Raw genomic sequence first — 46,480 nt, 5'->3', positions numbered from 1 at the left:
GAGGGGGGATTGGTTTCATGTTGCACAAACTCCGCTAATCTGGAGTATAAAAGGTGAGCAGCCTTCGGATTGGGTTGAAAAAACGATTCGGGATAAATCCGGAAACTTATGCCCCCCATCGATTCTGTAATATATGATTCGCCGAAAAACCTGGAAGACCTTTCATAGTGAATGACATCCCCGGGCTGGTTGTTTATGATCCTGTAAAGGGTTTTTATGTTCGGGATTTCCTGTACAAGGGTTTGCCAGAGTTCTGTCGTATCAGGCAGCTTGCCCTTCGCTGTTTCGATGATAGCCATCATATTGCCGGTAGATTTTGCCTCTCTCAGGATGAGATGTCTCAGGAAACCTTTACCGGTGAGCGGGTTGTAGGCGGAAAGGTTGTTCTTGCCGGCAAAGCCTCTAAAGAGCGGTATAATTTTTTGAATTATGTCACTAAAGATATCGCATTTCACGAGGGGCGTCACATCCCATGCATATTTCCCGGATAATGGAACCCTTTTCCGCATACCGAGTATGATGCCATGCTCATCTTCGCCGAAGGCAAGTTCGATTTTACTTCTATAGAAATGTATGTCCGGCGATGGAGCAATAGATGAGATTCTGACGTTTGCAATATCGATTCTCCCAATCCTTTTCAGGGATTCTTTTAAATAATTTTCTTTAACCTGAAGCTGTTTTTCATATGAGAGGTTTTGCATGGTACAGCCGCCGCATATATCAGAATGAGGGCATGCAGGGGTGACCCTGAAAGGGGAGGGGGTTTCAATTTCGAGGACCTTTCCATAGGCGAACTTTTTACTGGTTTTTACAATCTTTATTTTTACGATGTCACCGGGAACACAATCAGGAACAAAAATAACGAGTCCTTCATGCTTTGCGACTCCGTAACCGTCCGGAAAGGCCATATCGGTTATTTCAACTGTGATCGTATCTTCTTTGTTTAATACCAATTCGCCTTCATTCATATAACTTTGTTGACTTCGTCGTCATCTCCTTGACGTACCAAAATGTACGCCTCCGTCGCCTCCTCCTCCTCGCCCGGGTACCTTCTGGGTGCTATCTTTGAATCCGAATTGGTATAAAATGTTATGTTAAGTAAGTTTATTCATTTTTCGGGTTTATTAAATTCTAAATTTTCAATCGGTTCCAATCGGGAATGATACAGAAAAGGTGGTTCCTCCGGAATTTTTACAGTCATCAGGAGATTTGCAATGCTGACACAGAGAAATGTTTCCCGGACAAATGTCCTGGTCAGAAGGGATATAGATACACCGCTGGGTTTTGCAGGATATGTCAAAACCAAACCGCCGTCCGTTGATTTTCATTCTGAGCAGTTCGAGCCCTTTACCACCGGCTCCAAAATCATAAGGTTTTTTGGAACTGTACGATTCAGTTTCCTCTGTATGAAAAAGACCGTCAAATATGTACTGCTGGTTTTCTTCTGTAATGCCAACCCCATAATCTGTAATATGAAGCCAAATTTTATCTTTTTTTTGTTCCATTGTAATTACAATGATTCCGCCATCAGGGGTATTTTCGATGGCGTTCTTTACAAGACTTTCAACGATGTCCCTTAAAATAACGGGGTCCATGGAAATGAAGAGGAAATTTTCCCCGTCTATCTGAAAACGGATATGCCTGTGGGCAAAGAGGTGTTTCATCTTTTCGAGGACAGACTGAATAAAGGGAGACAGGTCGATGGATTGAAAATTTTGTGTGCTGCCGGAAAGATGATGACTTGTCCAGTCTTTGAGCGCTTCCCAGTGAGAACGAATGTTAGACGGTATTTCGGATAAAACTTCCATATGCTGCCAGAGGCGGTCAATGTCATCGAGAATAACAAGCGCCTCAAGTTCCTGGGATACATTGAATATTTCATCGGTTTCCCGCGAGATATTAAAAAGGCGCTCCAGATTCCGTTCAAGAGGCTCAATGAGTCCCTGAAAATGTGTTATAAGCGACATGGTTTCAAGCTTGCGTCTCAGAATGCGAATGTTTCCCTGAATGACAGCAATGGGCGTTTTCAGCTCGTGTGAGATATGATTAACGGCCTTGGTTTTTGCCCTGTTGAGGTTTTCGAGTTCTTTGTGAGACTTGATAAGGGCATTATGTGCTTCTATACGTCCGGTAATATCTTCAAAGGATATAATGAGTTCGCCTGTGCTGAGCATGACAGGAATGAAATTGATTGTTTTCACCGTATTGTCCTTGCAGGTTACATCGAAAGTCCTCGGCATTTTTTCGCCTGGCTTTGTGTTTTCAACGTCGTCTATCCAATCAAGAATAGCCTTCTTTTGATAATTCCTGTCCGGATAAGCTTTTTTGAACCACATTTTCCCTGTAGGTATATCTTTCAGCGTATAGCCGAAGATTTCAATGAATTTCGGGTTGATGTAGGTAAAGTATCCTTCCTTATCGATCATGGCTATACCGAAAGGGGCATTCTCGGATAGGGTCTGAAACCTGTTTCTTTCGTTTCTGATGGCATCCTCAGCTTGCTTCCTTTCGGTGATATCTCTCATGTAAATAAGATAAACGGGTTCCCCGCGGAAAGTAGTGCTTGTGGCTGAAACCTCAATGTAGATGGTTTTTTTGTTCCTGGTAATACCCTTGAATTCATATCGTGACGGAACGGGTTCACCTTTCTGCCTTTTTCTATTAATGCTGGTTACCCTTTCAAGGTCGTCAGGATGAACCACCATCATGACCGGTTTACCGATTATCTCTTCAGGTCTTTCATATTCAAACATTTCAATGAATCTTCTATTTACATACTGGTTGATGTTTCCATGTATAATGGCAACACCGTCGTTGGAATGCTCAATGGCGGTCCTGTAACGCTCCTCACTCTCCTTGAGGGACTGCTCGGCAATCTTCCGCTGAGTGATGTCCTGCATGGTGCCTTCATAGAAAAGGACTTTTCCGTCCTTGTCCTTTACGACCCTTACGTTTATTGAAATCCATTGCAGTGTTCTATCCTTGTGGTACATCTGAACTTCAAAGTTCTGGGCAGCGCCGTATTTCTGGAGGAGCCTGATGAGGTCTGCACGCCTTTCAGGGCTTACATAGAGCTGATGAGCCATGTCATCTACTGAATTGATGAGATCTTCGGGGGAATCATAGCCATGAATGCGGGCAAGGGAGGGGTTGGCGCTGATAAAACGCCCGTCAGGACTTGTCTGGAATACACCTTCGGTGGCATTTTCGTATATATTCCGATACTTTTCTTCGGCTTGACGGAGGGCGGTTTCAGCCTCCTTCAGTTCTGACTCCGAGTGTTTAAAATCAACAACGCACTGATGGAGTTTTGATAATTCGTTTACAAGCTCATCTTTTGTCAGATTCTCGTAATTCATATTGGATGTCCCTGTGAAGCTTCCCCCATCATTATAAGATATTTTTAGAGTTTTGAATTACTTTTATTACGCTTTTTCAAAATTTTCATTGCTTCTTCGATGAGCTTTTTATTTTTCGGATTTTTGTATTGAATGAGTGCACGGTGCATTTTACGCTCCCGGAATGTCTTTGCCACATATACCTTTTCTCCTGTGAAAGGGTGTTTTTCTGTGTAGTACATACAGCCTGACAGGGTGAGGGGTAGGGGGATGAAATCCTGAATCTGTTCAGGATGGATTTTTCTTTTCATAAGATATTGTGAAAGGGCAAATGTATCTTCCAATGTTGAGCCCGGATGGGCACTGATGAAATAATGAACAAGATACTGGTCTTTTTTCAGCCGCCTGTTTGTTTCTATATATTGTTTGGCAAATGTCTCATAAACGTGGAAGGGTGGTTTGTTCATTAATTTCAGGACACGATCGACGGTATGTTCCGGGGCAACCTTCATCTGTCCGCTGATATGATATGTGCAGAGATGTGAAAAATATCCGGTGGAATCATTATCTGTGAGCAGGTCGTATCTGATCCCGCTCTCCAAAAAAACATGTTTTACTTTTGGCAGTGAAAGGACTTCATTGTATAATTCTATGCTATCTCTGTATCCTGTTTTCAGGTTTTTGCATTTTTCCGGCATGAGACACTGTTTGTTCCGGCAGGCACCTTTACTGTCCCATAAAGGGCATTTTGCCTTATAAAGATTGGCCGTAGGACCACCTATGTCGGTAATGGTGCCCCTGAAATCCTCTCTTTTTGTAAGTAATGTTGCTTCTCTTAGAATAGATTTTTTGCTTCTTGATTGGACAATCCTTCCTTGATGCATGGAGAGGGCGCAGAAACTGCATTCGCCGCAGCATCCTCTGTGAGAGATGAGGGAAAATCTGACCGTTTCGAAACCAGGGATGCTACCCTTTTCTTTATAGGACGGATGCGGATTCTTCATGTAAGGCAACTCGTAAATGGCGTCCAGTTGGTATTCCGTAAGGGGAAGGGGCGGCGGATACTGTATGACACACCTTGTAGCATACCTTTGTATGATAGTTTTCCCGGTGAATGGATCCTGATTTTGATAGATCAGCCTGAAGGCTTCATTGAATTTCTCTTTGTCCTCTTTCACTTCTTCATAGGAAGGAATCTCAACTGCCGTATCTCGTAAATCGTATCTCGTAAATCGTAAATCGTCATGTGTTACCAGTTCGTTATCGCCGGTTCGCCGCTTCGCCGGTTCTTCTTTCTCGCTGTCCCACGTCCCACGTCCCACGTCCTTCGGATGACGCAGGCTGAAGCCTTCGGCTACGGAATTAAACGCTCTACGCTTGTCCTCGCGTAGCGGGGGCTCTCCGCTATACGTTACAATGGCCGTTCCCCTGATCCCTGAAAGGTTTTCACTTTTGCTCAGTCTTTCCGCTATTTCCACGACCTGTCTTTCACCCATTCCATAAACAAGGATGTCTGCCCGCGAGTCGAGGAGAATAGACCGCCTCACCGCATTATCCCACCAGTCGTAATGAGCAAATCTCCGCAGACTTGCCTCGATTCCCCCTATAACTATCGGAATATCTCCAAAAGCTTCCCTGATCCGGTTGGCATAAACGATTGTTGCCCTGTCAGGGCGCAAACCAGCCTTTCCTCCTGGAGAATAGTCGTCCTTTTGTCTCGGTCTCTTGTTTGCCGTATAGTTTGCCACCATGGAATCCATATTACCGGCGGTGATACCGAAGAAGAGGCGGGGCTTCCCCAGTTTCCCGAAATCGTCGGGCTTTCTCCAATCGGGCTGTGGAATAATACCCACCCTGTAACCGGCATTTTCCAATACCCTCCCGATTACGGCAGCACCGTATGATGGATGGTCCACATATGCATCGCCGGTGATAAGGATTATATCAAGTGCATCCCATCCCCTCTTTTTAAAGTCGTCAGATGAAAGGGGAAGGAAGTTATTTTGGCCGCCTGCAAAGGTTTTAGCCGTATCTGCAAATCTACCCATTAGACTGCCGGATATTGTTGAATGTGATAGGTATAACCTTCGTTCATCTGTTTCTGTGACGTCATATGCTTTGTTATGTACTGTCCGCAGTTGCTGCCGATGAAGTTTTCCTCCACCTCTCCTATGCTGACAATCACCTCATAACCGCAGTCTGACAACTCTTTTACTATTGCATAGTCAAAACCGTTGCGATAGGGGTCGATATAAGAAGACAGTCCGTTCTCAGATACCCGGTATGTCGGATTTAAAGGCGTTATCTTTATCAGGAACTTTTCAGGATTGAAATGGCGCAGAAGGACTTCAGGCTCTACAGGCACGTCATTTGCGAGAGCGAAGTTCAGAGTTACTTTACGGTCGGTGTTTGTGCAGAATCGTTCCCCGTAACTTGATATCTCTGAAAAACTCCATTTTTTAACGGGGACAAGCCGGTTTCTTGACGCATCGTCGGTGCTGTGGATAGAGAATTGAAGTTGAAAGCGGCCTCTGTCATAAAGCTTCTCCTTGATAACAATGAGGCTTTCAAAGAATTCCTCTGTTCCGGAAGGTGCAACGGTTGAGATAGAGGGCATGAGCCCCGGGGCATTATATTTCAGGGGAAGCTCTTCGAGGACGCGGAGCACCTCAGGGTTGAATGAAGGTTCACCTAAGCGCGCGAACTGTATCTTGAGCTTATCCACCGGTATTGACCCGTTATCGTAGCGTTTTTTTATAAGAAAATCTATTTGGGCAAACATCTCTTCTTTGGAAAGCCTTCCCCGGTAATGTGAACCGGCATCACACATAAGACACCCCACCGGACAGCCGAACATGGTGGAAACGATGAGAACCCACTTTTTCTCTCTCGGGTATGGCGGCTGGATCGATTCCACACACTCCACCATCATGTCTTTTTTGAATTCCATGACATATACAAGGGCGACGTCTTCCCTTCCTGCCGATGCAACAACCCTCATCCTTTTTGTGCCTCCTTCATTATTCGCTGAATCTTCATGGCTGTCATGATACCCTCCCCTGTAGCGATAGAGGTCTGTCTGAAATCACCGTTGTGCACATCGCCGGCGAAATAAAGAATCCCTTTTTCCTTCAAAGGGGGGATACTATTCTTCACTTTTTCAGCAAGAAAATCAAGTTGTGGCTCTCTACCGACGGCAAATATCAGATAATCGGCAGAAAAGGCGGCCACACCGCCGGGCATTAAACATGTGATATGCAATCCATGGTCAGGCGATTGTGTAACCCCTGAGATTAAGGTATTTTCATGATAAGTAATGTTTTTCAGAAGGGAGGCCCTCTCCCGCAGAAGAGGGAGGCATCTTGTTCTGTCGGTCCGGTTGAGGATAATTACCTCGTTATATCTTCCGAGGTTCAGGGCATAATCAAAGGCGGCATCTCCGCCACCTGCAATAATGATCGTCTTTCTTCTTGTTGCAATAATAGGGAGGATTTCATAGTAGATATTGCCTTTAACGTTGTCCGGTATCGTAATGGATGCAGCCTTCTTTGGCTTTGTTCCCGTAGTAATGACTGTCATGCTTGACCTGTAAAGCCCGGCGGCAGTCTCTATAATGAAACCTTTTTTCGTTTTGTCTTCGAGGTCAAGCCTCAAAACCTCTTCGAGGAGAACATTTATCGAGAGGGCTTCCAATTGTTTTTTGAAAGAGTTGACAAGGCGGCTGCCTGAAATCCCCTTAGGAAACCCCGGATAATTCTCAACAAAGTTAGCGTTCCGCAGCAGCCCCCCGACACCGTTTTTTTCAAAGAGTATAGTGTCGATTCCATAGCGTTTGAGTTGTATTGATGCTGCAATACCGGCAGGGCCGGCGCCGATGATGGCTACATTAATGGTTTTCAGGGGTATACCTCAAAAGATGCTATTAATTCAGTCATAAGGACAGGGACGGCAAAACCGTGAGAGAGATTGAGAAGAGCAGACATGTGGAACAGTTTGTTGTATGTGGCTGTTCCGTCAATCGTGAAAAAGACCTCAAAACCTCTTGTGAAAGCGGAGCGGGCCGTCGTTTCACAACACAGATGTGTCATGACCCCGCAAACGATGATGCGGGTGATGTTTTTTCCCTTCAGGATGGATTCAAGGGGGGTTTCAAAAAAGGCGTCATACTGGCCTTTATCAATCACAACAGCGTTTTCAGTATTCATGCTGTCTGCGATGCCGCTCAAGGGGTTTTCTTTTGTGATCGTATCCGTCCACCATCGTGACATCATCCCGGAGTTGACGGGTGTATTGATATGACGGGTGAATATGAGGGGCAGACCCCTGTCCGAATACAAATGGATAAGTGTCTTTATGGCGGGAATAATCGCGCTGGCACTGGGAATATATGCATGTGATGATGCTTCCAGAAAATATTTTTGCATATCCAGAATTAATAATGCCGACCCTTCAGGATTAAACACAAAATCATGTCTTTTCCTGAACTCCATGAGCGAAGAGAGCATTATTTCAGCCTTTTGATGGATAGAACCGGCTGTGAAGTATCTTTCTTTTATCATAGGCCGGTCGGGCTATTCAGAAAATATCTGTGCCATGAAGGTATAAATGTTTGTTCCTTTATCCTTCCACGCCGTTGACGGGAGACCGGCTTTCATGCAGGTCTGTCTGAGAAATTCTTCCCTGTTCCATTTATGCTCTGTGGCCACCTGCGGCAACAGGAGACCGGAATAGTTACCTTTTGTTATATACAAACCATGTTTTCCAACTTCGATACTGTTTGGATCATTGATAAGTTTTAAAGGGGTGAGTGCTGATATTTCAATATTAATGTCTTTCAATTCCCCTTTTGAAACAGGAGGAAAGCGGGGGTCCCTGGTTGACGCTGATACCGTCATTTCTATAACTGCTTTGTATAATGGTGCAACCGGCACAATATATCCAATGCACCCGCGGAGGTCATGATTTTTTGTAAGCGTAACAAAGACCCCTCTTTTTTCAAGGAGCTTGCCTGCTTTAATATCAAACTGCGGGATATTGCCCTTTGAGATATATTCATCGAGGGTTTTGCGGGCAATCATAAGTAATGTATTCTGTTCTTGCTTGCTCAGAGCGGAGTCGCTTTTGTCGGGATACATAAAGGCAACGGCCCCGTATCCCACAACCCTGTCTTTATCACGTGTCACATCGCCGGAATTTGCATAATAAAGGGTTTTCGCCCGGGCGTTCAGCTTCGAGGCTACCATCATGAGGGTAATCACACCGGGGGCGCCGCACAATTCGCAATTCCCATTGTAAAGATTTTCAAAGAGTTTTTCGATACCAAGTTCTTCCATGTCTTTTAAGGCGAGTTTGTCCATTTGGGACGCTTTGTTATAAGAGTGATAGTGGGACATGTCGGAGGATGCAACAATGAGGATGTCTTTCGGGTTTTGTTTGAGGAGTTTCAGGAGGGCATCGGAAAGGTTTTTATAGTCATCTCCATCAAGAGACCCGGTAACCAGAGGTACAATGTTAAATGATTTAAGAGAGCGCTGGAGGAAAGGCACCTGTACCTCCAGGGAATGCTCACGGACAAAGGCCGCGGGATAGACCTTTACGGATTTGCAGTTATCCATGAGATATTGTGCAATCTTCCGGTCTATCTGGACATTTCCGAGTGGGGTTTCCCAGGAGCCTGAAGGGTAAATCGAGATTCCCTTGAAAGGCACCTGGTGACTCGACCCGATAATAATCACGGTTTTGTAATCTTTTCCTTTTATCTGGTTATATCCGTACGCTGCAACCTGTCCTGAATACTCGTATCCTGCATGGGGAGAAATAACACCAAAAATCTGTGAAGGAATCTTTTCACTCTTTGCCTCAGCCTCTTTGAGATACCCATCTATCTTTTTCTCCAGTTGATGCTTGTCCGCCGGATAAAAAGACCCTGCAAAAGCCGGTTTTTTTACTTTCTGCTGCCCCTCCTCAGCATTGCAGAGGGTTGAGACAAAAAATATGAAAAATATGCCAAGGGCAATGATAAGGTGTTTATAACTCAAAACTCGAAACTCAAAACTCAAAACTGTTTTCATCCCCATATTCCTCCTATCTTTGTCCCGCAATATTTGCATTTTCCATTCTTTACCGCGTTCTCAAGAATGCTGTATCCGGCCCTTTTTACCAGCATCTTTTTGCAGTTGGGACAGTATGTATTGTCTCCCGGATGACCGGGGACATTTCCCACATATGGGTAATGGAGCCCTGTTTTTATGGCAATTTCCCGTGCTTTCTCGAGCGTGCTCACCGGGGTGGGGGCAACACCGGTCATTTTATACATGGGGTAAAAACGGGAAAAATGGACAGGCGTGTCCGCACCTACATCGTTTTTTACCCACTCACATAATTTTGTAATCATCTTCATATCATCGTTGTAACCAGGGATGACAAGATTTGTTATCTCCACCCATACCCCTGATTTCTTGAGTGTTTTTATCGTTTCAAGCACCGGATTTAGTTCGGCTTCGCAGATTCTGTTATAAAAATCGTTGCTGAACCCCTTTAGGTCGATATTCGCCGCATCGAGGTATTTGCAGAGTTCTTTCAGCGGTTCCGGGTTGATGTAACCGTTTGAATGGTTCACGTTGAGAATGCCGTTACTTCTTGCAAGCTTTGCTGTATCAAGCATGTATTCAAAGAAATTTGTCGGCTCTGTGTAGGTATAGGCTATGCTTCTGCATCCGCTTGATTTTGCAGTTGATACAATTTTATCCGGCAGACTGTACTGGTTTACGGTATCGAGCGGGGAAACTTGAGATATCTGCCAGTTCTGACAGAACTTGCACCTCAGATTGCAGCCGGCACTCGCTATAGAAAAGCTCATGCTCTTTGGATAAAAATTATAAAATGGTTTTTTCTCGATGGGGTCGATGTGGATCGCACAGGGTTGCGCATATCCAAGGGAGAGCAGTATGCCCCTTACATTTTTTCTCGCACGGCAGAAACCGGTTTCACCTTCCGGAATAATACATCCACGTGGACACAGTTGGCATGATACAGTCATCTTTTTGTCGTCGAGCCTTTGATAATATAGGGCTTCTTTGAGCTGGGGTTTCGTGTCGGCGTAAAGCTTACCCGGCATACTCTTCAATACAACGGGGGCGAGCAGGGCAATTCTCAAAAAGTCTCTTCTGGTTATCATGGCACTATCCGTATAATATTATACTACATTCTGAACACAGAGAAAATACCTCAGATAACTTCCCGTTATCGGATTTTTAACCATAATTCGGTACTTTCGTATTGAGAAATTGTTTTTCTTCTATTATTCTTATGTCATGCCAAAAAGCAAATTCCTGTCAGTAACATGCCACCTTTTATTCACTATTCAAGACGGTTTTTTTTAGGTCTTATTGAGCATGCAACCAGATCATGCCCAGATATTCGTGGCTGGCCGCTTCCAACATTCCCAGGGAACTGGCGCTAGGAAAGAACATCCCGGGATGGAATTGCGATTGTTTGACGACCATGTAGTTGGTTGGCGCGGGGATCGGGTCCATACCGTATTTGCGAAAAAGGGCTATGGACCGGGGCATGTGGATGGCCGAGGTCACGAGAATGAATTGACTATGGCCAACGATGCTTGAGATCCATTTTGCCTGATCGGCCGTATCCCGGGATTTATTTTCACAGACCATATCGTTTTCTTTTACCCCCATCAACAGGGCTGTCTTCGCAAGCGTTTCGGCCTCCGGTGTGTCCTGAAATACGGCTCCGCCGGAAAGAAGGAGCCTTGAACCGGGGAGTTGACGGTGGAGGCTTACCCCTTCTAAGAGGCGAGTCAGCGACGCCGAACCAAGCTGACTGGAAAGGGGCAAACGTGGATCGGGCAGGTTGCCGCCTCCCAGCACCACAATCCATTTAATGTCTTTGGCCTTTTGAATATCTTTAACATTGAGTAAAGGGAGATAACGGTTTTCGAGAGATGTCGTAAGCTGGTCTGCCAGAAATCCGAAGCTTGTCAGTAGGAGCAGGCTCGTTCCCAGGGTAACGAAGATTTTACCTAAAAATTGCTTCTTAGTTGCCCACAGGAGGATCAAGCCGCTCACTATCAAGATTGACACGATGGGCAAGGGCAGAAAAAGGGGGGAAACAATTTTTTTCAAAAAAAATATTGTGTCGACCATCAGCGCACCAGATTTATTCCCGTCTCCGGGTTTTCATTCTACTCAAGAAATTGTCCGTTTGTTTCAACAGGATTACGGCAAATGCCTTGACGTAATGAGGCAAATTTTACTACACAATACAAAAATTATCATTATTTATTCTTACAGGAGTGTGCATCATAATCCCCCGTTATTCCAGAGAAAAGATGGAACGCATAATGAATGCCTCTCTTTTAAATGTTGTTTGATATTATCAAGATTCATAGGATTTGTATAGGAAAACGACCACTATTTCTTTGGAAAAGTGTACAGGAGGATCAGGCTTGTTGCCTTTAGAACGGCAAGGAGAAGACAGCCCTGGAGAAGGCCGAGCACGGGAAGAACGATGAGTCCTCCAACAATGCCTCCGAGGCACCCGCCAACAAGGTCTGCACCGTAGAGCATCCCCGCAGTTCTGCCGACCGGTTGAGTGTTACCTAAACCTTCGTGACCGGTACGATTCAGATAGATTGCATTGGAAAGCGGGAATTGCATACCGGCAAAAAAACCTGAGATCATGAGCAGGATATAAAATATGAGCCGGATGGCAACGGGTGATATGGAGGATAATTTTTCAGGAAAGGAAAATATAAGCATGAGGAGGAGTGAAAACATTACCATTGCAGCATCGAGAGTCTTCATGAGAGATAATTCTTGTGCGCCGATCCGCCTGTCGCGATAGGTTACAATAAGACTCCCGGCAGCCATGCCTCCCATGAAAACAGTGATGAGAATCCCTATTTCGTAGAAGACATACCCGTAAAATATCTGAAAACCAAACATCAAAACAAGCTCGAAAACCATTACGGCAAAGCCTGTTGTGGTGATTGCATAGGGGATGCCGATGTATGTGAACTTTTTCCTGAGAAGAAGGAACAACAGAAAAACAGCAGAAATGAAAATAAGCAAGGAGGTGAAATTGATGTGTTTTGCTGAATCGAAAACAGACTTGAGCGATGGAGAAAAGAGCAGGTTCTGATAGGCAATAGTATAATAGAGACCTTTTGGAGAAAAATCCCTGTTCACTGATGCTTTTGAATCCTCTATGGCAGAGGCAAACCACTCCTGCCACCTTTTTTCAAACCGGTAATTGAGGTGTGGAAGGGTTATTAATTTTGTCTCTATACGCTGCCGGCTCAATGCTTTGTAAAGAAGGGAAGGGGATATTTCTGTCACTATATCCGAATGCGAAGCGAGAAGAAGGTTGTAATCACCGGGGAGGACAAAGACGTATGCGAATACGGACTTGAGTGTTTCAATGATACTTGTGTTGAGCTCCTTCAACTCGCTGCTGTAGTAAGTCTGAGAGCCCGGCATGGTAAGGGCGAGTATCCCGTCGGTTTTCAAAATGGACTTTACCATAGTGAAGAATTCCTGTGTATAGAATCTGTTCGTCTGAAGTGTCGATGGCGGGGGCAATCCTATCAGCACAACATCATATTTATCTTTCGTTTCTTTGAGGAATATTTTCCCGTCTATGTAATGAAGCCTGACAAGGGGATTATTCAACTCTGTTTCTGTAAGCGGTGTTGAAAATCTTCTGATTGTCTTGAGGAGGGCAGGGTCTATCTCGACATAATCCACCTTTTTTACAGTGGGGTGTTTGAGTATTTCGTTAATGAGACCGCCTGCGCCTCCGCCAAGGATGAGAACGTTTTCAGGATGGGGATGGGTAAGGAGAGGAAAGTGGGCGAATTCCTCCACAAAGGCAATGTCAGGTACGGGCGTGGTTATGAATGGGATGCCGTCAGTGAAAAAGGTGTATTGGTTCTCATTTTGGATTACAACTATATTCTGATAGACGGAATTTTCATAAAAGACCACGTTTTGTTGTGGCCATTGTTTCTTGATGGAGGTAGAGTGGAGTGTATCGTCAATATCATATAGCAAGGCAATGAAAGTGGAAACCGAGAGCATAAGGGTGAATATAAACAATCCCGCCTTCCTACCGCCTGATTGCCCTGTTTTATTTTCTTTAAAAACATGCAGCATGAAAATCATGCAGGATACTGTACTCAACAAGGCTACAACGAGGGCAACATGAAATGAGTTGAAATATGGAATAAAGATATAGCTTACCAGTATTCCCCCCGCAATCGTTCCGAGCATCTCATAGAAATAGACTTTTCCCACTGATGATGCCCCTTTGCCGGTCAGTTGATTATGGATTGAACACGCCAGGGTAAAAAAGAAACCATGGAGGATTCCTGTTGGAAGAAGAATGAGAAAAGAAGAGTAAAAAACAGGGAGAAGCCCCACTCCTACTCCGGGGGGGATAGAGAGAATTACTTTAAAGACACGGGTCAGATAGATGCTTGCGGGGAATAGCACTGAGAAGAGGATTATTGAAAATACAAGTATTTCAGGGTTGTCCTTGCGGTTACATGTGCCGCCGATAAATGCACCGATGGCTTCCCATATGACCCAGGAGCCGATTATGACCCCTATTGATAATTCATTCCCGGAAAAGAGGACGAGCAACTCCCTTAGAAGTATCGTCTGCGCAACAATCCCGCCTAAACCGGCAACGAATACAAAAAGAATAAAGCGGATGGTTTTTGTTTTATGCATCAATTATACATATATAATGTTCGGGTATAATGTGCAAGGTGAAAGGTGGAAGGTGAAAAGTGAAAGGTAAAAGGTAGTGAATAGTGAATAGTAAAACCTTTTTCCCGTCACTCCTGCTTTTTTTCCGTCACTCCTGCGGAAGCAGGAGTCCAGACTATTCACTGTTCACTAACGACTATCGACTGTTTTTAAACGACTATTCACTGAAGTAACCCTGAACCCTTGGCCCCTTGAACCCCGCCTCTCGACCCCTTGACCCCTGTTTTCTAAATTACCTTGTCTCTTTCCGGTGGAGTATGATATAAAATGTAACCCGGAGAGATGTCCGAGAGGCTGAAGGAGCACGACTGGAAATCGTGTGTGCGTGCTAAAACGCGCACCCAGGGTTCAAATCCCTGTCTCTCCGCCATAAAAAATTGTGAAAAATTCGCCAGGCCCTGCGCAACGTGGAGGTTATGAACCCCGTCAGGTCCGGAAGGAAGCAGCGGTAGTAACTGATTCGTGTGCCGCAGGTAGCCTGGTCTTTAAAATGTAGAATGTAGAATTATGAATGTAGAATTAAAATACAGAATTTACTCATACTTGCAATTCGCAAGGGGTTTTGAGGAATGAACTACACTGTCATTGCACGAAGGTGGAGACCAAAGCGTTTCGAAGATGTTGTAGGTCAACCTCATATTGTCACAACAATAAAGAACTCGATTAAACACAACAGGGTAGCGCATGCCTACCTCTTTACCGGCCCGAGGGGTGTTGGTAAAACATCCCTTGCAAGGATCATTGCTAAGGCGATGAACTGTATTGGCGGGCCAAAAGAAGAGCCTTGCGGCATATGTGAAAATTGCACTGCGATCGATAACGGCAGCTTTGTTGATGTTATTGAGATAGATGCGGCATCCACAAGAGGAATTGACGACATCAGAGAGCTCACCGAAACCGTCAGGTATATGCCCATGAAGGGCACTTACAAGCTATATATTCTCGATGAGGCACATATGTTGACACCGCAGGCAAGAGATGCCTTTTTGAAAACCCTCGAAGAGCCTCCCGGAAACAATATCTTTATTCTTGCAACTACGGAGCCGCAGAAGATTCCTTACACGATAATGTCCAGGTGTCAGCGTTTTGACTTCAAGAGGATTTCGGAGAGGGAGATAGTGAACCAGTTGAAGTTGATCTGCGAGGACGAAAAGATAAAATATGATGAGAGCGCCTTCAGCCATATTGCAGTCGAGGCAGACGGGAGTATGAGAGATGCCGAATCTCTGTTAGATCAGATTATTGCCTATAGCGGTGACTTTATATCCGAAAAGGATGTTATAAGTGTAATTGGTATTGTAGAAAAAGAAATCCTGTACGACCTCATCAAATCTATTCTGGACGAAAACCTGAAGGCCGGTCTTGAGATTATTGAGAAGACATTGAATGATGGTTATGATACCTATCAGGTATACGAAGGTCTTATATCTTTTTTGCGAAACATGATGATACTCAAGGTATACGGCAGCATCCCCCCCTTTTTTTATATGGGAGAGGAAGAATATCGTAAAATAGCGGAACTGTTAAAAGGTATTGAATATTATGAGATTCAAAATATGCTGAACTATATGCTGAGATCAGAGGACATGTTTAAAGGGATTTTCCAGAGGATTTCCCTGGAGATACTCTATATCAACCTCTACAACATCTCAAAACTGAGAGATGTGGAGAAAATGATTGACAGTTTAAGTAAGCACGAGCATACAGAGGGGTCTGTGCATGATAAATATGATAAACTTGTAGAGGAGCATAATCCACCCGAACCTCAATTTAAGAAGGATTTGAAAGGGTTTATTGAGTATCTGAAACAGAAGAAGCCCTTTATGAGTAGCATCCTGCAGTCCCTTGAAATTAAGATAGATGGTGCCAATATAGTTGTATTTATTGACAAAAACTATAATTTCATCAAAGAAGATGCCAGCTTGAAGGATGATATAAGACAGTATTCGAAGATATTTTTTGGCAACGAAATGGGATTAATTTTTAAAGGTGCAACAGAGAAGAAAAAGGATATGCTCGAGGATTATGTGAAAGAGGCAGATTCCTTATTTAAAGTATGAAGAAGGAGGGGATATGTCAAAGAATTTTGGTCAACTATTAAGCCAGGCAAAAAAGATGCAGGAGAAGCTTCAAAAGATGCAGGAAGAAATGGGCGACAAAACCGTTGAAGCCCAATCCGGCGGAGGTATGGTCTCTTGTGTGGTAAATGGAAAACAGGATCTGATTTCATTAAAGATTTCCGACGAAATATGGGAAGAAAAGGACAAAGAACTCCTGGAAGACCTTATCGTTGCAGCTATCAACGAAGGTCTCAATAAATCAAAAGATATGATGCAGGAAGAGATGGCGAAGATTACCGGGCTTGGTGGTATGCAAATGCCGTTCGGGGTATAGATTGTATTATCCCGGACCAATCGAGCGGTTGATTGAAAACCTTACAAAGTTGCCTGGCATTGGCAGGAAAACCGCTACAAGACTCACCTTTTTTCTTCTCAATTCCAAGGGGTTTTATATATCTGAACTTTCAGAAAGCCTTCTCGATGTTAAAGAAAAAATAAAACTTTGCAGTGTCTGCTTCAATATTACGGATGTTGATCCTTGCGTAATCTGTACTGACCCCCGGAGGGACAGGTCTATTATTTGTGTTGTCGAAGAATCATCACATATGATGGTGGTAGAATCGGCCAATCCAGGTCATTATAAATACCATATTCTTCACGGTGTTATAAACCCTATAGAGGGCATTGGTCCCGATGACGTGAGGATAAAAGAATTGCATGAGAGGATTATCAGGGAAGAAATCAAGGAAGTGATTATTGCCACTAATCCCAACATAGAAGGTAATACAACTGCCCACTATATAAGCGAGATTCTAAAATCACTTGATGTAAGGATTACAAGAATTGCTTCAGGCATTCCTGTCGGTGGAGATATTGTTTACATAGACCCACTCACCATAAAAAGCTCGATAGATAATCGGAAAAATATTTAATAGAGCAGTGAATAGCGAATAGTGAACAGTGAATAGTACTAAACCCAGATTTATCGTTAGAATCACTATCGGTGTCGGATAATCCCTCGCAAACACGTTCATTCCGCTCCGGCGACTCCATTCACTCGCGTTCGGCTTCGGAACTTTTGCATACGCAAAAGACCGAGCTTCCTCGCCTCATGACGGTTTGCTCCGGGATACCCCGACACCTTCCCAATGACAGATTTGGGTTTATTCTATCTACTATCTACTGTTTTATCGATTGCCAATCCTTCAAAAACTTCTCAAGTCCTATGTCAGTTAATGGATGTTTGATGAGCTGTGAGAGAACGTTAAAGGGTATGGTGGCTATGTCAGCGCCAATAAGCGCTGCATCAAGGACATGAACGGGATTGCGGATGCTTGCAACGATGATCTCTGCTTCAAACCCGTAATTTGAATAGATTGTCGCTATATCTTCAATAATGCCCATGCCTCTCTGGGAAATGTCATCGAGTCTCCCGATGAAGGGACTTACGTAACTTGCCCCCGCTTTTGCAGCAATAAGCGCCTGAACAGGTTGGAATATCAATGTTACGTTTGTTTTTATGCCTTCCTGTGAGAGTGTTTTTACTGCTTTGGCCCCTTCCTCAGTCATGGGGATTTTGATAACAGCATTAGGGCCTAATGATGCAAGCTTTCTTGCCTCCCCGACCATACCTTTGGAGTCTGTGGCCACAACCTCCAGGCTTACAGGCCCTTCTACAACGGATAAGATTTCTTTAATTACTGTCTGTGGATCCTTTTTTTCCTTTGAGAGCAATGAAGGGTTGGTTGTAACGCCATCGACAAGCCCCATTTCAATCCCTTTTTTGATCTCTTCAATGTTTGCCGTGTCTATAAAAAATTTCATATCTATACCTCCGTATTTACATTTTCAATAAAGTTGAATTTTATTTTTGAATCTGAGATTCTATATAGATATGACATATATTGAGTATGATTACAAAACTATTTTAAAAGAATAGCAGTCTTTGATTGACTCAATTTCTATACAACCTTATAATAAATAATTCTATGAAGAACAGCATAAAATATTATCTGACAGAAGATATTGGTACCGGGGATATTACCACAGATGCCATAGTGTCTGAAATGCATGTTTCAAGGGCCAGAATTGTTGCAAAAGAGGATGGTGTCATTGCGGGCCAGTCTATCGCAAAAGAAGTTTTCAGGGAGCTTGACGATACATTGGTATACGAAGAATGGAAAAAAGACGGGGAGCATGTGAAGAAGGGCGACATAATCACCATTATTAAAGGAAAGACACGTGCAATATTGACGGGTGAAAGGGTTGCCTTGAACTTTCTGCAGAGACTTTCAGGCATAGCCACTTTAACGGGGAAGTTTGTTGAGGCCGTTGAAGGCACCGGAGTTAAGATACTTGATACAAGAAAGACTTCCCCTGGCCACAGGGAAAAGGAAAAATATGCGGTGAGAATGGGTGGAGGCTATAATCACAGGAGCAATCTCAGTGAAATGGCCCTTATTAAAGAGAACCATATAGCTGCTGCGGGCTCCATAAAAGATGCAGTAAGGAAGATCCGCGACATATCAAAGGTGCCTATAGAGGTAGAAGTAAAAAACATGGTGGAGTTAGAGGAGGCATTAAAGGAAGAAGTAGATCGTATAATGCTCGACAACTGGGATACAAAAGGGATAAAGACGGCAGTTTTATTCGTGAACAAAAGGATTCCCGTTGAAGTGTCCGGGAACGTAAACATAGAAAGCATAAAGAAAATTGCGAAAGCTGGTGTCGATTTTATCTCAATAGGGGCGTTGACACATTCTTTTAAATCGCTCGACATAAGTTTGCTCCACGAAGGAGTTTCGTAGATGATGAGTAAACCGCAACCAACAAAAACAGAAATACTGGAAAGGATAAAGGCTGCCAGAAAGAAACTTGGCAGTGACCTGGTTGTACTGGCGCATTTCTATCAAAATGACGACATTATACAATCAGCAGATTTTATTGGAGATTCTTTACTGCTTGCCCAGGCCGCTTCAAAACAGAAAGATGCACATTATATCATCTTCTGTTCCGTATCCTTTATGGCTGAAATGGCGCGAATCATATGCAGTCCTGAACAGATGGTGTTTCATCCGGAAACAAAAGCGAGATGCCCTCTGGCAGAGATGGCGAATATAGATGATGTTGAAAAGGCATGGGTTACCCTGGGAAAGACAGGGAAAAGGATTATCCCCGTTGTGTACGTTAATTCAAATGCCGATTTAAAGGCCTTTTGCGGTAAAAACGAAGGGCTTGTGTGTACATCAGCCAATGCTAAAAAGGTCATGGAACATGTCTTTTCCAGAAATGCAGTCCCTTTCTTTTTTCCGGATGAAAACCTTGGAAGAAACATGGCGCACACCATGGGTATATCCGACGAAGAGATGTTTCTCTGGGATCCCTACGAGACCGACAACACCAGGAATGGAGCATCCATGAACAATGCCAGGATTTTTTTGTGGAGAGGATTTTGCATAGTTCATACGGTTATTTTACCGTCCCATGTGGAGGCAATAAGAAGGCAATATGAAGGCATAAAGGTAATTGTGCATCCCGAATGTACTCCGGATACCGTTAACGTTTCCGATTTGGCGGGTTCAACGAGCTTTATTAAGAATACTGTAGAAAAATCGGCCCCAGGCTCAAGCTGGGCAATTGGAACGGAGATTAACTTTGTAAACAGGATTAAAAAAGAAAATCCGGATAAGCTTATTATTCCCCTTTTGGGTTCAGGCTGCAGGGAGATGGCAAAGATTACGCCGGAAAAGCTCCTTCGTGTGCTTGAAAATCTGGTCGAAGGAAGGGTTGTCAATCCGGTTCTTGTGGATGGAACGTATACGGAACATGCAAGGCTGGCCTTAAAAAGAATGCTGGAGATTAAATAAAATGAATAAAGATAACAGACATTATTGTGATGTTCTCATTATCGGTTCGGGTATAGCCGGCCTTTCGGCGGCCATTACCGCCGCAGATTCAGGGCTCGATGTAATCATTGTCACAAAGGGGTCAACCCTTGAGGAATCGAATACATACCATGCTCAGGGTGGGATTGTCTCTATGGGAAGGGATGACTCCCCGGAATACCTTATAAACGATATTATGCAGGCCGGGGATGGAATTTCAAACCTTGAGGCGGTTAAAGTGGTTGCCCACGAAGGGCCATCCCTGGTGGATGCTTTTCTGGTAAAAAAAATAGGTGTCCCTTTTTCGCGTTCCGAGGAGGCAGGATATGAATATGCAAGGGAGGCAAGTCATTCGAAAAGAAGGATTCTCCATTGTATGGATTCCACGGGAAAGTCAATTGAAGAAGCCCTTGTAAAAAAGGTGATGGAGATAGAAAAAATAAGAGTTTTTGTAAATTATACCGCAGTAGACCTGCTTACCATACCGCATCATTCGACCAGTCCGCTGGCGTTGTATATGGAGCCGCAGTGTATAGGCGCATATGTGCTGAATAACGAAAGTGAGCATGTGGAGAGGATATTCTCGACCTATACGATCCTTGCAGCCGGAGGTCTCGGAAGAATCTATCTCCACACCACAAATCCTTCCAGTGCAACAGGCGACGGATTTGCAATGGCCGACAGGGCAGGGGCCAGACTGATCAATATGGAGTACATTCAGTTCCATCCAACAAGTCTTTTTCATAAGGACGCCGACGGATTTCTTATTTCAGAGGCGCTGAGGGGTGAGGGCGCAAAGCTTAAAACAAAAGACGATGTACCTTTCATGGACAAATATTCTTCTTTGGGCGATCTTGCGCCGAGAGACGAGGTGTCACGGGCAATATATGAAGAGATGATAAAAAGAGGAGATTCATACGTCTATCTCGATATTGCCTCTTATACGGATATCAATATCAAGAAACGTTTTCCCACTATTTATAAACGCTGTCTGTCGCTTGATATTGATATCCAGAAGGTGCCTATTCCGGTTGTGCCTGCCGCTCACTACAGTTGCGGTGGTGTCCAGGTGGATGTCTGGGGAAGGACATCTCTCAATAATCTCTATGCTGCCGGGGAGGTGACGGCAACGGGCATACATGGCGCCAACAGACTTGCTTCCACGTCGCTCCTTGAAGGACTGGTGTGGGGAATAAGATCTGCTCAACATATAGTTGAACACTTTGATGATAAAAAACCGTATGAAGAATCTGAAATCCCGCCATGGCGTTTTCCGGAACGGGAAGAAGAGGTTGACCCGGCGCTTATCCAGCAGGACTGGGTAAGTATAAAATCCACCATGTGGAATTACGTGGGTATCATACGTACTGTCAGGAGACTGGAGAGGGCAAAATCAGATCTTGGCTATCTCAAGAACAGGATAGACGATTTTTACAGAAGGGCACACCTTGTTCCTATGGTGATCAATCTTAGAAACGGAGTCAGGACGGCATTCATAGTGGCTCAATCCGCATTCAAAAACCGTATGAGCCGGGGCGCTCACTTCATTAAGTAGGCAAGAAAAATCATTAAAATGTTATTAAAATTATTTTGAGTATTAGTGTAATGCATTAAAAATAAAATAATTATTGTTGACAACAATCTTCATATTGTATTATATTAAGTACAATGAATACTCGTAAAAATCCGACAAACAATTTCTGGTATTGGTATTACTATATTGTTATGCACCCGCCGTGCCCCTAATAACATAAATGGGATACCAAAAGGCCATGGGTGTAAAAACCCATGGCCTTTTTTGTTTTTAGTACTGTGAAAAAGGAGCAAAAATGAAAAATATATTGTTGACTGCCTTGAAAGAAAGAGAAAGAACCGTTGTCTCTGTTGGTGATGTGACGATAGGGGAAGGTTTTTGTGTGATTGCCGGCCCCTGCTCTGTAGAAAACGAAAAACAGACCATTGAAACTGCGCATGCGGTAAAAGAAGCAGGGGCCGATATGATGAGGGGCGGCGCCTTTAAACCGAGAACCTCTCCCTATGCCTTTCAGGGACTTGGTTTAAAAGGGCTCAAGATATTGAAAAAGGCAAAGGAAGAAACAGGATTACCTATTGTCACAGAGGTAATTGATACAAGGGATGTTCCATGGGTATGCGAATATGCCGATGTGCTGCAGATAGGCGCAAGGAATATGCAGAACTTTTCACTGCTTAAGGAAGTGGGTAAAACACAAAAACCTGTCTTATTAAAAAGAGGCATGAACTCAACTATAGAAGAATGGTTAAATTGTGCGGAATACATCCTCGATGGAGGAAACCCTGACGTGATACTCTGCGAGAGGGGCATCCGTACTTTTGAGACATATACAAGAAATACACTTGATATAAGCGCTGTCCCTTCCTTAAAAGAACTCACGCACCTGCCGGTAATCATTGATCCTTCCCATGCTACGGGAAGGGCGAGCCTCATAGCTTCCTTGAGCCTTGCATCAGTGGCTGCCGGCGCAGACGGCATTATCGTTGAAGTCCACATAAATCCATCTGAGGCGATTTGTGATAAGGATCAGACATTAAACCCTGAACAGTTCTCGAAGATGATAAAAAGGGCTCGTACACTCCATAAATTCATGGCGGATTCAGAATGAGACAGATCACGTTAGCCGGAAATACGGGCAAAAGTATAATCATGCTGGGTCTGTCGTTAAATAACCTGATTGACTTTTGCAGTATCGAGAAAACGGTTGTAATTACGGACAGCAATGTCCACAGGCTTTACGGGGAATTGTTTTCCATATACAGGACAATTGTAATTAAGGCCGGGGAAGAGCATAAAACCCTTGATACAGTCCATGGTATATACAAAAAGCTTCTTGAGTTCGAATTTGACCGTTCATCGTTTATATTGGGTATAGGTGGCGGGGTTGTATGCGACATTGCAGGCTTTGCAGCCTCTACATATCTTCGTGGTTTGCCCTTTGCCTTTGCGCCCACTACACTTCTTGCTCAGGTGGATGCAAGTGTCGGCGGTAAGAATGGCGTCAATTTCAAAGGTTATAAAAATCTTATCGGCACGATTAATCAGCCCCAATTTGTGCTGTGCGATTTTGACGTTCTGAAGACCCTTTCAGCAGCAGAGTTAAGGAATGGGTTTGCCGAGGTGATAAAACATGCATTGATAGGAGACGAGGCGCTTTTTTCCACTATTGAGAGCGCCCGGGAAGCAGCCCTATCGTTTGATAAAGGCACAATTGAAAGGATTGTATACGATTCTCTGAAGGTGAAAACCGGCATTGTTTCTCAAGACGAAACAGAAAAAGGAGAGAGGATAAAATTGAATTTCGGCCATACCTTCGGACATGCGTTTGAGAAGACCGCCGTCATCAAGCACGGTGAAGCGGTAAGCATAGGAATGCTTATGGAGGCGAGGCTTTCTGAGGTTAAAGGGTTATTGCAGAAAAAGGATGTGGAGAGGATAGGGCAGATGCTCGCAATGTTCGATCTCCCTGTATCGTTTAAGGGCAATGTGGAAGCGATCATGGATGCAATCAGGAAAGATAAAAAGCGGGAAGATGAATATATACATACTGTCCTGCTCGATGGAATCGGAAAGGCAAGAATAGAGAAGGTAAACATTAACGAAATCAAGGAAATAGCTTATGATATGTGTTAGTATGGATGAACAATGTAATATTATCTATAATATATCATTGAATAAAATAGATTTAGCCGAGATAAGGATGGACCGGATGGTCTTGAATTCAGAAGATATTGCAAAAATATTTTCGCAACCTGTGACGCTTATTGCCACATGCAGAGCGGGCGCCCTCGATGATACGAAGAGGAAGGAATATTTGATTGCTGCAATAGAAGCAGGGGCACAGTATGTGGATATCGAGGTTGAATCGGTCATTGCCTATAAAAGGGAGATCATGAAAAGGGCAGGATCAAAGGGGTGTAAGGTGATAATTTCCTTTCATGACTTCGAGAAGACCCCTGAAGATAAAATACTGAGACAAACTGCTGCATTGTGCTTCAGCGAGGGTGCCGACATTGCCAAAATCGCCTGCAAGGTACATTCCGTCACGGATAGCGCAAGGCTTCTGGGACTGCTCGGTCAGGAGGATTTTAAAGACAGACTTGTAGTTGTAGGAATGGGTGAAAAGGGCAAGATAACGCGGGTTGTTGCTCCTTTTCTGGGAAGCCCCTTTACATATGTATCCTTTGAAGAGGGTAAGCAGACTGCCGAAGGCCAGATTGAAAAGGCGCGTTTGGAAGAGATTATGAGGTTATTGAAACATGTCTAAGACAAAGATATTTGCCGTTACCGGAAATCCGGTTCTTCAGAGCAGGAGCCCCGATATCTTCAATGCCGCTTTTGAATTATTGTCAATGGACGCCGTATACACGCGCTTTGCAGCCTCCCGGCCTGAAGAAATCATAGAGGGTGCATTGGATATAGGCATTTCAGGCTTTAATGTAACTTCGCCTTTCAAGGAAGAGATTGTGCCCTTTCTGGACGACATGGAGGAGGCGGCGCAGAGAATAGGCGCTGTCAACACAATAATTGTAAAAGAGGGCAGGCTTAAAGGGTTCAATACGGATATTAAAGGCGTAAAAGATGCCCTTCATTTCAACGGTGTGAAAGCAGAAGGGAAAAGGGCCTTTGTGCTGGGCGCAGGCGGGGCGGCCAAGGCGGCTGTGTGTGCCCTTATTTCGGAAGGGGCGGATGTGGTGATCGCGAACCGCACGTTTGAAAAGGCAAGGGCTATTTCTGAAGAGCTGGGATGTAAAGTCGCAAGAATGGAACATATCGATGAAACGCTAAAACATACGGATATCCTCGTTTCATGCCTTTCTTCAAAAGAAAGGGTTGTAAAGCCCGATGCCCTTAAAAAAGGTATTGTCATCCTCGATGCAAACTATGGAGTGCCCACAGCACTGGTAAAGGACGGTAAACAAAGGGGTTGCACAATCGTAGACGGCAGAGAATGGCTTCTTTTTCAAGGGATATCGGCCTTCAGGCACTTTACCGGGATAGAACCTCCGATGGAGGTCATGCGGAAGGCTGTTTACAGGGAAAGCATGTCCTGTAAAAAGAACATTGCTTTCATAGGCTTTATGGGTGCCGGCAAATCTACGGTGGGTCACGGTGTTTCAAAACAGAGTGCGATGTCATACATAGATATCGATGAAGAGATAAAACAGAAGACCGGGTTATCAATACGCGAGATATTTGAAGTTAAGAGAGAAGGCGCCTTCAGACAGATTGAGAAAAAGGAGATTGCTTGTATCCCGGACCTCTCAAATACGGTAATTTCATGCGGCGGCGGGGCAATACTGAACAGGGCAAACAGGGACATACTCAGGAAAAGCTGCATTGTCGTATGGTTATGGGCAAATATCGACACTGTTTTAAAAAAAGTGGGCAACGACAACGGACGTCCGCTGCTGCCTGAAGCACATACAGAATCCGGTATCAGGAGGATGCTCAACGAGAGGTTGCCTTTATATGCAAGCACCTCCGACATGATCGTAAAGACAGACGGTGTAGAACCGAACGAGATTATAAGGAAAATATATGACGAAACGGGTAAAGTCCTCACAAATTGACGGCGAAATCAATGCGCCTGCTTCAAAAAGTGAGATGATCAGGGTTGTTGCCGCAGCCTTGCTCGCTTCAGGTACATCAAAAATAATCAACCCATCCTTTTGCAGCGACGGCCTGACTGCCCTTGGCATAGCGGATACACTCGGGGCTGAAATACTAAAGGAAGGAGACAGTATAACAATCGAGGGAAACGCCAGCCTGAAAGAAAAATGCATAAGAGGCAACACGCTCGATTGCGGCGAATCCGGGCTTTGTATTCGGATGTTCGCGCCTGTTTCAGGATTGCTTGAAGAGGAAATCACATTGAATGCCTCAGGCTCGTTGCTTAAAAGACCCTTAAAGATGGTTGAAGCATTGACTGGTTTAGGCGCAACGTGCTTGACAGACAGAGATTTTGCACCCGTACAGGTAAAAGGCAGGATCGGTTCAGGCAGGATTAATATAAACGGTTTTGAAAGCTCACAGTTTTTAACGGGTTTGCTGGTGGCACTTCCTCTGTGCAGCGGTGATTCCGATATCACGGTTACGGCACTGAAAAGTAAGCCCTATATCGAGTTGACGATTGATACTATGAGGAGGTTCGGTGTAGCAGTTTCCCACAACAATGACCTTACGGAATTTCATATAAAAGGTGATCAGCACTATAAACCCTGTATGTGCGCAATAGAAGGGGATTGGTCTGGCGCTGCCTTTTTTCTTGTTGCCGGGGCATTGGCAGGTTCCATAAAGGTAAAGGGTCTAAGTCCGGACTCATATCAGGCGGATAAAGCGGTGATAGAGGCGCTTATTAAGGCAGGGGCTCAGGTAGAGGTGAAAAATGACTATATTTTTGTCGCAAAAGACAGGCTGAATGCATTTGAGTTTGATGCCGGTGATTGCCCTGATCTGTTTCCTCCCCTTGTTGCCCTCGGAGCAGGATGTGCGGGCAAAAGCGTCATCTACGGGGTGGAACGCTTAAAACATAAGGAGAGCAACCGCGGCCTTGCCCTGGTTGAGGAATTTTCCAAGATCGGGATCAAGATAAGGATTTTTGAAGACCGGATGGAGATTACCGGTGGGAACAGGAGGGGCGGTACAGTGGATTCTCATAATGACCATAGAATAGCAATGGCATGCGCAATAGCTGCGCTTGCAGGGCAAGGGGATGTTATTGTAGAGAGACCGGCATGTGTTTCCAAGTCCTTTCCCTCGTTTTTTGAAGATCTGAATTCAGTGAAGGTGAAACATGAATAGTTTCGGACGTGTGTTTAAAGTATCAATCCTGGGCGAGTCCCACGGAGAGTGTGTCGGTATTCTCATCGATGGCTGTCCTGCCGGACTTTCTGTTCCGGTTCAGGGGTTTGATGATGACCTGAAAAGGCGTATGGGGGGTATCGAGGGCACAACCCCGAGAAAAGAGCCGGATATCCCTCTAATAAAAAGTGGTGTATTCAACAGGAAAACCACGGGCGCCCCGATTTGTATCCTTTTTGAGAATAAGAATGTTGATTCGAGTGCTTACAATAGCATTAAAGATACACCCAGACCCGGACATGCGGATTTTACTGCCTGGAAAAAATACAACGGTTTCAACGATTACAGAGGCGGTGGACATTTCTCGGGAAGATTGACTGCAGGGCTGGTTGCTGCAGGGGTCATAGCAAAGCTGCTGATAAAACCGGTAAAGGTAGAGGCTACGCTTATAGAAGCCGGCAGGTCCGAAGATATCACGGCTGCCGTTCAATCCGCTATGCAAAACAGGGATTCTATCGGCGGTATCGTGTCATGCAGGGCGAGCGGTTTGCATGCGGGGTTGGGAGAGCCATTCTTCGATTCTGTGGAATCCCTCATAAGCCATCTGGTCTTTTCCATACCTGCCATAAAGGGCATAGAATTTGGCGCAGGTTTCTCATGCGCACGGATGCGGGGAAGCGAGTGTAACGATGAGATCATTAACATAAAAGGCGAGACAAGGACCAACAACGCCGGCGGCATCAACGGAGGCATAACAAACGGGAACGATATCGTTTTTAAGGCGGCTGTCAAGCCCACATCAAGTATATCCCGCATGCAGCATACCGTTAACCTGAAAACCGGCGAACAGGTGGAGCTTTACGTGAAAGGAAGGCATGACGTGTGCATCGCGTTGCGGGTGCCCGTTGTTATAGAGGCTGTTACCGCCATAGCGCTTGCAGACCTCATGCTTATAGATTCCCACGGGCAAGTCCCGCTGCAGGATTTAAACAGTTCACACGGTGAGCGAGAAAGGGAGGCTCCGAACGGCTTTGCCGTTGGAGGGGGCGACCCCGCAAGCGGGACAGGCGCAAGCCCCGGCAATAGTGCGGATACCGGGCCACGGTAAAAGGACTTATAAATGAGCAATAGCGATCTTATGATTATTAGAAAAAGCATAGACATGATCGACTGCGGGATCATCGAGCTTCTGAACCAGAGGATGGAGCTTGCAGTAAGGTCGAGGAAATTTAAGCAATGCGTGTTTGATCAAAACCGGGAACAACAGATATTCAATAATATAAAGAAAACATCACGCAGCCTGTTAAAACCGGAATTCCTGGAGAGATTATACGGCCTGATCATCGACGAAAGCAAACACGTCCAGGAACAAAGTCTGAACCTCATCGGTTTTCAGGGAGAACACGGCGCATACAGCGAGGTCGCCTCTCTTTCGTATGACGCATCCTTGATCCCGGTTTCATGCAAGGAATTTATCGAGGTCTTTAACGAGGTCTCATCAGGCCAGATTGATCTGGGCATTGTCCCGGTCGAAAACTCCCTTGAAGGGGCTGTGACACAGGTCAACGATCTATTGGTTCAAACGAATTTAAGGATCATTGGAGAGGTCAGCATACCTGTCCATCACTGCCTTCTCGCACTGCCTGAAACGCAGTACCGTGATTTGAAGGTTGTTTACTCTCATCCGCAAGCGCTCGCGCAATGTCGTGAATTTATCTTAAGGCACAAACTCGAACCAAGACCGTTTTATGATACCGCAGGCGCTGCAAAAATGCTCTCTGAAAACAGGCTGGAAGCCGCAGGCGTTATTGCGAACAAGCTTTGTGCCGAGTTGTATCATTTAGAGATCATTAAAGAAAACATAGAAGACCATGAATCTAATTCCACGAGGTTTATCGTATTATCCAGGGAGGCAAGGGGCGAACCTGGAGATAAATGTTCAATAATATTTTCTGTAAAACATGAGACAGGCGGTCTGTTTTCCGTCCTGAAGGCATTTTCCGACAAAAGGATAAACCTTACAAGGATAGAGTCGAGACCTATAAAAAACGATCCGGGAAACTATGTGTTTTTCACTGATTTTGAAGGATCGGACAAAGAGGGCAGGGTAGTGGATGCCCTTGAAGAAGTGCAAAAAGAGACAACGAGTTTTAAATTTCTCGGATGTTACAAATCTTATAAAGGAGCAATACAATGAGAATCGTCATTCTGGGTGCCGGTAAAATGGGTTCATGGCTTGCAAGGGAATCATCCGGGGATCATGATATAGCAATTTATGATACGGACGAAACGAAGTTAAACGGCCTTGGAGGAAAAAGCATAACAGCGCTCCCCCGTATACAGGAGATTGCCTTGTTTGACCCCGAACTCCTGATCAATGCCGTGAGCCTCCAAAATACCGTTTCAGCTTTTGAAAAGGCTGTGCTGCATATTTCCAAAAACTGCATTATCGGCGATCTTGCATCGATAAAGGGAGAAATAGCCGGTTACTACGAACAGAGCCTGTTCAGATTCGTATCTGTACACCCCATGTTCGGCCCTACCTTTACCGATATGAAAGCACTTAAAGAGGAAAGCGCAATCATCATAAGCGGGTCTGATAAAAAAGGTGCCTGGTTTTTCAGTACGTTATTCGAAAGACTAAATGTAAATATCTTTGAATATTCATTTGACGAGCACGACAGGATGATGGCCTATTCCCTTACACTTCCCTTTATTTCTTCAATTGCCTTTGCCTCATGCATCGACAAAGGCGCTGTCCCCGGAACCACCTTCTCCAAGCATATGCGGATCGCACAAGGACTTTTATCCGAGGATGATCATCTACTTACAGAGATACTGTTTAATCCCTATTCCTTAGCCGAGTTGGACAGGGTCACGGCAAAGCTGGAATATCTGAAACACATTATCAGGGAAAGGGACCACGAAGAGATGGAGACGTTTTTCCTGCGATTAAGAGAAAATATGTTATCAAGAGAGGGCGTTTATGAATGAAAAATCCATGACTTACAATGAATTTTTAAAACAGGCTGAAACGGATGATGTGCTCCCCTTTTTCAGGGAGATACTTGCAGACCTCGATACCCCGCTGTCATGTTATATGAAATTGAAGCATGCATATCCGTTGTCCCCGTCTTTCCTGCTCGAAAGCGTAGAGGCCAAAGAAAAGCTCGGCAGGTTCTCTTTTATAGGTTTCGAACCATTCCTTGTGTTCAAGAGCCTCGGCAAAAAGGTGTTTTTAAGCGGCCTCATTGAAGATACATTTGAAAGCAATAACCCTTTTTTAGAGCTTAAGGAAATCATGAACAAATTCAAGGGATTCGGTTTTTCCGACAGCATTGCATGCTGCGGAGGTACTGTGGGTTATGTTGGGTATGATGTAGTCAAATTCTTTGAGAAAATCCCGGATACGAATAAACGTGTCCTTGATGTCTTTGATATGTATTTCATATTTCCAAAAAAACTCGTCATCTTCGACAATTATACACGAAGAATGACGCTTTTTGTATTCCAGAATGCAGACAAACACGAGAACATGCAGGAGAGCTATGCACGCGGTGTTGCAGAGCTTGATGAACTCCAGGGTATAGTACGTTCATCCCTTGCCTTCAACAAAGAAGGCAAATTATCCGTAAGGATGATGGACAGCAATACAACCAAGGAAGAATTTGAAGAGATGGTATCGCGGGCAAAGGAATATATAATTGCCGGTGATGTAATCCAAGTAGTTTTATCTCAAAGGTTTACAATGGAGATTTCTACCGACAACCTAAGCCTTTACAGGGCGTTAAGGGTAGTAAACCCATCACCCTATATGTTTCTCCTTGATTTTCTCGATTACAGCCTCATAGGCTCTTCGCCTGAGACGCTGGTAAAGCTCGAGAACGGGGAGGTGGAGGTAAGGCCCATAGCAGGGACAAGAAGAAGGGGCAAAGATCGTGATGAAGATGAGCTTCTGGCAAAGGAACTCCTCTCCGATGAGAAAGAGGTGGCTGAGCATACCATGCTTGTCGATCTCGGAAGAAACGATGTGGGCAGGATCGCCGTCACAGGGAGTGTGTCTGTGCCTGAATTCATGGGCATAGAAAAGTATTCCCATGTAATGCATATCGTTTCTTCCGTCAAAGGGAGGGTCAAAGACGGCATGGACGCATTCGACGTGTTTCGGGCAACCTTTCCTGCAGGCACGGTAGCGGGTGCTCCGAAAATCAGGGCAATGGAGATCATAGAAGAACTGGAAAAAGATAAACGGGAATTTTATGCAGGCTGTGTAGGCTACTTTGCCTACAACGGAAACATGGATTTCTGTATCACAATAAGAACACTGCTTAAAAAACAAAACAAGGTATATATCCAGGCAGGAGCGGGCATTGTGGCCGATTCGGTACCGGAGAACGAGTACATGGAAACGATCCACAAGTCACAGGCCCTGGTAAAATCCATAATGGAATTAAAGGAGATTATAGACTGATATGCTACTTATGATTGATAATTATGATTCGTTTACCTACAACCTCGTCCAGTATCTCGGCGAGCTCGGAGAAGATGTGGCGGTTTACAGGAACGACATGATCGATTTGGAAGAGATTGAAAGGCTGTTACCGGATAGGATAGTCATATCCCCCGGACCGTGCACACCGAGGGAAGCAGGTATATCCGTTGATGTGGTAAGGCATTTTGCGGGAAAAATTCCTATACTCGGCGTATGCCTCGGACATCAGGCTATCGGCTATGCATTCGGGGGCCGGATCGTACACGCAAAAGAACTGATGCACGGAAAGATATCAAGGATCTTTCATGACGGAAAAACTATTATGAGCGACGTGGATAACCCCTTTAAGGCCACACGCTATCATTCGCTTGCAGTCGAAATGAATGGCTTGCGGGAGGTATTTGAGGTCTCTGCATGGACAGAAGGCGGCGAAGTCATGGGCATAAGGCACAAAACGTATATGCTTGAAGGGGTGCAGTTTCATCCGGAATCCATCCTTACAATAGAAGGAAAACATATATTGAATAATTTTTTATCAATTTCAAAAACAAACGGGGGTCAAAAATGACGATCAATGAAGCTATTGATAAGGCTGTAAACCTGGTTCATCTCGAAGAGCACGAAATGGCGCAGGTCATTGAGGATATTATGGAAGGGAAGACAACCCCTGCCCAGATCGCTGCATTTATTACCGCGTTGCGCATGAAAGGCGAAACCGTTGACGAGGTTGTGGGTGCGGTGAAGGTAATGAGAAGCAAGGCGGCAAAGATCACATTAAACAAAGAAACGGTAAGTGACCATATAAACGGGCAAAACAGGGTGATAGTGGATATAGTCGGCACAGGCGGAGATGGTACGATGACCTTCAATATCTCCACTGCTGCCGCTTTTGTGGTTGCGGCGGGAGGAGCTACGGTTGCAAAGCACGGGAACAGGTCTGTTTCAAGCCGCTGCGGCAGCGCCGATGTGCTGGAGGCGCTGGGAATTGATATAGAAGCTCCCCCGGAAGCCGTAGCAAAACATATAAGCGAGATCGGCATAGCCTTTTTGTTTGCGCCTGTATTCCACGGATCTACGAAACACGCGGTAGGTCCCAGAAAAGAGATAGGCATCAGGACGATCTTCAACATGCTCGGCCCTCTTACAAACCCCGCATCGGCCAGACACCTGCTGCTCGGCGTATACAAGGAAACATTGTGTGAAGTGTTTGCCGGTGTGCTTATAAAACTCGGCACGGAAAGGGCTATGATTGTCCATGGAAAAGACGGGATGGACGAGATATCCGTTACCACAGACACACAAGTGGCGGAGATAAAAGACGGCGGGATACGCCAATACATAATTAATCCTAGGGACTTTGGACTCAAGGCATACAACATTGAGGATTTAAGGGGAGGGGATGCGCATGAGAATGCGCAAATCCTTAAAGGTATTCTTTCAGGCAAAGAAAACGGGGCGAAAAGGGCGGCAGTCCTTATCAATGCCGGTGCTGCATTTTATATTGCAGGTATCCGGCGGGATATAAAAGAAGGCATAGCCTATGCAGAAGAGGTCATAGACTCAGGGAAGGCATTGAAAAAGCTCGAAGAACTGGCAGGAGCAGGCAGGGGATGATTATAGCTTGAACCGTTCAAATGGTTTAAGCGGTTCAAAGGACACGACAGGATATTGATATGACATTTCTTGAAAAGGTTTTAAATGAAAAAAGGGAGTTGGTTAAAGCACTGAAGGGTAAAATGCCCCTTGAAGAGCTCAAGAAGATGACTTATGGAATAGAAAAGAGGTCTTTTTTCAAAACATTTTCCCAACGTTTTCCTAAAGAGGTGAAGGTCATCGCTGAAGTGAAGAAGGCATCACCATCTAAAGGCGTGCTCGCCTGCGACCTGGATTTGCCGGGACTTCTTATGGATTACGAAAAAGGCGGGGCTTCGGCAATATCGGTCATTACTGAAGAAACGTATTTTAACGGCTCGATTGCCTATATTCCAGAGGCAAAAATGATCACAGACCTGCCGATTTTGAGGAAGGATTTTGTTGTTGACGAGTATGATATATACCAGGCCAAGGCCGCCGGTGCCGATGCAGTGCTTTTAATAGGCGAGGCGCTGAGTGCGCATCAGATAGCGGAATATCTTGAGATTGCCCGACAGTTAGACATTGATGTACTGTTGGAGGTCCATAGCCTGAAAACGTATGAAAAGATTGCCGATCTTGAAGGGTTTATCCTCGGGATAAACAATAGAAACCTTGAAACGCTGAAGGTTGACCTTGCCGTTTCACACGAGGTGATCAACGGTATTCCTGCGAATTTGCCTGTGATAGTGGAAAGCGGCATTGAAAGACGTGAACATATTGAAACATTCATGGAGCGGGGAGTTAGCGGATTCCTTATCGGAACTTCGCTGATTGTTTCAGGTGATCCCTGTAAAAAACTAAAGGAGTTATGCGGGAAGTTATGAATACGCTTGTTAAAATCTGCGGCATAACAAATTATGCAGATGCTTCGCTCGCGGCAGAAATGGGCGCCGATGCAATAGGTTTCGTGTTTTATAAAGGCAGTAAAAGGTTCATACCGCACGAGGAAGCGAGGAAAATAATCTGTAAATTACCGCCATTCCTTATTAGATGCGGTGTTTTTGTCGATGAAAGATGGGAAAAAGTCATGGAGGTCAGGAATTACTGCGGGTTGGACAGGGTGCAGGTATACGCCGGCGACAGGGGCCTATGCGGTAACTTTGCGCCCGGTATCACTATTATGGCCTTCAGAGTACGGGATAAGAAGGATGTGGAAGAGGCGCGGAAGTCGGAGTCGTTTCCGCTCCTCGACAGCTATCACGAAAATATGCACGGCGGGGGCGGCGTAAAATTTAACTGGGATCTTCTGGCGGATTTTGGCAGACCTTTTATGCTTGCGGGCGGGATAAACAGCGAAAACATTGATATGGCGCTGAAGCTGAATCCTTATGCGATCGACATAGCCTCCGGTGTCGAATCTGAACCGGGAAAGAAAGACCCTGATAAGATGGCTGAGATATTTAAAAGGATAGGCGCGCACAGGTTAAACCGTTCAAGCCGATTAGGAGAAAGGGTTCAAACCGTTCAAGCTGCTTAAACCGATAAAACCGTTCAGATAAAGGGTTCAAGCCGTTTGAACATCTATGAAGGGAGAGGGCGGTGCGAGCCCGGTTAAAAGGAAGGATGATATGAAAACAAACGGTTATTTTGGTGAATATGGCGGCGCTTATGTACCGGAGACACTCATGCCGGCGCTGAATGAGTTGAAAAATGGATTTTTCAAACATGTAAAATCAAGAGCATTCCGCAAAGAGTTGATGCATTACCTTACCGGATATGTCGGCAGGCCAACGCCCCTTTACTTTGCCGCAAACATTTCAAGGAAAACAGGGATGAGACTCTATCTGAAACGGGAAGATCTTTGTCACACAGGCGCACATAAGATAAATAATGCTATCGGTCAGGTGCTCCTTGCAAAAAAGATGGGTAAGGACAGGGTTATTGCCGAGACAGGGGCCGGCCAGCATGGTGTTGCAACAGCGACTGCATCTGCACTTTTGGGTCTTAAATGCAGGGTTTATATGGGTACGGTAGATATGAAAAGGCAGGCGTTGAACGTAATACGTATGGAGATACTGGGCGCAGAAGTAGTCGGAGTGGCCAGCGGAAGCAGAACCCTCAAGGATGCAATCAACGAAGCATTAAGGGACTGGGTGACAAATGTACGCGATACGCATTATGTCCTCGGTACTGCCTTCGGACCCCATCCTTATCCTACAATGGTAAAGGAGTTTGTTTCGGTGATAGGAAAAGAAACCATCAGGCAGATTATGAAAAAAGAGGGGAGGTTACCTGATACGATTGTTGCATGTGTGGGTGGGGGCAGCAACGCCATGGGTATATTCTATCCCTTTATCGAGCTTGAGCATGTGAGGCTTATAGGTGTCGAGGCAGGTGGTCTCGGCATAGAGACAGGCAGGCATGCTGCAAGGTTTGCAACAGGGAAGATAGGCATATTTCAGGGCACGAAAAGCTATGCATTGCAAGATGACGACGGTCAAATCCTTTTAACTCACTCTGTTTCCGCGGGGCTTGATTATGCCAGCGTGGGGCCTGAGCACAGCTTTTTGAGAGACACCAAAAGGGCTCACTATGCCTATGCCACCGATGACGAAGTGCTTGACGCATTCAGCCTGCTTTCGAGGGAGGAAGGGATTATCCCTGCACTTGAGAGCAGTCACGCAATAGCCTATGTAATAAAGCATGCAGATGAATTTCAGGGAAAGGTTGTAATTGTGAATCTTTCGGGCAGGGGCGACAAAGACGTAGACCAGGTATCGAAAATCCAAAAAGGAGAACTATGAATAACAATAAGATAACCAAGGTATTCGAAGGACTCAAAATAACCGGCAAAAAGGCGTTCATACCATACATTACCGCAGGTGACCCGGATATTACAAAGACCTTGGAAGCCCTGGCGATATTTGCAGACAACGGCGCAGATATCATTGAGCTTGGCGTCCCGTTTTCCGACCCCATGGCCGATGGACCCGTAATCCAGAGGGCTACGGAAAGGGCGCTTAAAAGCGGGACTACCCTGAAAAAGGTCCTTCAGACGGTAAGGGATTTTAAGGAACGTTATTCAGCGTCGATAGTACTCATGGGGTATTATAACCCTTTCTGGGCTTACGGGATTGAAGCGTTCGCAAAAGACGCAAGGGCAGCAGGGGTTGACGCTGTACTTACTGTTGATCTTCCCCCTGAGGAGGCGAAGACCTTTGTTGACCTGCTCTGGGAACAAGGGATCGTTTCGATTTTTCTTGCAACCCCTGTAACGGACAGAAGGCGTATTCAAGTGATAAAACGTATCGGAAGAGGCTTTATTTACTTTGTTTCCGTTACCGGTGTTACAGGGGAGAGGAATACCCTGCCGGAAGGCATAAAAGACAAGATAGATGAGATCAGAAGCAGGATCAAATTGCCCCTTGTGCTCGGTTTCGGTATATCAGCACCCGATATAATACGTGAATACGCAAACCATGTAGACGGTTTTGTGGTGGGCAGTGCGCTCGTAAAGAGGTGGGAAGATGCTTGTCAGTCTCATGAAGAACCGGAAGCTTTTTTAACCTTTTTCAAGGAACTGGCAGAAGCGTGCCATACTGTATGCCCGCCATAGAGTAAATGGCACGAATGAAAGCTTCAGGTTTTAATCCTTCATCTGTGCAAGTCAAATGATTAGCTCCAATTCTTTGCAACCGGGTGACCAGAGGGCCATCTTCAGAAGGACATTTTTTAACAGCATAGGGCTGCAGAATTTCCAGAGAGAGATCTCCTCTCTTCATGACCGCCCCCTTAATCTGCAGGTCGGGTTTTTCAAACTCCTTGACTTCTTCAAATCCGAAGACATCCTGATACCAGTTGGTTGATTCTTTAATATCAGTAACGCTTATCCCGAAATGTTCTATTTTTAATTCTTGCATTATGTTCTTTTATAATCTGTTATGCGTTGTGTGGTTTTATGATAACCTTCAAACAGTTTTTGCCTTCACCGGCAGCCTTAAATCCTTTTGCAATTTCTTCCAGGCTGAATCTGTGTGTAACCATATCTTTAACATCAACATTCCCGGCCCTGATGAGCTCCATGGCCTGTACATTATCAAGCGGGGCAGCCCCGTAACAGGTTTTAAGGCTTATATCATTTCTCCAGAAAGGATTGAAATCTATATTGAGTGTTTCTCCCGGGTTCGGTACTGCAAAAAATAAAACAGTTCCACCCCGGTCAACCGATTCCAATGCCTGCAAAGCAGCAGACAGTACCCCTGCGCACACTATGACCTTGTCAGCCAGACGGCCGTTATTTGTCTCTTTTATCGAACCCGGTATATCTCTGTCAGCCCGGATCGTTTTTTCAGCACCGAATCTTTTTGCTGCTTCCAGTCTATAATCATCTATATCTGTTGCGATAATCCTCCCGGCACCCAGAATACGGGCCAGTTTAATCATGAGCAAGCCTGCAATTCCGCAGCCAAGAACCAACAGGGTATCGCCAGGTTTCAGGTTGACAGCTCTTAGCCCTCTGATTACTGTTCCTAACGGTTCAATAAATGATCCCTGCTCGTAGGACATTCCGTCAGGCAGAAGAATAGTTCCGGTATCAATGCTTTTCCCGGAGACCCTTAAGTATTCAGAAAATCCACCCGGGTTAAAATTATTCTTTGTCTGGAAAACCTGGCATGCGGTCTGATGACCCGTCAAGCACCAGTGACATTCATCGCAGGGAACATGATGTGTGGTAAATACCCTGTCCCCTCTTTTGAATTTTGTCACCTCTTCTCCGGCTTCAACTATCTCACCGGTAACTTCATGGCCAAGAACCAGGGGCGCCTTTTTAATGCGGTACCATTCCAGAACATCGCTGCCGCATATGCCGCATGCCATAACCTTAATGAGAATGTCTCTTTTGCCAACCCCGGGGACCGGCAGTTCCTCTACTTCTACCCTGCTGTTGTTGTAATACATTCCTACGCGCATACTTAAGCTACCCCTGCTTTGTCTCATTCTTTTCTGTCATAAAGAAATCATACGCGTCTTTTGGCTTTATTCCTTCATGAACGACCTTTCTTAACGCCTTAATCATGGCAACAGGTGATTCAGATTGAAAAATATTACGACCCATGTCCACCCCGGCTGCTCCATCCTGAATAGCATTGTAAGCCATTGTCAGGGCATCAAGCTCCGGAAGTTTTTTGCCTCCTGCAATAACAATAGGTACCGGGCAGGCGGCTACTACCGTGTCAAACCCTTCCTCTACATAATATGTTTTCACATAAGTGACACCAAGCTCTGCAATGATTCGCGAAGCCAGCCGCATATATTTGGCATCCCTGGCCATTTCTTTCCCCACCGCTGTAACGCCCAGCACAGGGATACCATAGCGGTTACCCATATCTACAAGACGGGTCATGTTGTGCACAGATTGAGTTTCGAATTCACCGCCGATAAAGACCTGGACAGCCATAGCTGCCACATTTAAACGAATAGCTTCGTCTATATCTATGGCAATCTGCTCGTTTGAAAGTTCATTAAGAATGCTTGGCCCCCCGCTTGATCTCAGGACTATTCCCCTGCCAAGGGTAGGGGGGATAATTGTCCGGAGGATACCCCGTGTAAGCATCAAGGTATCTGCATATGGTAAAAGCGGCAGGATAGTGACATCTACACGCTCCAGACCTGTAGTCGGGCCTTGAAAATATCCGTGGTCAATTGCCAGCATGACTGTCTTGCCTGACTCGGGATTAAATATTCTGGATAGACGGTTTTTCATCCCCCAGTCTACGTTGTTACAGCCTTTCAAAAAGAAAGGTTCACTTTTGGCTGGAATGTCCACATAAAACTGTTTTTCCTTTTCAGATGTATCAACTTCTGGCATGATTATTTGCTCCTTTCAATTTTTTTATAAATAGTCACAATATCCTGAAGAGGCAACAAAGTTTCATCCTCTTTTCTTTTACAGGTACTTGCTTTTATATGTCAATATAACGTGTAAGGTGTTCAAATATCAAGCTGCAACTTTTTGCACATTTGTTCTTCCTCTATTTCACAGAGAAAGTTTTTAAGCGGTTTTTTATATAAAGGGTGAACAATCTCCGGTTCTATTTCGAGGCAAGGAATAATGGCAAATTTTCTTTTATGCAATTCCGGATGGGGTATAATGAGGGATGGATTGCTCAATATAAGGTCTGAGAATAATAATATGTCCAGATCGATAATGCGCGGTCCATTTTTTATTTCTCTTGTTTTCCCCATGGTTGTCTCAACCCTTTGCAACAGACTCAGTAATTCAAGTGGTGTGCCTTCCCATTCCAGGGAGATCGCACAATTAATAAAGTTTCCCTGCTCGACTTCTGAAACAGGTGATGTAAGGTAGAGAGAAGAGGAGGAGATGCACGTTGCTCTGCCATCTTTTGAGATGTTTTTAATGCTTGTGAGACAATTTTCCCGGCTGTTGCCGATATTGGATCCGATACCGATGAATATTTTATGATCCACGACGACTATTAAGCTGGTTTTTCTTTATCCTTATCATTTTTCGATGGGGTGACATCTATCTCATCGGGTTCTTTGACTGATTTTTTAAAGCTCTTTATACCTTTTCCCAACGCCCCGCCGATTTCGGAGATCCTACCGGCCCCGAAGATGAGGATAACAATAATAAGAATAACGATAAGCTCTGGAAATCCAAGACCAAACATGTTTTCTACATTACCACTATATTTATTAAGTAGTCAATAATTTAAAACAGGTTATTGACTGGAGTCGTAATTTGTTTTATTAATATTTAATGGCTTTGCTCGAAATCAGAACATATCCGGATCCGGTGCTTAGAAAGATTGCAAAACCCGTTGATGATATAAATGCTCAAACAATAAAACTTGCCGAAGATATGATTGAGACGATGCGTCTTTCCCATGGCGCAGGTCTTGCTGCAAATCAAGTCGGTGCGCCTGTAAGGCTTATTGTGTTAGAGGAAGAAAGTGATAAAAAGAAAAGAGGCGATATAGGCGATATAGGCAATAAGGCAATTGTTATTATAAATCCTGTTATAGTTGGAAGTGAGGAAGAAGAAATTGCAGAAGAGGGGTGCTTAAGCCTTCCAAAGTTCTATGAATATATCAAGAGGGCCAGGAAAGTTTCTGTTAAAGGGATGACTATTGATAAAATACCTTTTGAGATGCAATGTGATGGCCACATGGCAAGGGCATTTCAGCATGAGATCGATCACCTCAACGGGATTCTTTTCATTGATTATCTGAGTCCGGTTAAGAGGAACCTTTTTAAGAAAAAATACATAAAAAAAGACAGATGAATATCATCTTTTTCGGATCTTCAAGTTTCTCTGTTCCTCCGCTGAAATCTGTTTCGTCTTATGTTTCGTGTGTGGTTACAAAAAAGGCGAAGCCAAAAGGAAGGGGATATCTACTTGAAGACAATGAAGTAAAAAAAACAGCACTGGAATTAGGCTTGCCGCTTATAGAGATTATATCCTTCAAGGATGAGGCTGCCCGGCATTTAAAAGATTACAGTCCTGATTTATTCATAGTTGCTTCTTTTGGACTTATTGTACCGCGTTGGGTTCTGGATATTCCTTCCACGGGTGCAATAAATATTCACCCTTCTTTACTTCCCTTGTACAGGGGACCTTCACCAATCCAATGGGCACTTCTGAAGGGTGATGAAGAGACTGGCATTACCCTCATTGATATGAACGAAAAGATGGATGCAGGCAATGTCATATACCAGGAAAACATGATGATTGCTGAGAAAGATAATTTTGTTACACTTTCAGATAGGCTTTCTCGGAGGTCGGCCGGGATACTCCTTGAGGTCCTTGATGTTATTGAAATTGAAGGCATGATAGAGGGCGTCGAGCAGCGGCATGAAATGGCAACCTTTACGCAGATTATTACTAAAGAGATGGGCAAAGTAGACTGGAGTAAAAGCGCCATAGAAATTGTAAGACAGATAAAGGCTTTTGTACTCTGGCCAACGGCCCATACCTTATTGGATGGAATTTTTTTAAAGATATTTGATGGGGAAATCTTTGGGTCTGGCAGGAAAGAATTGCCGGGTACGATTCTGGAAACAATAAAAGATGGTATTGTTGTCCAAACGGGCAATGGCGCTATTATTGCGAGAGAAGTTCAATTACAAAATAAGAAAAGGATGAATGCATTCGAATTTGCCAATGGGTACAGGGGATTGATTGGGAAGATATTGAAATAAAATGCAAAAATATCATTTTTTTGTTGACAGGGAAAACGTTAACTTCTATTATCAATAATGTGCTATTTGGTATGTTTCTTGCTTATAACAGAGGTAACATGAGAAAGGTTGCTGTACTTTTTTTATTTTTCTTTTTTTTGGTTGTAAATGGATGCACAACCACTAAAAGCGCTGGAGTGAAAGAAAACCTGCCACAAGATGGCCAGATTGTTTCCCCGACAGATACTACACCGGATTCAGCTAAGGTAAAGAAGAGTGACAGTACAAAAAAGACGACTAAGTTTGCAAAAAGATGGAACAGTAAAACAGAAGGCATAACACAATTTTCTGAAGATGATGACGATATTTCATCGCTTATCGATCGTGATTATTACAAAGATTTTGACATCCCTATTGTCTTTAATGACGCCGTAAAATACTTCATTCAATATTTTACCACAGAAAAGAGAAAGACTTTTGGAAACTGGCTGAAAAGGTCACGGTATTATATTCCGATAATGAAAGAGATTTTAAAAGAACAGGGGTTGCCCGAAGACCTTGTTTATCTGGCCATGATTGAGAGTGGCTTTAACCCCAATGCCTATTCTCCTGCAAAGGCATGCGGACCGTGGCAATTCATTTATGAAACAGGCGGAAGATATGGCCTGAAGGTAAATTACTGGATAGACGAAAGGAGAGACCCGGAAAAATCGACTGTGGCCGCTACAAAGTATTTAAGAGACCTTTTTAACCAGTTTGGTTGCTGGTATCTTGCAGCAGCGGGGTATAATTCAGGAGAAAAAAGGGTCGAGAGGGCCATGGAAAAGCATAATACAAATGATTTCTGGGAAATCGTTAAATATAATACCCTTCCAAGGGAAACGAGGGAATATATACCGAAACTGATCGCTGCCGCAATCATTGCGAAAGACCCTGAAAAATTTGGTTTTGGGGCTATCTCATACGACCAGCCGATACGCTTTACACAGGTGAAAGTTCCTGCAGGATCGCCCCTCACGGCAATAGCAAAATCTGCATCCCTCGATACAAGTACCTTGAGGTCTATTAACCCCGAAATCCTACGCGGCATAACACCGCCGGATATTGATTGTTATGAAGTTAAATTACCCTTGACCGTGGACAGGAATGAATTTAATAGGAATCTGGAGGTTGCATTAAGTAGTGATAAAAAAATTACAGGCTATTCAACGTACAAGGTAAAAAAAGGAGATACCTTAGCCCGGATATTGAAGAAGTTTAAAATGAGCTATGAAGATATGCAGCTGGTGAATTATGCAGAAGGAGATATGAAGATTAAGCCAGGAATGGTTGTTAGTATACCACGGTTTAATGGTCAGCCAGTGAAGGAGGCAATTGCTCAAAAATCAGAGAGGCCTTCAAAACAAACCGAAAAACAGGCAACAGCACAAAAACATGTAAAAGTTGTTAATCAAACGAGTATAGAGAAAACGGAGAAACAAGAGAAGCAAGAGAAACAAGAAAAATTTGAAGCTAAAACCTACCATGTCGTTAAAAAAGGGGAAACACTCTCTTCAATATCCACCAAATACGGTATAGGTATCTCAAACCTCAGGGCAGCGAACAACCTGAAGAACAATAAAGTGTACCCTAACATGAAGCTGAAGCTTGTGAGCTATTCACATAAAAAGGAAAAACCATCAGTAAAAGTCCATGTCGTTAAAAAAGGGGAAACACTCTCTTCAATATCAACCAAATATGGGATAGATATCTCAAGCCTCAGAACAGCAAACAATCTGAAGAACGATAAAGTATACCCTCAAATGAAATTGAAGATTGTCGAGAGCAAAGGATAATCCGGTAAATCAATAATCAGTAAAGCAAACCAAGTGGTTTTTTTATTTTTTGAATGTTAGTAAATGTTTGGGGACTGGAATTTGGTTATTGGTTATTTGTATGTTTTATTAGACTTTTAAAACGAGGTTTATCATATCTCCTCGTGAAAATCCCATTGCATGGAAGAACTGAAGAAGGTCCCAATCGTTCCAGTTAACAAGTGTATATATAGTATCTACGCCGTAACTTTTTAAATTTGTTATAACGGCATTTGCGAGAACCTTTGCGATGCCTCTGTTCTGATAATCAGGGTCTATGCCTATAGTGTCAATCCACCCTATATTATTGGGAACCTTAAACTCCCAGCCACTCACTTCGCCAAGAATAAAACCTACAACCTTTCCATCAATCTCTGATGCAAGAGAGGCATCCGGTGGTCTCGTTTCGGCCTGTTTGATGATTTTAGTTACCCAGTAATCTCTCCTTGTTTCCCCGAGAACCTTGGTATCTATCTCTACAATAGCGTCCAAATCATCTTTTCTTAATTGTCTTACAGAAAGCTTATCATAGAAGTTACTCATTTTGACCTCAGCTTGTTAGATATATTACGTACTCAAAGCAAAATGTCAACAAGAACTAATTTGCTTGTGAATATAGTAACATATTAACGGTTTTTAATCAAACACCTTTCGTTTTGATAATCAATTATTGTGATATTTTCAGGAAGTTTTTCCGTTAGTCTCTTTAAACGCTTTGTTTTTAATACGGAAAACACCCTTTTTTCTGATTTAAGAAGTTTTATAAAATCATCTTCGCTAATGAAGATATTTTTAGCGTCTTTATATTTTGAACCCATTTCAAGTTCGCCTTTATATGCGGCAATTACAACATTCCTTCTTGTATAAAATGGGAGTGTTTGATCGTATGCCCCATAATTGATAAGTAAATCTCCCTCATGAATATTACGGTTAATGGTATTGCTCAACCCCTTCGTTGAGTTGAGTGAATCAATGGTTTTTATGTTAAGCACCATCAGTAAACTTACGAACAAAAACGAGAAAGAGGACAATATCAAAAAAAGGGAAGCATATGTAGTAAATCTACGAAAAAATAAGGCAAATACAATGATGGCAGATAAAATAGAAACACATATCAAAACCACCTTCAAACTTTGAAAAACATATATTGCCTCTGTAGATATTTGTGATACCCATCCAATGACAGTAGTGTTCCAGAAAAGAAAAGGAGCTATTGCGAACAGAATAAAAATTATTATGTAGATAGCAGCCTCTAATGTTATTCCTGCTACCCGGTCCCATATATCATCAAAAAAACAACCAATAACAATAGCCAGCGGAGGGAATACGGGTAGAATATAGGGGGGTAATTTAGATTTCGAAACACTGAAGAATAATAAGACTATACCGCTCCATATAAGAAAAAGTCTGATTTCACTCCTTTTCCAGAGGCTTATAATACTTCTCGGTATGAGTATCGACCATGGAAACATGCCTCCTATCAGAACCGGTAGAAAATAAAACAGAGAACCGGTTCGCTTATGTTTTGCTGTAAAAAATCTGAGGAAATGCTGATCTATGACAAAAAAATAGAAGAATTCACTTTCTTTTAAAGAGATTGCTATAAACCATGGGAGCGCTATAACGCCGTAAATTATTATGCCTTTTATGATCCGCATTTCTTTAATGAAAGATGTTTTTTTCTCAATTAGTAGAAAAATGATAATAGTGACGATCAATAGGATAATAGCGACAATACCCTTTGAAAGCGTTGCAAACGCGAGAAATACATAGAAAAAATATATAAAGAGAGGTTTTCTCTCTCTGTAGTATCCCAAAAAGCAAAAAAGAGACAAGGATAACCATAGTGTAAAAAACATATCGATAGTTACTATTCGTGCCATAGAGAAAAACCCGAATGAAGAGATGAGCACTATCGACGAAAGAAAGGCAGCACGTTCACCGAACCAGCGTCTCACAAAGATATAGAGGGAAAGCATACACAGGAAGGCAGAAAAGGCATTTGCAAATCTGAAGGACCACTCATTCACTCCGAAAAGTTTATATGAGGCAGCAACTGCCCAGTAAAAAAGAGGTGGTTTTTCAAAATACCTTACATAATTGAGGTGCGGGACCGTGTAATCGTTCAGTTCTATCATTTCTCGCGGAATTTCTGCGTATCTTCCCTCATCCGGCTCTTTTAATGAATATTCGCCCATTCCGTAAAAAAAGAAGACATACGAAAAAAGAAGGATAATAAGTAAATGCCTTATGTTTGACCTGCTATTGTTCATTAAGTAAATGCCTTATATTTTTTCTTCATACAACGAAAATATCATTGGTGTATCCCCGATTTTCTCTTCAAAAATTGTACGAACGCCCCTTAGAGAATCGGATAACTCTTTATAATCCCTTTTTCGCGTAAGAATATAAATTTTTTTTATATGTTCCAATTTATTTAGCCCGGTAACACTGTGTTCGTCCACATGAATAGCATATTTCCCAATATAATAAACATAAATGCCCCGCATGCTCCCGTAATAAACCCAAGGGGTGCCGTCTTTTAAGAGTGGCTTTATCTTTTCGGCCAAAGGTTTTGGAGATTTATAGAAATTCCATTTTTTATAAATGGATATGTTTGCCGCCATATATGAACATGTAATGAAACAAAAAAGGGCAGGAAAAATATATGATTTTTTATTGAATTTTAGAAAAAAGCATATTGATATGGCTAACATTATGGAGAGAATACCGATAAATAAACGTTCCTGGAAAAATTCAGGATAAAAATCTGTTTTGTAGGAACTGAGAAGAATTCCAATAAAGAAAAATAAAATCGAAAGAAATATGAACATTATTGTATTGTAACGATGTCCCGGTTTTACAAACGTGAACGATGTTATCAAAGAGATGGGTGGCAATATTGGCAGCATGTATTTACTTATTTTTCCCGATGAAAGAGAGAAAAAGACAAACATCCACAGGGACCAGATGAGAAAAAATCTGATCCTGTGGTCTTCTTTGAATCGTGATATACCCATATAAATCCCCAATGGCAAAAAAAGGCTCCAGGGGAAAAAATCCAAGGGCAATGTAGTAAAATAATAGTATATGGGTCTTTTGTGGCTCCAGGCATCAAAAAACCGTACAAAGTTCTGCCGGATAACATTTTCATAAAGATATGGCATGCCTTCTTTAAGGTAGATTATCAGGTACCATGGCAGGATCGTAGCAATGAGTATTGCGATTCCGATAACAATATCCCTGACCCTGATTGCCCTGAAGTTTTTCTCGATAAGCAGGAATGTTAAAACAACAGGAAAAATGAGGATTGCTGAAAGCGGTCCCTTGGTCATAAAGGCAAAACCCATAAGTAAAAAGAACAGGTAAAAAAAGCCCTTCTTTTCGGTATGATAAAACCAGAAGAAAGATAAAAGGCTCCCGGCGACAAGGACCGAAAAGATCATGT

Annotated in this window: 43 protein-coding genes, 1 tRNA gene and 1 other RNA gene; 26 read left to right on the top strand and 19 right to left on the bottom strand. The window is 43.8% G+C overall.

Going from position 1 to position 46,480, the window contains the following annotated elements; all coding sequences use genetic code 11:
- From rlmD to NTX75_05745, 10 genes are all read right to left on the bottom strand, one after another.
- Nucleotides 1-968, bottom strand: a 968-nt coding sequence (gene rlmD / locus NTX75_05790; GenBank protein ID MCX5815740.1) for a 23S rRNA (uracil(1939)-C(5))-methyltransferase RlmD, incomplete at its 3' end; no start/stop codon positions are given.
- Between the two features lie 171 nt (nt 969-1,139).
- Nucleotides 1,140-3,359: a PAS domain-containing sensor histidine kinase gene (locus NTX75_05785; GenBank protein ID MCX5815739.1), complete on the bottom strand. Its 2,220-nt coding sequence runs from the start codon at nt 3,357-3,359 to the stop codon at nt 1,140-1,142.
- A gap of 44 nt (nt 3,360-3,403) precedes the next feature.
- A complete protein-coding gene (locus NTX75_05780) occupies nt 3,404-5,386 on the bottom strand; it encodes a YgiQ family radical SAM protein (GenBank protein ID MCX5815738.1) in 1,983 nt (660 codons plus the stop codon).
- Nucleotides 5,386-6,339 (bottom strand): radical SAM protein, encoded by a 954-nt coding sequence (locus NTX75_05775; protein MCX5815737.1) that lies wholly within the window; start codon nt 6,337-6,339, stop codon nt 5,386-5,388. The genes NTX75_05780 and NTX75_05775 overlap by 1 nt, the downstream gene beginning before the upstream one ends.
- Entirely contained in the window at nt 6,336-7,217 is an 882-nt protein-coding gene (locus NTX75_05770) for an NAD(P)/FAD-dependent oxidoreductase (GenBank protein MCX5815736.1), read from the bottom strand. The genes NTX75_05775 and NTX75_05770 overlap by 4 nt, the downstream gene beginning before the upstream one ends.
- Before the next feature lie 17 nt (nt 7,218-7,234).
- Nucleotides 7,235-7,897, bottom strand: a complete 663-nt coding sequence (locus NTX75_05765; protein MCX5815735.1) for an isochorismatase family protein — start codon at nt 7,895-7,897, stop codon at nt 7,235-7,237.
- 12 nt (nt 7,898-7,909) lie between these two features.
- Nucleotides 7,910-9,409, bottom strand: coding sequence for an AmmeMemoRadiSam system protein B (gene amrB / locus NTX75_05760; protein ID MCX5815734.1), 1,500 nt, complete (start codon nt 9,407-9,409; stop codon nt 7,910-7,912).
- Complete coding sequence (gene amrS, locus NTX75_05755; protein ID MCX5815733.1) at nt 9,406-10,515, bottom strand: AmmeMemoRadiSam system radical SAM enzyme; 1,110 nt, start codon at nt 10,513-10,515, stop codon at nt 9,406-9,408. Before amrS ends, amrB begins: the two co-directional genes overlap by 4 nt.
- 208 nt (nt 10,516-10,723) lie before the next feature.
- Entirely contained in the window at nt 10,724-11,500 is a 777-nt protein-coding gene (locus tag NTX75_05750; GenBank protein MCX5815732.1) for a YdcF family protein, read from the bottom strand.
- A 267-nt stretch (nt 11,501-11,767) separates the two neighbouring features.
- Nucleotides 11,768-14,089, bottom strand: a complete 2,322-nt coding sequence (locus NTX75_05745; protein MCX5815731.1) for a spermine synthase — start codon at nt 14,087-14,089, stop codon at nt 11,768-11,770.
- A gap of 315 nt (nt 14,090-14,404) precedes the next feature.
- Between NTX75_05745 and NTX75_05740 the strand changes: the two genes are divergently transcribed.
- From NTX75_05740 to recR, 5 genes are all read left to right on the top strand, one after another.
- Nucleotides 14,405-14,498, top strand: a tRNA-Ser gene (locus NTX75_05740).
- Between the two features lie 19 nt (nt 14,499-14,517).
- An RNA gene (gene ffs / locus NTX75_05735) (signal recognition particle sRNA small type) lies at nt 14,518-14,615 on the top strand.
- Nucleotides 14,616-14,697: 82 nt separating this feature from the next.
- Nucleotides 14,698-16,188, top strand: coding sequence for a DNA polymerase III subunit gamma/tau (dnaX, locus tag NTX75_05730; GenBank protein MCX5815730.1), 1,491 nt, complete (start codon nt 14,698-14,700; stop codon nt 16,186-16,188).
- Nucleotides 16,189-16,201: 13 nt separating this feature from the next.
- Nucleotides 16,202-16,522 carry a YbaB/EbfC family nucleoid-associated protein gene (locus tag NTX75_05725; protein MCX5815729.1) on the top strand — a complete coding sequence of 107 codons (321 nt, stop codon included), beginning with the start codon at nt 16,202-16,204 and terminating at the stop codon, nt 16,520-16,522.
- A gap of 1 nt (nt 16,523) precedes the next feature.
- On the top strand, nt 16,524-17,120 hold the full coding sequence (gene recR / locus NTX75_05720; protein MCX5815728.1) for a recombination mediator RecR: 597 nt from the start codon (nt 16,524-16,526) through the stop codon (nt 17,118-17,120).
- Between the two features lie 247 nt (nt 17,121-17,367).
- On the opposite strand, the gene fsa is transcribed toward recR, so the two are convergent.
- Nucleotides 17,368-18,012, bottom strand: a complete 645-nt coding sequence (gene fsa / locus NTX75_05715) for a fructose-6-phosphate aldolase (protein MCX5815727.1) — start codon at nt 18,010-18,012, stop codon at nt 17,368-17,370.
- A gap of 164 nt (nt 18,013-18,176) precedes the next feature.
- On the opposite strand from fsa, the gene nadC reads away from it, so the two are divergent.
- The 18 genes from nadC to trpA all read left to right on the top strand — a co-directional run bounded on the left by nadC (nt 18,177) and on the right by trpA (nt 36,593).
- On the top strand, nt 18,177-18,995 hold the full coding sequence (gene nadC / locus NTX75_05710) for a carboxylating nicotinate-nucleotide diphosphorylase (protein MCX5815726.1): 819 nt from the start codon (nt 18,177-18,179) through the stop codon (nt 18,993-18,995).
- Nucleotides 18,996-20,054: a quinolinate synthase NadA gene (nadA, locus tag NTX75_05705; GenBank protein MCX5815725.1), complete on the top strand. Its 1,059-nt coding sequence runs from the start codon at nt 18,996-18,998 to the stop codon at nt 20,052-20,054. It abuts the gene before it with no gap.
- 1 nt (nt 20,055) lies between these two features.
- Nucleotides 20,056-21,627, top strand: a complete 1,572-nt coding sequence (gene nadB / locus NTX75_05700) for an L-aspartate oxidase (protein MCX5815724.1) — start codon at nt 20,056-20,058, stop codon at nt 21,625-21,627.
- Nucleotides 21,628-21,901: 274 nt separating this feature from the next.
- Nucleotides 21,902-22,714, top strand: coding sequence for a 3-deoxy-7-phosphoheptulonate synthase (aroF, locus tag NTX75_05695; GenBank protein MCX5815723.1), 813 nt, complete (start codon nt 21,902-21,904; stop codon nt 22,712-22,714).
- The gene (gene aroB, locus NTX75_05690; GenBank protein MCX5815722.1) at nt 22,711-23,739 is read left to right on the top strand and encodes a 3-dehydroquinate synthase; all 1,029 of its coding nucleotides are present in this window, start codon (nt 22,711-22,713) and stop codon (nt 23,737-23,739) included. The genes aroF and aroB overlap by 4 nt, the downstream gene beginning before the upstream one ends.
- Nucleotides 23,726-24,373 carry a type I 3-dehydroquinate dehydratase gene (locus NTX75_05685; GenBank protein MCX5815721.1) on the top strand — a complete coding sequence of 216 codons (648 nt, stop codon included), beginning with the start codon at nt 23,726-23,728 and terminating at the stop codon, nt 24,371-24,373. The genes aroB and NTX75_05685 overlap by 14 nt, the downstream gene beginning before the upstream one ends.
- Complete coding sequence (aroE, locus tag NTX75_05680) at nt 24,366-25,679, top strand: shikimate dehydrogenase (GenBank protein MCX5815720.1); 1,314 nt, start codon at nt 24,366-24,368, stop codon at nt 25,677-25,679. The genes NTX75_05685 and aroE overlap by 8 nt, the downstream gene beginning before the upstream one ends.
- Nucleotides 25,648-26,910, top strand: a complete 1,263-nt coding sequence (aroA, locus tag NTX75_05675; GenBank protein MCX5815719.1) for a 3-phosphoshikimate 1-carboxyvinyltransferase — start codon at nt 25,648-25,650, stop codon at nt 26,908-26,910. The genes aroE and aroA overlap by 32 nt, the downstream gene beginning before the upstream one ends.
- Entirely contained in the window at nt 26,903-28,018 is a 1,116-nt protein-coding gene (locus tag NTX75_05670; protein ID MCX5815718.1) for a chorismate synthase, read from the top strand. Before aroA ends, NTX75_05670 begins: the two co-directional genes overlap by 8 nt.
- A 12-nt stretch (nt 28,019-28,030) precedes the next feature.
- On the top strand, nt 28,031-29,107 hold the full coding sequence (gene pheA, locus NTX75_05665; GenBank protein MCX5815717.1) for a prephenate dehydratase: 1,077 nt from the start codon (nt 28,031-28,033) through the stop codon (nt 29,105-29,107).
- Nucleotides 29,104-29,904 (top strand): prephenate dehydrogenase/arogenate dehydrogenase family protein, encoded by an 801-nt coding sequence (locus tag NTX75_05660; protein MCX5815716.1) that lies wholly within the window; start codon nt 29,104-29,106, stop codon nt 29,902-29,904. The genes pheA and NTX75_05660 overlap by 4 nt, the downstream gene beginning before the upstream one ends.
- Nucleotides 29,897-31,381 (top strand): anthranilate synthase component I, encoded by a 1,485-nt coding sequence (gene trpE, locus NTX75_05655; GenBank protein MCX5815715.1) that lies wholly within the window; start codon nt 29,897-29,899, stop codon nt 31,379-31,381. The genes NTX75_05660 and trpE overlap by 8 nt, the downstream gene beginning before the upstream one ends.
- A 1-nt stretch (nt 31,382) precedes the next feature.
- Entirely contained in the window at nt 31,383-31,970 is a 588-nt protein-coding gene (locus NTX75_05650; GenBank protein ID MCX5815714.1) for an aminodeoxychorismate/anthranilate synthase component II, read from the top strand.
- On the top strand, nt 31,967-33,016 hold the full coding sequence (trpD, locus tag NTX75_05645) for an anthranilate phosphoribosyltransferase (protein ID MCX5815713.1): 1,050 nt from the start codon (nt 31,967-31,969) through the stop codon (nt 33,014-33,016). Before NTX75_05650 ends, trpD begins: the two co-directional genes overlap by 4 nt.
- A 59-nt stretch (nt 33,017-33,075) precedes the next feature.
- On the top strand, nt 33,076-33,861 hold the full coding sequence (trpC, locus tag NTX75_05640) for an indole-3-glycerol phosphate synthase TrpC (GenBank protein MCX5815712.1): 786 nt from the start codon (nt 33,076-33,078) through the stop codon (nt 33,859-33,861).
- Nucleotides 33,858-34,514, top strand: coding sequence for a phosphoribosylanthranilate isomerase (locus tag NTX75_05635; GenBank protein ID MCX5815711.1), 657 nt, complete (start codon nt 33,858-33,860; stop codon nt 34,512-34,514). Before trpC ends, NTX75_05635 begins: the two co-directional genes overlap by 4 nt.
- A gap of 91 nt (nt 34,515-34,605) precedes the next feature.
- The gene (gene trpB, locus NTX75_05630; GenBank protein MCX5815710.1) at nt 34,606-35,781 is read left to right on the top strand and encodes a tryptophan synthase subunit beta; all 1,176 of its coding nucleotides are present in this window, start codon (nt 34,606-34,608) and stop codon (nt 35,779-35,781) included.
- The gene (gene trpA / locus NTX75_05625; protein ID MCX5815709.1) at nt 35,778-36,593 is read left to right on the top strand and encodes a tryptophan synthase subunit alpha; all 816 of its coding nucleotides are present in this window, start codon (nt 35,778-35,780) and stop codon (nt 36,591-36,593) included. The genes trpB and trpA overlap by 4 nt, the downstream gene beginning before the upstream one ends.
- Here the strand turns inward: trpA and NTX75_05620 are convergent.
- The 5 genes from NTX75_05620 to NTX75_05600 all read right to left on the bottom strand — a co-directional run bounded on the left by NTX75_05620 (nt 36,550) and on the right by NTX75_05600 (nt 39,669).
- The gene (locus NTX75_05620) at nt 36,550-36,897 is read right to left on the bottom strand and encodes a VOC family protein (protein ID MCX5815708.1); all 348 of its coding nucleotides are present in this window, start codon (nt 36,895-36,897) and stop codon (nt 36,550-36,552) included. The two genes, trpA and NTX75_05620, sit on opposite strands and share 44 nt — an antisense overlap.
- Nucleotides 36,898-36,916: 19 nt before the next feature.
- Nucleotides 36,917-37,948 carry an alcohol dehydrogenase catalytic domain-containing protein gene (locus NTX75_05615; protein ID MCX5815707.1) on the bottom strand — a complete coding sequence of 344 codons (1,032 nt, stop codon included), beginning with the start codon at nt 37,946-37,948 and terminating at the stop codon, nt 36,917-36,919.
- A gap of 7 nt (nt 37,949-37,955) precedes the next feature.
- Nucleotides 37,956-38,846, bottom strand: coding sequence for a 3-hydroxy-5-phosphonooxypentane-2,4-dione thiolase (lsrF, locus tag NTX75_05610; GenBank protein MCX5815706.1), 891 nt, complete (start codon nt 38,844-38,846; stop codon nt 37,956-37,958).
- A 122-nt stretch (nt 38,847-38,968) separates the two neighbouring features.
- Entirely contained in the window at nt 38,969-39,466 is a 498-nt protein-coding gene (gene folK / locus NTX75_05605) for a 2-amino-4-hydroxy-6-hydroxymethyldihydropteridine diphosphokinase (protein MCX5815705.1), read from the bottom strand.
- A gap of 8 nt (nt 39,467-39,474) precedes the next feature.
- Nucleotides 39,475-39,669 carry a twin-arginine translocase TatA/TatE family subunit gene (locus NTX75_05600; GenBank protein ID MCX5815704.1) on the bottom strand — a complete coding sequence of 65 codons (195 nt, stop codon included), beginning with the start codon at nt 39,667-39,669 and terminating at the stop codon, nt 39,475-39,477.
- Nucleotides 39,670-39,758: 89 nt separating this feature from the next.
- Between NTX75_05600 and def the strand changes: the two genes are divergently transcribed.
- From def to NTX75_05585, 3 genes are all read left to right on the top strand, one after another.
- Entirely contained in the window at nt 39,759-40,283 is a 525-nt protein-coding gene (gene def, locus NTX75_05595; protein MCX5815703.1) for a peptide deformylase, read from the top strand.
- Entirely contained in the window at nt 40,280-41,200 is a 921-nt protein-coding gene (fmt, locus tag NTX75_05590) for a methionyl-tRNA formyltransferase (protein MCX5815702.1), read from the top strand. Before def ends, fmt begins: the two co-directional genes overlap by 4 nt.
- Before the next feature lie 98 nt (nt 41,201-41,298).
- On the top strand, nt 41,299-43,014 hold the full coding sequence (locus NTX75_05585) for a LysM peptidoglycan-binding domain-containing protein (GenBank protein ID MCX5815701.1): 1,716 nt from the start codon (nt 41,299-41,301) through the stop codon (nt 43,012-43,014).
- Nucleotides 43,015-43,122: 108 nt separating this feature from the next.
- Here the strand turns inward: NTX75_05585 and NTX75_05580 are convergent, their stop codons facing one another.
- From NTX75_05580 to NTX75_05570, 3 genes are all read right to left on the bottom strand, one after another.
- The gene (locus tag NTX75_05580; GenBank protein ID MCX5815700.1) at nt 43,123-43,575 is read right to left on the bottom strand and encodes a GNAT family N-acetyltransferase; all 453 of its coding nucleotides are present in this window, start codon (nt 43,573-43,575) and stop codon (nt 43,123-43,125) included.
- Between the two features lie 83 nt (nt 43,576-43,658).
- Nucleotides 43,659-45,305, bottom strand: coding sequence for a glycosyltransferase family 39 protein (locus NTX75_05575; protein ID MCX5815699.1), 1,647 nt, complete (start codon nt 45,303-45,305; stop codon nt 43,659-43,661).
- Between the two features lie 12 nt (nt 45,306-45,317).
- Nucleotides 45,318-46,480: hypothetical protein (locus NTX75_05570; GenBank protein ID MCX5815698.1), on the bottom strand; the 1,163-nt coding region annotated here is incomplete at its 5' end.

Source organism: Pseudomonadota bacterium, assembly GCA_026388315.1.
Taxonomy (GTDB): domain Bacteria; phylum Desulfobacterota; class Syntrophorhabdia; order Syntrophorhabdales; family Syntrophorhabdaceae; genus MWEV01.
This window is presented reverse-complemented; position numbering and strand designations above follow the sequence as displayed.

Coding starts and splice junctions, on each gene's coding strand:
- NTX75_05785 (MCX5815739.1), bottom strand. CDS start 3,359: ATGAATTACGAGAATCTGACAAAAGATGAGCTTGTAAACGAATTATCA.
- NTX75_05780 (MCX5815738.1), bottom strand. CDS start 5,386: ATGGGTAGATTTGCAGATACGGCTAAAACCTTTGCAGGCGGCCAAAAT.
- NTX75_05775 (MCX5815737.1), bottom strand. CDS start 6,339: ATGAGGGTTGTTGCATCGGCAGGAAGGGAAGACGTCGCCCTTGTATAT.
- NTX75_05765 (MCX5815735.1), bottom strand. CDS start 7,897: ATGATAAAAGAAAGATACTTCACAGCCGGTTCTATCCATCAAAAGGCT.
- amrB (MCX5815734.1), bottom strand. CDS start 9,409: ATGAAAACAGTTTTGAGTTTTGAGTTTCGAGTTTTGAGTTATAAACAC.
- amrS (MCX5815733.1), bottom strand. CDS start 10,515: ATGATAACCAGAAGAGACTTTTTGAGAATTGCCCTGCTCGCCCCCGTT.
- NTX75_05750 (MCX5815732.1), bottom strand. CDS start 11,500: ATGGTCGACACAATATTTTTTTTGAAAAAAATTGTTTCCCCCCTTTTT.
- NTX75_05745 (MCX5815731.1), bottom strand. CDS start 14,089: ATGCATAAAACAAAAACCATCCGCTTTATTCTTTTTGTATTCGTTGCC.
- dnaX (MCX5815730.1), top strand. CDS start 14,698: ATGAACTACACTGTCATTGCACGAAGGTGGAGACCAAAGCGTTTCGAA.
- NTX75_05725 (MCX5815729.1), top strand. CDS start 16,202: ATGTCAAAGAATTTTGGTCAACTATTAAGCCAGGCAAAAAAGATGCAG.
- fsa (MCX5815727.1), bottom strand. CDS start 18,012: ATGAAATTTTTTATAGACACGGCAAACATTGAAGAGATCAAAAAAGGG.
- nadC (MCX5815726.1), top strand. CDS start 18,177: ATGAAGAACAGCATAAAATATTATCTGACAGAAGATATTGGTACCGGG.
- nadA (MCX5815725.1), top strand. CDS start 18,996: ATGATGAGTAAACCGCAACCAACAAAAACAGAAATACTGGAAAGGATA.
- nadB (MCX5815724.1), top strand. CDS start 20,056: ATGAATAAAGATAACAGACATTATTGTGATGTTCTCATTATCGGTTCG.
- aroF (MCX5815723.1), top strand. CDS start 21,902: ATGAAAAATATATTGTTGACTGCCTTGAAAGAAAGAGAAAGAACCGTT.
- aroB (MCX5815722.1), top strand. CDS start 22,711: ATGAGACAGATCACGTTAGCCGGAAATACGGGCAAAAGTATAATCATG.
- NTX75_05685 (MCX5815721.1), top strand. CDS start 23,726: ATGATATGTGTTAGTATGGATGAACAATGTAATATTATCTATAATATA.
- aroE (MCX5815720.1), top strand. CDS start 24,366: ATGTCTAAGACAAAGATATTTGCCGTTACCGGAAATCCGGTTCTTCAG.
- aroA (MCX5815719.1), top strand. CDS start 25,648: ATGACGAAACGGGTAAAGTCCTCACAAATTGACGGCGAAATCAATGCG.
- NTX75_05670 (MCX5815718.1), top strand. CDS start 26,903: ATGAATAGTTTCGGACGTGTGTTTAAAGTATCAATCCTGGGCGAGTCC.
- pheA (MCX5815717.1), top strand. CDS start 28,031: ATGAGCAATAGCGATCTTATGATTATTAGAAAAAGCATAGACATGATC.
- NTX75_05660 (MCX5815716.1), top strand. CDS start 29,104: ATGAGAATCGTCATTCTGGGTGCCGGTAAAATGGGTTCATGGCTTGCA.
- trpE (MCX5815715.1), top strand. CDS start 29,897: ATGAATGAAAAATCCATGACTTACAATGAATTTTTAAAACAGGCTGAA.
- NTX75_05650 (MCX5815714.1), top strand. CDS start 31,383: ATGCTACTTATGATTGATAATTATGATTCGTTTACCTACAACCTCGTC.
- trpD (MCX5815713.1), top strand. CDS start 31,967: ATGACGATCAATGAAGCTATTGATAAGGCTGTAAACCTGGTTCATCTC.
- trpC (MCX5815712.1), top strand. CDS start 33,076: ATGACATTTCTTGAAAAGGTTTTAAATGAAAAAAGGGAGTTGGTTAAA.
- NTX75_05635 (MCX5815711.1), top strand. CDS start 33,858: ATGAATACGCTTGTTAAAATCTGCGGCATAACAAATTATGCAGATGCT.
- trpB (MCX5815710.1), top strand. CDS start 34,606: ATGAAAACAAACGGTTATTTTGGTGAATATGGCGGCGCTTATGTACCG.
- trpA (MCX5815709.1), top strand. CDS start 35,778: ATGAATAACAATAAGATAACCAAGGTATTCGAAGGACTCAAAATAACC.
- NTX75_05620 (MCX5815708.1), bottom strand. CDS start 36,897: ATGCAAGAATTAAAAATAGAACATTTCGGGATAAGCGTTACTGATATT.
- NTX75_05615 (MCX5815707.1), bottom strand. CDS start 37,948: ATGCGCGTAGGAATGTATTACAACAACAGCAGGGTAGAAGTAGAGGAA.
- lsrF (MCX5815706.1), bottom strand. CDS start 38,846: ATGCCAGAAGTTGATACATCTGAAAAGGAAAAACAGTTTTATGTGGAC.
- NTX75_05600 (MCX5815704.1), bottom strand. CDS start 39,669: ATGTTTGGTCTTGGATTTCCAGAGCTTATCGTTATTCTTATTATTGTT.
- def (MCX5815703.1), top strand. CDS start 39,759: ATGGCTTTGCTCGAAATCAGAACATATCCGGATCCGGTGCTTAGAAAG.
- fmt (MCX5815702.1), top strand. CDS start 40,280: ATGAATATCATCTTTTTCGGATCTTCAAGTTTCTCTGTTCCTCCGCTG.
- NTX75_05585 (MCX5815701.1), top strand. CDS start 41,299: ATGAGAAAGGTTGCTGTACTTTTTTTATTTTTCTTTTTTTTGGTTGTA.
- NTX75_05580 (MCX5815700.1), bottom strand. CDS start 43,575: ATGAGTAACTTCTATGATAAGCTTTCTGTAAGACAATTAAGAAAAGAT.
- NTX75_05575 (MCX5815699.1), bottom strand. CDS start 45,305: ATGAACAATAGCAGGTCAAACATAAGGCATTTACTTATTATCCTTCTT.